The 57,671-nt window shown below is 44.4% G+C and carries 52 protein-coding genes (2 of these 52 running past the window's edge); 23 read left to right on the top strand and 29 right to left on the bottom strand.

Annotated elements, in window-relative coordinates:
* Nucleotides 1-875 carry the 3' portion of an alpha/beta hydrolase gene (locus MASE_RS13595; RefSeq protein WP_014950320.1) on the top strand. The gene continues 58 nt to the left of window position 1, outside the view, so only the last 875 of its 933 coding nucleotides appear in the window; the start codon falls outside the window, past its left edge; the stop codon is at nucleotides 873-875.
* A gap of 107 nt (nucleotides 876-982) precedes the next feature.
* The gene (locus tag MASE_RS13590; RefSeq protein WP_041693823.1) at nucleotides 983-1,879 is read left to right on the top strand and encodes an AraC family transcriptional regulator; all 897 of its coding nucleotides are present in this window, start codon (nucleotides 983-985) and stop codon (nucleotides 1,877-1,879) included.
* 5 nt (nucleotides 1,880-1,884) lie between these two features.
* On the opposite strand, the gene MASE_RS13585 is transcribed toward MASE_RS13590, so the two are convergent.
* Entirely contained in the window at nucleotides 1,885-2,580 is a 696-nt protein-coding gene (locus MASE_RS13585) for a LytR/AlgR family response regulator transcription factor (RefSeq protein ID WP_232362767.1), read from the bottom strand.
* Nucleotides 2,577-4,436, bottom strand: a complete 1,860-nt coding sequence (locus tag MASE_RS13580) for a sensor histidine kinase (RefSeq protein WP_014950317.1) — start codon at nucleotides 4,434-4,436, stop codon at nucleotides 2,577-2,579. Before MASE_RS13580 ends, MASE_RS13585 begins: the two co-directional genes overlap by 4 nt.
* A 207-nt stretch (nucleotides 4,437-4,643) precedes the next feature.
* On the opposite strand from MASE_RS13580, the gene MASE_RS13575 reads away from it, so the two are divergent.
* The gene (locus MASE_RS13575) at nucleotides 4,644-6,086 is read left to right on the top strand and encodes a serine hydrolase domain-containing protein (RefSeq protein ID WP_014950316.1); all 1,443 of its coding nucleotides are present in this window, start codon (nucleotides 4,644-4,646) and stop codon (nucleotides 6,084-6,086) included.
* 28 nt (nucleotides 6,087-6,114) lie between these two features.
* On the opposite strand, the gene MASE_RS13570 is transcribed toward MASE_RS13575, so the two are convergent.
* A complete protein-coding gene (locus MASE_RS13570) occupies nucleotides 6,115-7,275 on the bottom strand; it encodes an MFS transporter (protein WP_014950315.1) in 1,161 nt (386 codons plus the stop codon).
* A 162-nt stretch (nucleotides 7,276-7,437) separates the two neighbouring features.
* Nucleotides 7,438-8,391, bottom strand: coding sequence for a YihY/virulence factor BrkB family protein (locus MASE_RS13565; protein ID WP_014950314.1), 954 nt, complete (start codon nucleotides 8,389-8,391; stop codon nucleotides 7,438-7,440).
* Between the two features lie 398 nt (nucleotides 8,392-8,789).
* Here MASE_RS13565 and MASE_RS13555 point away from each other — a divergent pair, with 398 nt between their 5' ends.
* The 4 genes from MASE_RS13555 to MASE_RS13540 all read left to right on the top strand — a co-directional run bounded on the left by MASE_RS13555 (nucleotide 8,790) and on the right by MASE_RS13540 (nucleotide 13,178).
* The gene (locus tag MASE_RS13555; RefSeq protein ID WP_014950312.1) at nucleotides 8,790-9,344 is read left to right on the top strand and encodes a type 1 glutamine amidotransferase domain-containing protein; all 555 of its coding nucleotides are present in this window, start codon (nucleotides 8,790-8,792) and stop codon (nucleotides 9,342-9,344) included.
* Nucleotides 9,345-9,358: 14 nt separating this feature from the next.
* Entirely contained in the window at nucleotides 9,359-10,051 is a 693-nt protein-coding gene (locus tag MASE_RS13550) for an SDR family oxidoreductase (protein WP_014950311.1), read from the top strand.
* A 587-nt stretch (nucleotides 10,052-10,638) separates the two neighbouring features.
* Nucleotides 10,639-11,877, top strand: coding sequence for a peroxidase family protein (locus MASE_RS13545; RefSeq protein ID WP_014950310.1), 1,239 nt, complete (start codon nucleotides 10,639-10,641; stop codon nucleotides 11,875-11,877).
* A 413-nt stretch (nucleotides 11,878-12,290) separates the two neighbouring features.
* Nucleotides 12,291-13,178, top strand: a complete 888-nt coding sequence (locus MASE_RS13540; protein ID WP_014950309.1) for an SDR family NAD(P)-dependent oxidoreductase — start codon at nucleotides 12,291-12,293, stop codon at nucleotides 13,176-13,178.
* A 67-nt stretch (nucleotides 13,179-13,245) separates the two neighbouring features.
* Here the strand turns inward: MASE_RS13540 and MASE_RS13535 are convergent, their stop codons facing one another.
* The 7 genes from MASE_RS13535 to MASE_RS13505 all read right to left on the bottom strand — a co-directional run bounded on the left by MASE_RS13535 (nucleotide 13,246) and on the right by MASE_RS13505 (nucleotide 22,277).
* Nucleotides 13,246-14,661 carry an ABC transporter ATP-binding protein gene (locus tag MASE_RS13535; RefSeq protein WP_014950308.1) on the bottom strand — a complete coding sequence of 472 codons (1,416 nt, stop codon included), beginning with the start codon at nucleotides 14,659-14,661 and terminating at the stop codon, nucleotides 13,246-13,248.
* Entirely contained in the window at nucleotides 14,658-15,527 is an 870-nt protein-coding gene (locus MASE_RS13530) for an ABC transporter permease (RefSeq protein ID WP_014950307.1), read from the bottom strand. The genes MASE_RS13535 and MASE_RS13530 overlap by 4 nt, the downstream gene beginning before the upstream one ends.
* The gene (locus tag MASE_RS13525) at nucleotides 15,524-16,507 is read right to left on the bottom strand and encodes an ABC transporter permease (protein WP_014950306.1); all 984 of its coding nucleotides are present in this window, start codon (nucleotides 16,505-16,507) and stop codon (nucleotides 15,524-15,526) included. The genes MASE_RS13530 and MASE_RS13525 overlap by 4 nt, the downstream gene beginning before the upstream one ends.
* Nucleotides 16,508-16,509: 2 nt before the next feature.
* Nucleotides 16,510-17,979, bottom strand: coding sequence for an ABC transporter substrate-binding protein (locus MASE_RS13520; RefSeq protein WP_232362766.1), 1,470 nt, complete (start codon nucleotides 17,977-17,979; stop codon nucleotides 16,510-16,512).
* A 566-nt stretch (nucleotides 17,980-18,545) separates the two neighbouring features.
* Nucleotides 18,546-20,756, bottom strand: a complete 2,211-nt coding sequence (locus MASE_RS13515; RefSeq protein ID WP_014950304.1) for a xanthine dehydrogenase family protein molybdopterin-binding subunit — start codon at nucleotides 20,754-20,756, stop codon at nucleotides 18,546-18,548.
* Nucleotides 20,743-21,768 carry an FAD binding domain-containing protein gene (locus MASE_RS13510; RefSeq protein ID WP_014950303.1) on the bottom strand — a complete coding sequence of 342 codons (1,026 nt, stop codon included), beginning with the start codon at nucleotides 21,766-21,768 and terminating at the stop codon, nucleotides 20,743-20,745. The genes MASE_RS13515 and MASE_RS13510 overlap by 14 nt, the downstream gene beginning before the upstream one ends.
* Nucleotides 21,768-22,277 (bottom strand): (2Fe-2S)-binding protein, encoded by a 510-nt coding sequence (locus MASE_RS13505; RefSeq protein ID WP_014950302.1) that lies wholly within the window; start codon nucleotides 22,275-22,277, stop codon nucleotides 21,768-21,770. The genes MASE_RS13510 and MASE_RS13505 overlap by 1 nt, the downstream gene beginning before the upstream one ends.
* Before the next feature lie 243 nt (nucleotides 22,278-22,520).
* On the opposite strand from MASE_RS13505, the gene MASE_RS13500 reads away from it, so the two are divergent.
* Complete coding sequence (locus MASE_RS13500; RefSeq protein WP_232362851.1) at nucleotides 22,521-23,198, top strand: YehS family protein; 678 nt, start codon at nucleotides 22,521-22,523, stop codon at nucleotides 23,196-23,198.
* 141 nt (nucleotides 23,199-23,339) lie between these two features.
* Complete coding sequence (gloA, locus tag MASE_RS13495; protein WP_014950300.1) at nucleotides 23,340-23,888, top strand: lactoylglutathione lyase; 549 nt, start codon at nucleotides 23,340-23,342, stop codon at nucleotides 23,886-23,888.
* A gap of 170 nt (nucleotides 23,889-24,058) precedes the next feature.
* Here gloA and MASE_RS13490 read toward each other — a convergent pair whose 3' ends face one another.
* The 7 genes from MASE_RS13490 to MASE_RS13460 all read right to left on the bottom strand — a co-directional run bounded on the left by MASE_RS13490 (nucleotide 24,059) and on the right by MASE_RS13460 (nucleotide 33,911).
* Nucleotides 24,059-27,514 (bottom strand): DUF748 domain-containing protein, encoded by a 3,456-nt coding sequence (locus MASE_RS13490; RefSeq protein WP_148275227.1) that lies wholly within the window; start codon nucleotides 27,512-27,514, stop codon nucleotides 24,059-24,061.
* 145 nt (nucleotides 27,515-27,659) lie between these two features.
* Complete coding sequence (locus tag MASE_RS13485) at nucleotides 27,660-28,250, bottom strand: DUF2780 domain-containing protein (RefSeq protein WP_014950298.1); 591 nt, start codon at nucleotides 28,248-28,250, stop codon at nucleotides 27,660-27,662.
* Nucleotides 28,251-28,556: 306 nt separating this feature from the next.
* Nucleotides 28,557-29,798 carry a M56 family metallopeptidase gene (locus tag MASE_RS13480; RefSeq protein ID WP_014950297.1) on the bottom strand — a complete coding sequence of 414 codons (1,242 nt, stop codon included), beginning with the start codon at nucleotides 29,796-29,798 and terminating at the stop codon, nucleotides 28,557-28,559.
* The gene (locus tag MASE_RS13475) at nucleotides 29,791-30,183 is read right to left on the bottom strand and encodes a BlaI/MecI/CopY family transcriptional regulator (protein ID WP_014950296.1); all 393 of its coding nucleotides are present in this window, start codon (nucleotides 30,181-30,183) and stop codon (nucleotides 29,791-29,793) included. The genes MASE_RS13480 and MASE_RS13475 overlap by 8 nt, the downstream gene beginning before the upstream one ends.
* A 162-nt stretch (nucleotides 30,184-30,345) precedes the next feature.
* Nucleotides 30,346-32,331 carry a class I adenylate cyclase gene (locus tag MASE_RS13470; protein WP_014950295.1) on the bottom strand — a complete coding sequence of 662 codons (1,986 nt, stop codon included), beginning with the start codon at nucleotides 32,329-32,331 and terminating at the stop codon, nucleotides 30,346-30,348.
* Between the two features lie 169 nt (nucleotides 32,332-32,500).
* Nucleotides 32,501-33,160 (bottom strand): hypothetical protein, encoded by a 660-nt coding sequence (locus MASE_RS13465; protein WP_014950294.1) that lies wholly within the window; start codon nucleotides 33,158-33,160, stop codon nucleotides 32,501-32,503.
* 175 nt (nucleotides 33,161-33,335) lie between these two features.
* Nucleotides 33,336-33,911 (bottom strand): DUF4136 domain-containing protein, encoded by a 576-nt coding sequence (locus MASE_RS13460; protein ID WP_014950293.1) that lies wholly within the window; start codon nucleotides 33,909-33,911, stop codon nucleotides 33,336-33,338.
* A 252-nt stretch (nucleotides 33,912-34,163) separates the two neighbouring features.
* Here MASE_RS13460 and MASE_RS13455 point away from each other — a divergent pair, with 252 nt between their 5' ends.
* The 3 genes from MASE_RS13455 to MASE_RS13450 all read left to right on the top strand — a co-directional run bounded on the left by MASE_RS13455 (nucleotide 34,164) and on the right by MASE_RS13450 (nucleotide 35,793).
* Nucleotides 34,164-35,018: a major royal jelly family protein gene (locus tag MASE_RS13455; RefSeq protein ID WP_232362765.1), complete on the top strand. Its 855-nt coding sequence runs from the start codon at nucleotides 34,164-34,166 to the stop codon at nucleotides 35,016-35,018.
* Nucleotides 35,019-35,092: 74 nt separating this feature from the next.
* Nucleotides 35,093-35,224, top strand: coding sequence for a hypothetical protein (locus MASE_RS20435; RefSeq protein WP_269719631.1), 132 nt, complete (start codon nucleotides 35,093-35,095; stop codon nucleotides 35,222-35,224).
* Between the two features lie 17 nt (nucleotides 35,225-35,241).
* The gene (locus MASE_RS13450) at nucleotides 35,242-35,793 is read left to right on the top strand and encodes a DsrE family protein (RefSeq protein WP_014950292.1); all 552 of its coding nucleotides are present in this window, start codon (nucleotides 35,242-35,244) and stop codon (nucleotides 35,791-35,793) included.
* 56 nt (nucleotides 35,794-35,849) lie between these two features.
* Here the strand turns inward: MASE_RS13450 and MASE_RS13445 are convergent, their stop codons facing one another.
* Complete coding sequence (locus MASE_RS13445; RefSeq protein ID WP_014950291.1) at nucleotides 35,850-37,526, bottom strand: acyl-CoA dehydrogenase family protein; 1,677 nt, start codon at nucleotides 37,524-37,526, stop codon at nucleotides 35,850-35,852.
* Nucleotides 37,527-37,775: 249 nt separating this feature from the next.
* Here MASE_RS13445 and MASE_RS13440 point away from each other — a divergent pair, with 249 nt between their 5' ends.
* The 3 genes from MASE_RS13440 (at nucleotide 37,776) to MASE_RS13430 (ending at nucleotide 40,660) form a co-directional block, all read left to right on the top strand.
* The gene (locus MASE_RS13440; protein ID WP_232362764.1) at nucleotides 37,776-38,381 is read left to right on the top strand and encodes a PaaX family transcriptional regulator; all 606 of its coding nucleotides are present in this window, start codon (nucleotides 37,776-37,778) and stop codon (nucleotides 38,379-38,381) included.
* 379 nt (nucleotides 38,382-38,760) lie between these two features.
* A complete protein-coding gene (locus tag MASE_RS13435; RefSeq protein ID WP_014950290.1) occupies nucleotides 38,761-39,873 on the top strand; it encodes a hypothetical protein in 1,113 nt (370 codons plus the stop codon).
* Nucleotides 39,874-40,192: 319 nt separating this feature from the next.
* Nucleotides 40,193-40,660, top strand: a complete 468-nt coding sequence (locus MASE_RS13430; RefSeq protein ID WP_014950289.1) for a hypothetical protein — start codon at nucleotides 40,193-40,195, stop codon at nucleotides 40,658-40,660.
* Between the two features lie 204 nt (nucleotides 40,661-40,864).
* Here the strand turns inward: MASE_RS13430 and MASE_RS13425 are convergent, their stop codons facing one another.
* Together MASE_RS13425 and MASE_RS13420 are read right to left on the bottom strand one after the other, a co-directional pair.
* The gene (locus MASE_RS13425) at nucleotides 40,865-42,208 is read right to left on the bottom strand and encodes a M24 family metallopeptidase (RefSeq protein ID WP_014950288.1); all 1,344 of its coding nucleotides are present in this window, start codon (nucleotides 42,206-42,208) and stop codon (nucleotides 40,865-40,867) included.
* Between the two features lie 160 nt (nucleotides 42,209-42,368).
* Complete coding sequence (locus tag MASE_RS13420; RefSeq protein ID WP_014950287.1) at nucleotides 42,369-42,749, bottom strand: VOC family protein; 381 nt, start codon at nucleotides 42,747-42,749, stop codon at nucleotides 42,369-42,371.
* Nucleotides 42,750-42,854: 105 nt separating this feature from the next.
* Here MASE_RS13420 and soxR point away from each other — a divergent pair, with 105 nt between their 5' ends.
* The gene (soxR, locus tag MASE_RS13415; protein ID WP_014950286.1) at nucleotides 42,855-43,331 is read left to right on the top strand and encodes a redox-sensitive transcriptional activator SoxR; all 477 of its coding nucleotides are present in this window, start codon (nucleotides 42,855-42,857) and stop codon (nucleotides 43,329-43,331) included.
* 6 nt (nucleotides 43,332-43,337) lie between these two features.
* Nucleotides 43,338-44,318, top strand: a complete 981-nt coding sequence (rlmF, locus tag MASE_RS13410) for a 23S rRNA (adenine(1618)-N(6))-methyltransferase RlmF (protein ID WP_014950285.1) — start codon at nucleotides 43,338-43,340, stop codon at nucleotides 44,316-44,318.
* Between the two features lie 118 nt (nucleotides 44,319-44,436).
* On the opposite strand, the gene MASE_RS13405 is transcribed toward rlmF, so the two are convergent.
* The 5 genes from MASE_RS13405 to MASE_RS13385 all read right to left on the bottom strand — a co-directional run bounded on the left by MASE_RS13405 (nucleotide 44,437) and on the right by MASE_RS13385 (nucleotide 51,366).
* Nucleotides 44,437-45,159 carry a TorF family putative porin gene (locus MASE_RS13405; RefSeq protein WP_014950284.1) on the bottom strand — a complete coding sequence of 241 codons (723 nt, stop codon included), beginning with the start codon at nucleotides 45,157-45,159 and terminating at the stop codon, nucleotides 44,437-44,439.
* A 138-nt stretch (nucleotides 45,160-45,297) separates the two neighbouring features.
* Nucleotides 45,298-46,515: a choline transporter gene (locus tag MASE_RS13400; protein WP_014950283.1), complete on the bottom strand. Its 1,218-nt coding sequence runs from the start codon at nucleotides 46,513-46,515 to the stop codon at nucleotides 45,298-45,300.
* A gap of 170 nt (nucleotides 46,516-46,685) precedes the next feature.
* Entirely contained in the window at nucleotides 46,686-48,338 is a 1,653-nt protein-coding gene (gene betA / locus MASE_RS13395; RefSeq protein ID WP_014950282.1) for a choline dehydrogenase, read from the bottom strand.
* 18 nt (nucleotides 48,339-48,356) lie between these two features.
* Complete coding sequence (gene betB, locus MASE_RS13390) at nucleotides 48,357-49,823, bottom strand: betaine-aldehyde dehydrogenase (protein ID WP_014950281.1); 1,467 nt, start codon at nucleotides 49,821-49,823, stop codon at nucleotides 48,357-48,359.
* 679 nt (nucleotides 49,824-50,502) lie between these two features.
* A complete protein-coding gene (locus MASE_RS13385) occupies nucleotides 50,503-51,366 on the bottom strand; it encodes an META domain-containing protein (protein WP_014950280.1) in 864 nt (287 codons plus the stop codon).
* Nucleotides 51,367-51,553: 187 nt separating this feature from the next.
* Between MASE_RS13385 and MASE_RS13380 the strand changes: the two genes are divergently transcribed.
* Entirely contained in the window at nucleotides 51,554-52,069 is a 516-nt protein-coding gene (locus MASE_RS13380) for an Mpo1 family 2-hydroxy fatty acid dioxygenase (protein ID WP_014950279.1), read from the top strand.
* Between the two features lie 58 nt (nucleotides 52,070-52,127).
* Here the strand turns inward: MASE_RS13380 and MASE_RS13375 are convergent, their stop codons facing one another.
* The 3 genes from MASE_RS13375 to MASE_RS20275 all read right to left on the bottom strand — a co-directional run bounded on the left by MASE_RS13375 (nucleotide 52,128) and on the right by MASE_RS20275 (nucleotide 53,299).
* Nucleotides 52,128-52,784: a crotonase/enoyl-CoA hydratase family protein gene (locus MASE_RS13375; protein ID WP_014950278.1), complete on the bottom strand. Its 657-nt coding sequence runs from the start codon at nucleotides 52,782-52,784 to the stop codon at nucleotides 52,128-52,130.
* Nucleotides 52,785-52,890: 106 nt separating this feature from the next.
* A complete protein-coding gene (locus MASE_RS13370; protein WP_014950277.1) occupies nucleotides 52,891-53,097 on the bottom strand; it encodes a hypothetical protein in 207 nt (68 codons plus the stop codon).
* Between the two features lies 1 nt (nucleotide 53,098).
* Nucleotides 53,099-53,299: a hypothetical protein gene (locus tag MASE_RS20275; RefSeq protein WP_232362763.1), complete on the bottom strand. Its 201-nt coding sequence runs from the start codon at nucleotides 53,297-53,299 to the stop codon at nucleotides 53,099-53,101.
* 363 nt (nucleotides 53,300-53,662) lie between these two features.
* Here MASE_RS20275 and MASE_RS13360 point away from each other — a divergent pair, with 363 nt between their 5' ends.
* From MASE_RS13360 to ylqF, 5 genes are all read left to right on the top strand, one after another.
* Nucleotides 53,663-55,696: an aminotransferase class I/II-fold pyridoxal phosphate-dependent enzyme gene (locus tag MASE_RS13360; RefSeq protein WP_014950275.1), complete on the top strand. Its 2,034-nt coding sequence runs from the start codon at nucleotides 53,663-53,665 to the stop codon at nucleotides 55,694-55,696.
* A gap of 144 nt (nucleotides 55,697-55,840) precedes the next feature.
* Complete coding sequence (locus tag MASE_RS13355) at nucleotides 55,841-56,122, top strand: hypothetical protein (protein WP_014950274.1); 282 nt, start codon at nucleotides 55,841-55,843, stop codon at nucleotides 56,120-56,122.
* A 4-nt stretch (nucleotides 56,123-56,126) separates the two neighbouring features.
* Nucleotides 56,127-56,432 carry a hypothetical protein gene (locus MASE_RS13350; RefSeq protein WP_014950273.1) on the top strand — a complete coding sequence of 102 codons (306 nt, stop codon included), beginning with the start codon at nucleotides 56,127-56,129 and terminating at the stop codon, nucleotides 56,430-56,432.
* Between the two features lie 176 nt (nucleotides 56,433-56,608).
* Nucleotides 56,609-57,391: a TrmH family RNA methyltransferase gene (locus MASE_RS13345; protein ID WP_014950272.1), complete on the top strand. Its 783-nt coding sequence runs from the start codon at nucleotides 56,609-56,611 to the stop codon at nucleotides 57,389-57,391.
* 38 nt (nucleotides 57,392-57,429) lie between these two features.
* Nucleotides 57,430-57,671: the 5' end (the start) of a ribosome biogenesis GTPase YlqF gene (ylqF, locus tag MASE_RS13340; RefSeq protein ID WP_014950271.1), read on the top strand. Its footprint extends 763 nt past the window's final position; only the first 242 of its 1,005 coding nucleotides appear in the window; it begins with the start codon at nucleotides 57,430-57,432; its stop codon lies off the right edge, out of view.

Here is a 57,671-nt window from a genome sequence, read left to right as displayed (position 1 = left end):
TAACGCCACCCAATTTTGACGAGGCTAAACAATACCCGACAGTCATTAGTGTACATCCATTTGGTAGTTGTAAAGAGCAGACATCAAGCGCTACTTATGGGAAGGCACTTGCAGAAGCAGGCTATGTAGTCATTGCGTTTGACGCAAGTTTTCAAGGGGAGTCTGGAGGTGAACCTCGCTTTGTGGAAGATCCCACCCAACGGGTAGAGGATGTGAGTCGAGTCATTGATTATGCGGTTACCTTGCCTTACGTTGACGCGGAAAAAATTGCAGGCATCGGTGTGTGCGGTGGTGGTGGCTATGTTTTAAATGCTGCTTTAACTGAAAAGCGAATCAAAGCCGTAGTGGGGATCACACCTGTCAACATTGGTCGACTCTTTCGAGAAGGCTTTAGCATGTATAACCCCATTGGTGCGTTAGAGGGTATGGCTGCACAGCGAACTGCAGAAGCCCGAGGCGGTGAGCGACTGGTAAATGAACTGCTCCCTGCAAGTCTCGCTGAAGCCAAAGACAATGGAATGACGGAACGCGATGTTTATGAAGCAACTGAATACTACAAAACCCCGCGAGGCCAACAGCCGGGTGGCGCTACAAGAATGTTGTTTTCTCATGCGCAAAAGACACTGGCGTGGGACGCATTTTCTTTTGCAGAGACCCTTATGACGCAACCCGTAATGGCAGTTATTGGTCAGAAGGTTGGGGCATTTGGTGCCTACCGTGACGGCATGGAAATATACGGGCGCGCAGTGGCATCTAAAGATCGCCAATTGGTTGAATTAGAAGATTGGTCCCATTACGACCTTTATGATAAAAGTGAACCTGTTGGGCTGGCCATGGCGCAAATTGTACCTTTCTTCAAAGAACATGTAGGTTAGTAACTAAGAATAAGTGATGATAACTTGCGCCCAAGGCATACAGCCGAAGGGCGTAATTGTTGTTTAATCCTTTTCTTTTCGAAGTAATGCTTGTGGGAGATCGAACGGTGTTTTTTCCAATCAGTGATGCGAAAAAAGCGTTAAGTGAAATGGTGCTGGACTACAGTCGAAAAGAGGGAGACCACGAAACGCCGATTTCAGGCCTTACCCTTCACGTAAGAAATGCGCCGACAGAGCCTTTACACTGTATTTATACGCTTAGCCTAGCGGTCGTTTTGCAAGGGGCAAAGCTCCTTTCCTATGAAGACCAGCTCCATGAGTCAACTGCTGGCCAATCTATGCTAACTACCTTTGATTTGCCGGTAATTTCTCATGTGTCAGAAGCGACGAGGCACAACCCCTTTGTAGCGCTGGTTCTGAAGTTAGACTATACCCTCATTCTGCAAGTTTGCGCCGAGCTTAATCTGTCAAAACCGCCAAGAGATATTCGATATCAACCAATATCGACACAAGATGTGGATGAAGGCTTGTACGACGCTCTAGGTCGCCTTATTAAAATGTGTGCCCAGGGAAAGTTTTTGGATAGCCTTTACCCATTGGTTGAAAAAGAAATTGTTATTCGTTTACTTGATGGACCACACGGATTGCACCTTCGCCACCTTGTGTCGTCAGGCGCGCCAAATGCACATATTTTAAAAGTGGTGACGTGGTTAAAACAGAATTTTACTCAGTCAGTGGGAATGGACGCATTGGCGGATCAAGCCCACATGAGTGCCTCTACTTTCAGGCAGCGCTTTCGAGCACTTACTGGTACCAGCCCTTTGCAATATCAAAAGACACTAAGATTACAAGAAGCAAGGGATCAAATGCTGATGAACGGTTTGGACGCAACACAAGCAAGCTCATTGGTTGGCTATGAAAGTGCATCTCAATTTAGCCGAGAATACAGCCGATTGTTTGGCATGCCGCCTCAAAAAGATATTCAACGCTTACGCACAGTTTAGAAGTCTTAGCTGCCCAGAGCATCAACCAGCGTATTGAATTTAGTTCTTCCTACTGGAACACTCGCGCCAGAGTGCAGATGTGCAATGTACTTCGCACCTGAGTGTTGTTCGATATGCTTAACTTCATTAAGAGGTAACGCATAAGAGCGATGAACTCGCATAAATCCTTGAGGTAGAATTTGCATTAACCTGTCTAAGTGCTTGTCATGCAATATGGTTTGATTGTCTTTAGTGGTTATTTCACTGTAGTGCCCTGCGGCTTGAATGAATTGAATATCATCAACTTGAAGAAAGCAGAGCACATTGTTTTTGCGATATGACAACCGCTGACATTGGCCCTTAAATTGATGCAGAGAAAAGCGTTCTATTGCTTTACTTATTCTTTCTTGAGTAAATGGCTTACCAATAAAATCAAGTACGCCAAGCTCAAACGCTTCTAAAGCCCTGTCGGTATTCGCTGAAACCACCACGGTGTGATAAGGGGCGGCAAGCTGTTGATGAATTAATGAAAAACCGTCTTTTCCATGCAAATTCAAATCTAGAAAGAGCAAGTCTGTGTCGCGGTTAGACAAATGCTCTTCTGCATCATCGAGGTTGGAAAAGCGATGAATAGTGGTTTTATCGTCGGTACACTGGTCGATAAAACGAGCAAGTCGTTTGGCAACCATGGGTTCATCTTCTACTAGGGTAATATTCATCATAGCGTTTGTAAGGTGATTTGTTCGGTCTGCTCGGCGTGCGCGTTACTTTGCTCACCCGAAACGAACGTTGTTGGAAATGTGAGCTTAGTTACCCAATACTTATCTTCAATAAATTCCACTAGCTTCCAGTTATTACCAAACGCTTCTGTGAGCCGGGCTTTAATGTACTTGGTGCCAACACCGGTTCCTTCTTTATTCTCTAATGCTGATGTCTGGTAAGAATAGTGTTGAGTAAGCTGAGCTTTAAACAGCAAGGTAGTTGAAGGTCTTTTATTCTTATCATGCTTGGCATTCTCTACGGACACACCCTGTGCTTCATCCTCTTGTTGTTCAGAAAAGCTAAGACTAAATTGATACTCTCCCGAGCCGTATCTGTTGTGGCTAAACGCATTTTCTATGAGGGTGAGTAATACTCCGGGAGGAATAAGCTGCTGCCCTTTGTTTTCTGACATCTCCGGCTTTTGCAGTGAAAAGTGGGCGTCGAAGCGGTATCCCATAATTTTAAGGTGACTTTCACAAAGGGCGACTTCCTGCTGTAAAGCAATTAAGGCTCTATCGCTTAAGCTGGCCATTTGGCGAAACTCCGATGCTAGCGCCTGAATAAACCCAATGGCTTCTTTAGGGGCGATTTCAATCCACTCTTCAATTGCCGTTAGGGTATTGAGAATAAAGTGAGGCTGTAGCTGTTTTTTTATAAGCTCAAGCTGCAGACGCTGAGTGGTAAGCGTTGACTGCGTAAGTGCACGCTGCCTCTCAGCATGGGTTTGGCTTAGCACGAGTAGTAATAAAAGCGCTAAGCCACTAAACGAAACAAAGAAATATTGGTCCATAAACGAAAAACGGTTTATGAGAACGGGTGAAACAAATACCGCTATTCCCATGGTCATTAACCACGCGTACTTCTTCCGTTTATAAATACTGGCCACACCAATAATAAAGCTAATGAGCAAAGACACACTGAACAACAAAAAGCTGCGGTAATCGTAACCATCGAAATATAACAGTACCTCACAACTAGCCATAACCAACACAAGCAAGGTACTGATAAACCAAGTTTTTGAATAGCGGAAGAAAGACAGGAAAAAGAGCGGTAGCACCAGGCTGATAACAAGGGTTAACCCAAGGACGATTTCCATTCTAAGGATGTGCCACTGGTAGCTGTAACCGAATAGACCTCGCCATGACTCGGCCAAGATTAATAGAATCAGCATGGTGCATAGGCAGCTAAACCACAGGTATGCAGGCTCTTTGAGCGATGAAAAGTACACCACAAATGAATACATGGCGACAAGAACCAAGCCACTTAGCATCATTAAGGGTAATCGTATACGCCACTCATTAATGGCGGCAAGAGTTTCGAAGTCGTCTGCAAATACCCAAAATCCACTACTTTGCGCGGTATCTGGACGAAATTCGCTGCTCAGCCTTACCATCACCGTGTTATCACCAGTATTCAGGTGCTGTGTAGGTAGTATGAATATACTGTCTATTTCACCTGGCAATTCTTTGCTCTCGGCTGTTGCAGGCATACCGTTATCACCAATGTGATAACCGTTCAAATAAACAGAAAACGCGCCAAGTATAGAAACAAACAAGCCTTTAGGCGCACTCTCGGTTTGTTGCACACCTTGTGACCCATTTGATGTTGCGTTGAACGCAAGTGTGAACTTGAGCCACCTTACTTCATTAGACAGTTCGATATCCGACTGGGAATGAGCCCGCCATCGAGGGTCGTTCTCCGCTGGTACTTCCTCTTGCCCAGAATAGAGGATGCTGACCTGAGAAGGAAATGTCGGTGAATGGGGGGGCTGTTCGTGCAAAAGTACAACGCCCCAAATGAGCATTGTCATAAGCATTAAGTAGAACCAATTGAGTTTTTGCACGGGAAGTTAGGGCGTGTTGTTTGTTGTTATTGTTAACACAGTACACAGTACACAGTTTTTAACTGTTAATGAAGTCGAAGTAATGCACTTGGGGAATGCCTGATGCAGTTCAGGAAATAGGTTGCCGTAAACCGAATAATTGACGCTACATTTGGCTGAAATTTATACGGAGAGTAATTTATGACACCCATTAATAAACTAGTAGCCTTTACCCTTTTACTTTTGTGGTATGCGCCACTTGAAATAGCCCACGCAAATGACAACCAACTGTTGTCTCAAGCAGAACTCAACGAGCTCTTAAAAGAATACAAATTAAGTGGCGTAAGCGTCGCGGTAATCGACGACTTCAATGTTGTCTATTCCGCCACAGCTGGGGAAAAGGTGTTCGGTTCAGGTGATTCTATTAACCAGTCAACGGCCTTTTCTACCGCTTCTATTTCCAAGCCGGTTACCGCGCTACTAGCGGCTATGCTCGAAGAGCAAGGCAAGCTTAGTTTAGACGACTCTGTAGCTAAGTATCTCACCCGTTGGACACTGCAAAAAGAGCAGTTTCCCAACCCAGAGGAAATTACTTTTCGTCGGTTGCTCAGCCACACTGCGGGCACCACACAAAGTGGGTTTGCTGACTTTTATAAAGGAGACGCTGTGCCAACGGCTATCGATAGCCTAAACGGAGTAAACGTGCCTCGTTATGACTCGCCCATTAGCTTAGCATTTAAGCCTGGTGAAAGTTGGTCGTATAGCGGCGGTGGCTACGTTATTGTGCAAATTGCGCTGGAAGATCTAACTGGAAAGACATTGCCTGAATTAGCAGAAGAAATGCTGTTTAAGCCGCTTAACATGGTTAACACCACAATGTATCAACCTGACAGCCCGATATTTTTGCAAAATGTGGCAAGTGTTCATCACGACGATTTGAGCGTGATCCAATCTGGATATCCAATTTGCCCGCAAATTGCGCCTTCGGGAATGTGGAGTAATGCTCTTGATATGGCAACATTGATTATCGAAATGCAAAGAGCACTAAATGGCGATGAGACAAAGGTAATCTCGCAAGCAGTGGCGCGTAATACTACTCAAATTGAAACCCTCGATGTTGTAGGTGGTTGGGGGTTAGGCTGGATGCGTCTTGAGGCTAAAGGCAACCTAGAGTGGTTCTCTCATGGTGGTTCAAACACAGGAACAGGAGGGCAAATCATGGGCACAATGCGCGATGGTAGAGGTATCGCTATATTCGGTAACGGCGGCAACCCTGCTCGAATTCCGGTTATTGAAACAGTTATTGCAACGGTTATGGAAAAGCTCGACTGGAAGAAAAGCTTGCCCGTGGTAAAGCAACAGGTTCCCCTTGAACTGTTAAATGACTTTGAAGGTAAATATCTTGCAGGCTTTGGAGAAACCATCGAAATCAGCAAGCAGAATAACCAGCTTTTCTACCAAGGAAGGCTGTTGCTGTGGAGTCATATCGAAAGTGGGGAGCTTGTTTACCTTGGTGACGGAGAATTTGGTGTGGAAGGTTATCCAAACCGACTTTCTCTTGAAACAGTAAGCGGTAAAAAGCGGCTGAAAGTGTCGCGAAAGGGAAGCGATAAGGTGTCGTATTTTGAATCTGCCCCAGAATAGGGGCAGTAAGATGGACAAGGCGAGTGAGCTACTCGCCTGCCATAGCACGACCTTTCGTTTTAACACTGGCTATCAACATATAAATACTGGTAGCAAGTAAGCACCCAAATAAGTAGCCCATCAATCCTTGAGGGCCTACTAAAAAGTTATCGGCAATGAGTGGGCCTACTACTGAACCCACGCTGTAGCTGAAAAGCATGACCTGTGTGGCGCATACAATGAAGCTAGCATCGAGTTTGTCGCAGGCGAGATTTATTGCCACTGGGTATAGGGCAAATATTGCCATCCCTAATAGAAACAGACCTGCTCCCAAAGCGTAAATACCACTAACCGCTGCGGTTAATGTTATGGCGGCGACACCCAGTAAACAAAATAGCGCCATGAGTAACGTGCGGCCTAAGTACTTGGATAACGCAGGAATTAGAGGTTGAACTGCCATAGCGCCTAAAATAATTAAGGCCATTAAGCTACCCAAATCGTCATGAGCAATGCCGCGGTTTAATAGTTCAAGGGGCATTAAGCCGTAAATGGCACCTAGGGTTAAGCCTGACACTATGCAACCAATAATTGCGGCATGATTTAGTTTCGATATTTGCTTTAGCGACAGTGGCGTACTGTGGGAAGCTTCAGGCTGCTCGCTCTTTGCAAACAAAAGTACGCCAATGGCTAAAATCAACATGGTGAAAATGGCAGCAAAAGGAAGCATGCCGCCTACGCCAATAGCGCCAATACCTAACTGACCTAAAGAGCTTCCCCCGTACAGTGCGCCCATGTACAAGCCTAAACGTTTGGCTCTATCGGCTTCGTCGCCGTGTAAAAGCCACGACTCTACGATAACAAATACACCTGCTACAGCAACGCCAGCCACTAACCGAGCCACAAGCCAAACCGCGGTGTGAGCAAACAAAGGCATTACTGCGATAGTAAGTACAAGGATGCCTAAACACAGTGCAAAACCGTGCTTGTACCCAATGCGGGTGACCAGCGGTTCAATGGTAAGGGCACCTACAAGTAATCCTGCGTAAAAGCTACTGGCAAGCCAACTGGCGATAGCCGTGTCTAGGTTGTAATGGCTGAGCATTAGTGGGATCAGACTCATCAAATAGCCAGACGCAACTGCGTACATACCCAGCGCAATAACGGGAACAGAGATTCGCGCTTTGGCTGGCGGAATTAAGGTGTTGTCCAAGGTAATGCCTTACATCAGAGGAAAGAGAAGATAATTTCGCGGCGCGAATATGAGGCAAATTCTGATATAGGTAAAATGAAAAGAAATGCTCGTAAAGATGCTAAAAATTGATGGTGAGGAAGGCGCTGCTAGATAGTGCATACGCCTCAGATAGTTTAAGCATTAGTGCCTTAAATCATCCGGTGTATGATCTGCCACAAATGCATTTCTTTCGCCCATGGGTCTGTCTTCACCCACCGTACTGTCTGCAGTAGTTTGGAGCTCTATCGACGAGTTCACCTCTGCACCAATTAGAATGATATACGCGGTTAAATACAACCACATGAGCAAGATAATAATTCCCCCAACGGAGCCGTAGGTTTTGTTGTAACTTCCAAATTCATTGAGGTATATCGAAAAGCCATACGAGGCTACTACCCATAATAACGTGGCAAAAACTGAACCCGGCGTCACCCAGCGCCACTGGGCTTCTCTTCGGTGAGGCGCATAACGATATAAGGCAGAGAGCGCAATATTAAATAGGGCCAGCATCACCGGCCAAGTCACCCACATGGCTTGCTCGGTACTAAGGGCATTTGACGTCATCCAGCTTATTGCCTCGGGTAAAATAGTGATGCAGGCAAGGGACACAATTACAGTAAGGATCATAAATATGGTGCACGTAATGCGTGCCAGGATACCTTTAAGAAACCCTCTTCCTTCCGCCTCGCTATAGGTAATGTTGCATGCCTTTATCAGAGCGTTAGCGCCTTTGCTGCTGCTCCACAGTGATAAGAGCAGAGTAAATAAAAAACTCCAGCCTAATGCAGTATTCGACTTCTCGGTTAAATTTTTAAGCTGTTCTTCAATAATGTAGCGACTGTCATTTGGTACTACATTTACCAGCAATGCCATATGACTTTGTAGTTCGTCGGGTGATACAACAAGGCCATACAAGGCAATGGTTGCCCCTAGTAAGGGGAAGATAGCCAGCAAGCAGTAAAAGGCAACGCCAGCGGAAATAAGAGGAATGTTGTCTTTTTGCAGGCTAGTGAAAATACGCTTTGAAATACTCCACCAACTTTTCAAAGAAAGCTCGAATGCAGATTTAGCGTGGTTAAAACGTTCCTTGCTCATGTGTCCTCATGCCTTGCCTAAACAATAAAACTCTTAAAGCTTGATACATGGAAATTTCGCTGTCGGCTTACATCACCTTAAAAAAGAAGCGAGAAACAAGCTCTGTAAATCGTTCACAAAATCTGAATATGTGCGTGGCTATCAATGGTGGTGAAATTGTTGGTATTGCATTTATTCTAATTGAATCAATGGTTTGCGCTTCCCAGTTTGGGTGGTTTGTAATTTGCACCTTCAATAGCATCTTAGCTAGATAGTAAGAGCTAGGTTATGCCATGCACAAACTAACGCGTTCACCTGATGTGATTTGCTAAAGGTGGTAGGCGGACAGTTATTCCTGTCGTGTGGCGACCCCTGTTTTTACTAGCTTTACATTTCGTCTTTCAAAAGGAGAGAACACTATGAGCAACACCCAAAACCTTAAAGGCAAAAAAATCGCTATTTTGGCAACCAATGGTTTTGAGCAAAGCGAGTTGATTCAACCAAGAGACAAGTTTATTGAGCAAGGTGCTGAAGTTGATGTGCTATCTATTGATGATCAGACGACCATTAAAGCATGGGACGAAGACAACTGGGGAAAAGAAATTAACGTTGATAAACAAGTTACGTCTGTAAACCCTCAAGATTACGATGCCCTTGTGCTACCTGGCGGTCAAATCAATCCCGATGTGCTGCGTACCAACGAAGATGCTGTTGCCTTCATCAAAAGTGCAAACAGCGCGGCAAGTATTAAAGCTATAGGTGCTATCTGTCATGGTCCATGGTTGCTGGTGGAGTCTGGGTTAGCGAAAGGTGCAACACTCACTTCGTTTCCTAGTATCCAAACAGATCTCAAAAATGCTGGTGCGACCTGGGTTGATGAGGAAGTGGTGACCCATTCAAAACTGGTGACCAGTAGAAACCCAGATGATATTCCAGCTTTCGTAAGCAAAATTAGTGAATTGGTTGCCCAGTAAGAAGGAGGAAGTGTATGTCCACCTCAGCTACAGATAAAAAGGTTATCGCGATAACGGGAGCTTCCAGCGGCATTGGCAAAGAAACAGCAAAGCAACTGGTAAATAACGGTTTTAATGTTGCCCTTTTAGCAAGAAGTGAGGACAAATTGCGTGCCTTAGTCGAAGAGTTTGGCAATGATGTTGCGTTCGCTGTAAAAACTGACGTTAGCGACTTTAAAGATGTCGATACGGCGTTTAAAAAGGTGAGCGAACATTTCGGTCGCATTGACGGCATCTTCGCTAATGCCGGGCGTGGCGCGAAAGCCGCCGGCATTGAAAAGGGGGACGTAGATGACTGGGATGGCATGCTGGGCGCAAACGTAAATGGACTGCTTTATACTGCAAAAGCCGGATTGCCGTACCTGCGCGATACGCAAGGCCACTTCATTATTACGTCTTCGGTCGCCGGTCGAATAGCCCTGAAAGGCTCTGTATATGGGGCAAGTAAGTGGTTTGCTTATGGTTTCGGTCAGAACCTCGCAGAAGAAATGCGCGAGTGGGGCGGCCGCTGTACAACTATCTGCCCTGGTATGGTGAATACGCCATTTTTTGATGAACCTAAGGAAGATAAGCTTCAGCCAGCGGATATCGCAAAATCGGTATTATTTGCCCTAAGCGCAGAAGAGTCAGCCTGCGTTCGCGAGGTTTATGTTATGCCGGCGAAGTAAAGCAAAAGGCTAGTTGAGTATAATGATGTACCGTGTTTTTACAGTTCTTAATTGGCGTCAGCACGTTAACAAATGGGTCAGAACTGAATTTTATGTAGCTTTTGGCCTATGTGAAACCTCATGCAGAGGACGGTTGAGTTTAAACCGTCCGTCTTTTTTTTGAGTTTGGAGCCAAGGAAACGGAGACAAACGAAGGGGTATTCGCTGGTGAATTTACTCAACGATCATTTTCTATAACAGCTTAAGGTTATCTTAATTGTTGAAAAAGTGAACACATTGAGATAGTCTAATATAAGCCTTGAGCTGGTCTTGTTGTTCAAAAAGGGAAAGCAGAGTATGGATGCTCATGATGTTTCCGAGCAATAGATTATCAATAACTTCCCCATTTTTAGTGTTTATCAGTGAAAAGGTGATAACTAAAATGGAGACTGAATATGATACATCATGGCATCAATACACCTAGCGGTATGACCCCTAAATGCACCCATCATCAATCACAAGGCCGATTCAGGCGTCTATTTCCTCAACTCCCTCGACTTATCAGTAACTCGCATGATCTTCGTGAATGCGGTAAAAAGAACGGACCCATGGATTCCGGAGCAGAAGCCAAGTTGTCAAATATTGACCTGGGTTACGTATTCTTAGGCCAATTCATCGATCATGATATTACCCTTGATGTTACATCGAGTTTAAGTTCACGAAATACCCCTGATGACATCAATAATATCCGAACGCCTACCCTGGATTTGGATTGTATCTATGGTTCGGGTGTTGAAGGGACACCGCATCTCTACTATCACGCACCACCAAACGCCTCCGGCAAACCTAAACAAATAGACAAGTTGCACCTGCTGACGAACGGTGATGATTTACTTAGAGCAGAGAGTACTCCTCAGGGGCATTTAAACCAAGTGGCGTTGATTGGCGATCCACGTAACGATGAAAACCGAATAGTCTCTCAGCTTCAATTACTGATGCACTATTTTCATAATACGGTTGTCAATGAGTTACTAACGAAGGGCACTTATACGACGAAAACTGCTCTTTTCGAAAAGGCGCGAGAGATCGTGACCTGGCACTACCAATGGGTCGTTATTTATGACTTTTTACCCAAGCTAGTAGGTCAAACGGTCGTCGATGATATTATGTGTAACGGTCGACGATTTTTTACTGAAGATAACTCTCCATTTATTCCGGTTGAATTTTCCGTCGCCGTCTATCGCTTTGGTCATACAATGGTTACCAACCCATTAGACTTTAACGAAAGTCATAAAGGCGTAACGATGTTTGGTAGCGAGTTAGGTACAGGGTTCCAGAAGAATACGGCAGGAGCGATTAACTGGAGTTGGTTTTTTGGAGAAGATGCTCAGAAAGCGGGGGCGGTCGATGAAAAACTTCCTTCAGAATTACTGGAGTTGCCGTTTATCAAAAATGCTGAGGCATCGCTTGCCGTAAGAAATTTGCAACGTGGTCAGAGCTTTTCACTGCCATCAGGCCAGTCAGTGCACAAATACATGGAGTCTGTTTTAGGCGTAAGCCTGGATTCTCCCGATATGTCGATGTTCGAACTGCCGGGCAACTTAGCTCAAGCGACTCCGCTGTGGTTATACATTCTTTGCGAGGGAAGCCTCTCAGGAGGCAATCATTTGGGGCCTGTTGGAGGTTATATTGTAGCTGAAGTGCTTATAGGTTTGATTGAAAGTGACCCTCACTCGTTCTTAGGATCTAACCCTTCATGGTATCCAGAACTAAAAGTACAGGGCAGTCAACCCGCTGGAGCTTTCGAAATGGCTGACATCATCAAATATACTGATTTCGCGGCTTAACAAACAAGCGGAAGTATTTACTGAGGCGTGAAGATATCGACTCCTGTAAGTACGCTCTGTCAAAAGCCATTGTTGAGAATTAGATTAGTAGCACCAGAGTAAAATCGAACAGTCGGTTAGGTTGATGTAGAACGGATGAGACAGTTTTCAACATAGAAATATAGTAGCGGGGTAATGCAAAGGGCAGGGTTAGTCACTGCCCTTTTTTATTTGCCCCGCCTTTACGTTTAACCTGACTTATTAATTTCATGAAGCTATTCAGATTAGCCAAATAAAGTATTTTCCCCATCCTGTTACCCCTAATCTAGGTGTGTAGATAAGCGCTAGTTGAGTGAGATAGGCGATTGCAAACTCCTCATTGAAATGGCTTTCCCAAAGGGCCCGCGGCGCAATAACAATAACAGGAGAGTAAGATGTCTAACGAATTTACGGGTAAGACCGCTATTATTTCTGGCGCCGCTGGCGGCATAGGGTTAGCGCTGGCAGAGGCATTGGCAAGGCAGGGTATGAATATCGTCATGGGCGATATTGATAATGCTGCATTAACCGAATCGGGTAACGACTTACGAGAGAAAGGTTTCGATGTATTGACTTGCGCCCTTGATGTTACCGATTACGCTCAGTGGGAAGATATTGTAGCTAACGCCAAAGAGAAGTTTGGCAAGGTTCATATGGTCATCAATAATGCTGGTGTTGGCGGTACGCCGGGGAAAGTCGAAGATTCGGAGCATGAGACCTGGCGCTGGGTAATGGACGTCAACGTTATGGGCGTACTCTATGGCGTACAAGCATGCGTGCCAGCTATTAAAGAGCACGGCGAAGGAGGCTGGGTGCTAAACGTGGCGTCGATGGCAGGAATGATGGGCATGCCATATGCGGCGGCCTATTGCGCATCAAAGGCTGCGGTTGTCTCTATGACAGAAAGCTGGGTACCAGAACTGAAACCTTTTGGAATCCATACTTCTGTATTGTGTCCAGCATTTGTGAAAACCCGCATTCACGAGTCGTATAGGAATAGACAGCAAAAATACGCAGTAGCCGCTGAAAAACGCATTGATAAAGAGAAGCTTAAAGCCGGAGCTCAAGCAGCCACTAAAGCAGTAGAGTCGGGAATCGATGCCTCTGTCCTAGCTGAACGCGTGATAGAGGCGCTTCAGTCAGAGCAAACTTATATTTATACACACCCGAATTATCGAAAGGTCACTACGGCGCGCTTTAGCGCTATTGATAGCGCCTTTGTAGATGCTGAGCAGAGTCAGGCTGTTGGTCACCTTATTGATGATGAAATCGTGACTTTTTAGTTCATTCGCGGCTACGGTTTGCGTATAAACACACGAAAGAGCCCTGAATCTTGTCTTCCAAAAGCCGTTATATAACGGCTTTTGGTGTTGTGAGAGTCTGAAGGTCAATGACGCGGTCACAGACTTTTTCTAGCTGTGTTCTATCGTGGCTGATAAAGAGCACCGTGCAATTTTCTTCTCTGCATTGATCGACAAGTAAGTGAGTAATTGCCTTACTTGTAATGGGGTCGAGCCTAGATGTTGGCTCGTCAGCTATAAGTAACTTGGGCTTTAGTAGCAGCGCGCGCAGCAATGCAATGCGTTGAAGCTCACCTCCACTTACCTCAGAGGCGCTGCGCTCAAACAATCGCTGGTTAAGGCCTAGTTGAGCTGAAAGTAAATCAGCACGCTTTTTAGACACCTTGTGAAGCTTTATTACGTCATCAATCAATGAATTAAGCGTAGTGTGATGGGCAAATGAACTTGGGGGATCTTGATATAGCTTTAGGGTTTGATAACGGTGTAAAAGCGTATGAAACGCAATATTGCCTTGATAGGGTAGAAGCCCAAGTAGAGCATCACCTAGAGACGTTTTTCCACTGCCGCTATCACCACAAAGCCCGACAATTTCGCCTTCCCCTAAAGAAAAACTAAGGCCAGTAAATAGTGTACGGTTACCTCTCATAATTGTGAGATCATTCACCGATACCAGCGGTGCAAACCTATGCGTTTTTTTTGCTGTAGCCGTCCAGTGTTGCGGAGCCGACGCAATAAGGGTTTTGGTATAGTTTGAAGACGGGGAGGACAGTATCTTGCGGGTATCACCTGTTTCAACCAGTTTCCCGTTTTTAAGCACCATACATTTACCACCCAGTGCCTCTGCCACTGAAACATCGTGCGTAATAGTAAGTAGCGTACCGTCGTTAGCTTTTTGCTTTAGTTGCTCAATAATATGATGTTTGCGTCCGGCATCTAGCCCTTTTGTGGGTTCGTCGGCTAGAAATAAAGGTGCATTAGTCGCTGATGCACAGGCAAAAGCGACACGCTGTGCCATTCCACCGGAAAGTTGAGAAGGTACCTTATCACTGTCGTCTTTAAGAGCCAGGTTGTCTAGCTGTGTCTTCGCACTCTTTTGTGCTTCGCGAGCACCGTTACCCAATGTAAACCGAAAAACTTCGGCGACTTGCTGGCGAATTTTCATCATTGGGCTTAGAGAATGCCATGGCTCTTGCGGCAGCATAACAATGTCTCGCCCCCACAATTGTTCACATTCTCGTCGGTTGGCACGAAGCATATCTACACCGTTTACCAGAACATTTCCCGTAACCCTCAGTGCAGGTGGTAAGTCGCCCATAATTGCTTGCGCTAGCAGACTTTTACCTGCCCCGGTTTCACCCAATATAGTCAGTGTCTCGCCTTGTTCAAGGTTAAGGGATAGATCCTCTACAATAATGGTGTCTTGCGCGTAAATTGATAAGTGTTCAATAGCAATGTATTGGCTCACAGTTTGCGCTCCAATGCATCACTCTTTGATAGTCTACTGCTGCTGTCAAAAATGAACTTATTTAAACGAGGTGTTTTGTCACTCTTCGCAGAAAGTAAGTGAAAGCCCAGTACGAGAACGAATAGGGTGGAAATAGGTTGTGCGAGCAGCCAAGGTGCTTCGTGATAGTATGGAAAAAGCTCAACTATCATCAGCCCAAGCTCAGGGCTGGGTGGTTTTAAACCAACATAAACGAAGCCCACCGATGCCATGGCGATAATTGAGGAGGAGGCACCAAAAGCAGCAAGTGATAACACGTCTTGTCGAATGGCGGGCCATATATGCTTACTAAATAAATAGCGTTTTGGAAAACCCATTAGCGCAGAGTTTTCCAGTGCAGGGCCTGTCACTACTGGTAGAGTGATAGCACGTACCAGCCTGAAGTACTCGACGGCCAGTACTAAGGAAATGGCTAAATACAGCATAATGAAAGAGCCTGGTACTAGCGCCGCGAAAAGAAGAATAAGTACCAGTCCGGGGAGCGCCAATATCGTATTGGCAATGAAATTCAACGTCGTATCTACCCAACCTCTACACCACGCTGCAATTACGCCCGTTAGCACACCAATGATTGATGAACTTAGTACACACAGTGCAGCGAGAGAAAGTGATATGCGCAGACCCTCTGAGATTCTGGCCAACATGTCGCGTCCAAATTGATCTGTACCTAACCAATGTTGCGCACTTGGGGCTTCGAGCACTTGCTTTAAATTTTGTTGATTGCCGTTTGTTCCCAATAGAACAGGCTCGCCCAACGCAAGTAATAAGAGCAGCATCAAAAGTGAAAAGCCAATCACTTTTTCAACAGGTAAAGCGAATGTCTTCATTGGCTATGTCCTCGATTTTCCCTCACCCTTGGGTCGAGTGCATACTGACTTAAATCGACTAGTGTGTTGACCAATACGAATAACGTGCCCATCAGCAAAGCTGTGCCTTGTAACATAGTGATGTCACGGGCAAAGACAGCATGGGAAAGTCCGTGTCCTATGCCGGGCCAAGCAAAAAGGCTTTCAATCATAATTACGCCTTCAATTAACCCGATAAGTTGTATGCCCATGAAGGCTAGAGCAGGTATTACAATGTTAGGTAGCGCATGGCACCTGAACGCTTCTAGAGCGCTTAACCCTTTTATCTTGGCGAAATGGAAGTAACCCGATTGAACCGCATTAACAGTACTATTGCGAATTACGCGGTTTGATATAGCCGCCAGGCTTAACCCTAAGGTCATTACAGGTAATATGGTATAGACAAAGCCTGAAGAGCCCGCAACCGGTAGCCAGTTGAGCTCTAGTGCAAAAATAAAGATGAGAATTAGCCCCAAGCAAAAGACCGGTTGAGAGCGCACGAACGTGGAAAATACTAATGCTGTTTTATCAAAAAGAGAAGCACGGCTCTTAGGAGTATTTTCACTTTTTCGAGCGCTTCTGATGCCGCTATAAATTCCGAGAGGAAACGCAATTAATGCGGATACCAGAATAGCGAGTCCAGCGAGAACAAGGGTGTAAGAAAGCTGATTTTGTAGCTCAACAACAATGGGGGCACCCGTGACCAAGCTATTGCCTAAATCCAGAGAGGCTAAATCAGTCATCCAGCTGACGTACTGCTCGAAAGCGCTTCTGTGCAGACCAAGTTCTTCTGCTACGGCGTTAGCGGCACTTGTGCTTACCGCATCGTCACCGTAGCGGCCAGCCGCTATTTTGTAAGCCATATCTCCAGGTAATGAACGGGTTATAATAAATGTGAGTGTGCCTACACTCCACGCCATCAGTACAGCTTGAAGCAGCCGTTGAAGTAGGATTTTTCTCATTATTATGGGGCTATTCTCATTTGAGATACGCGAAAAGAACGCTCGTAAGGGTCGAAGCTGAAGTTTCTTAGTCGGCTAGATGTCGCGGTTTGCTGCACATAGTACATAACGGGGATAAGAGGGACGTCTTGCTGAACTTCTTGCATAATTGATGATATCAACGATTTGTAAGCGTGTTCATCCGTGGTGTGACTCAAGGTCTTTAAATCGCTAAACACTTTTTCATTTTGCCAGTTCATTGGCCCCCAATCGCCGCCTTCTTTTGAAGAAAAGTCAGCCAGCATTATACCGAGAGGGTCTGGGATGTTAGCAAAGTTACGCGCCATAAGTGCAGTTTGTAATGTGCCATCAGCATGCCCTGAAGGAATGGCACTTACATTTTCCATATGGACAGAGAGCTTCACTCCAATGCTAGCCCACTGATCTTGAATTGCCGTGGCAATGGTAATGAGTTCTGGCCGATTGGCATAGGTAATCATATCAAGCGTTAAAGGTGAGCCATCTTTGTAGCGCACGCCATCCTCACCTACTAACCATCCCGCGTCGGTTAGCAGCTGTGCCGCTTTTTTCCTATTTAATAATAAGTCGCCATTTTCAACGCTATTTTTAATTGTTGAATTATTGTCAGCGTCACCCATTGAAATAGTATTGGTAGCATTATCTGTGGCAGTAGAACGAATATGCCAGTCTCGAATATTTGGGCCAAATAGCTGATCAGCAGAGATATTCGATATACGCATTACGCCAGATGCAATGCCTTTTCTGTCAATCGCTAAACTCAATGCTTGCCTTACTTTTACATCTGAGAGGATAGGGTGGCCGCTATTTAACTTAACTAAAGTGGTGCGAGGGATCCTATCGCTAAACACGTTTACGTTAGAGTCAGTGCGCAACATGCTAACCGCGGCAGGGTCGAGGTTGTACACAATATCTGCTTGCCCCGTTCGTACCATAAGCGCCCGCGTTTCAGAGCGGTGACCCGTTACGTACTCAACGTTTTCAATAACAGCGGGCTCGCCCCAATAATTGTCAAAGCGCGTGGTTGTAATATTGTGGGGTGGTTCAAAGTGCGTAATCTGATAGGGGCCTGTACCTATTAAGGTTTTAATTCGATTGAACTTGCCGAAGGTAGCAGGTGCCACGATCGCAGTTGCATAATTACTTAACAGGGAAGGGAAAGGACGGTAACTTTGGTTCAAGGTGAACTTGATAGAATATTCTGATACTACCTCCATGTTGGCGATCATATCTTTTGAAAATGGCGTTGGTTTACCAAACGCGACCGAAAGGCTTTTGTAGACGGCGTCGGCGGTCATTAACGTGCCGTCATGAAAATACACATCAGGACGTAAATTAAATGTCCAAACAGTAAAGTCCTCATCATTTGACCATGAGCTAGCAAGTCCTGGGATAAGCTGACCTTGGTTATCCACGTCTATGAGAGTTTCCAGAATTTGCATTCGTGTAAACATGTAGCCGGTACTTGCCGGGTCGTTATTGACTGGTTCAAAAGGACCACTGATCAGAATTTTGTTTGTAGGTTGTGAAGGTGTGCAGGCACTAAGTAGAACGCTGGCAACGACGAGTAAAATTGTTAGATGTCTAATCCGCATATTATTTTTATGTATTCCCTTCGAGCCTTTAAGCTTTTTCGTGTCTATTTGAATCCTGTGAATCAGTATCAGTATTCTTAGGCTGACGCCCTGAATAGTAAAACAAAGATCCAGATTGGATAATATACGATTTGTTGAATAAATGTACAGGTTGAGTCGGTAGGGCTAAACTACTTTTTGAAAAAATGCACTGGCTAATGACCATCAAGATATTAAGTAATGTTAAGTCGGTGCACAATATTTTCAACTTTTGTAATGGGCAGTTGGTCGTATGTTACATTGTAACTTTAAGCATTTATTAGTAATGCTATAGAGTGATAGTACTACAAATTAAAAAAGGGTTTTGAGCCCTATCAAACACACTGGATAACAATAATGAAAAAGCTTCTTAATGTGAAGCGGCCTTGTCAGGCCGCTTTTTTTGCTTAGTTTTTACCTGCGATTATTTTATCCATGGTAATGGGAAAGTCTCGTACTCTCACTTTGCATGCATCATAAATTGCGTTAGCGATGGCGGCGCCTGCTCCAGTAATGCCTAGTTCACCAATACCTTTTGCACCCACTGGCGATGCGGCATAATCTGCCTCTTGTAAGAAATCCAGGCTAACTTCGGCAATGTCCCGATTGACTGCCACATGATATTCACCAAAATCTGGATTTACAAAGCTTGCCGTGTCTCTATGGTGATGGATCCCTTCAGTAAGTGCGTAGCCAGCGCCCCATACCATTCCCCCTTTTATTTGAGATGCAGCTGTTTTCATATTCAAGATTTGCCCCGCGCTGAACATACCGTATTGGCGAAGTAGCCTAACTTCACCCGTGTATTCATCTACCTCTACTTCCGCGAAATGAGCGCCACATGAATACTGCTCATCATCGCTGGTGTCATCCTCGGATACTTTACCGGTTGCTGTTATGGGGAAGTCGCTGTCGGACATAAAGTTGGCGAGTAATACCGGACTACTTACTTCATCATCACCTTGTGCAATCGAGACTAACTTTATTTGCCCATCTAAAATTTGTACTTCAGCTTGGCTAAGGGCTGGGGGAAGTGAGCTTTTAATATTCGCAATAAGCGCTTCACAGGCTTTTTTAACCGCCGAACCAGAGCTTGCTGCGCCAAATGAGCCACCTGAACCACATGAAGCAGGGTAGCGGCTATCACCGAGTTTTACTGTGACATTGTCTACCGACGTATTTAAAGTATCGGCGGCAATTTGTGTGAGAATAGTGTAGGTGCCTGTACCAATATCTGTCATATCAGTGCGAACCGTTACCTCACCGGTAGCACTCAATTCCACTTCAGCGGAACTTTCCACCAGCACATTCATACGCATAGCACTCGCTACGCCATGGCCGATTTGTTTACCCGGTGTGGGCTGTGTTTTATGCTGCCACTTGAAGTTTTGCGCGCCTTGACGAAGGCACTCACCTAAGTTGTGGGTGGTAAACCGCGTGCCTTTCATAGGGTGAACTACCGGCAGGTTTTTTATGCGAAACGTAAGCGGGTCGACACCAGCTTCGTGGGCAAGTTCATCAATGGCCGATTCAAAAGCAAGGGAGCCAATGGCGTCTCCAGGAGAACGGGTAGAGTCGATAAGCGGCAGGTCTACGTCTTTGACCCTATGCGTACTTTCAATGAACTGAGATTTATAGGTAACCCGTGCGCCAGCCCCTGTTGCTTCGGCAAACTCATAGCCCTTGGCTTTTGGCATAGCGCTTTTGTGTTGTACGCTTAACAGTGCGTGCTCATCACCAGAAGCAAGGCTAATTTTCTGTATGCTGTGCCCTCGATGAGGGGTGTTATAAAAGACCTGACGCCTGCTTAACACCACTTTGACAGCTCGCTCTAAATACCTGGCCCCTATACAAGCGAGCGTTGCATCGTAATGAAGACCTAGCTTAGAGCCAAACCCGCCACCTACAAAGGGGCTCTGCACTACGATGTCTGCTGCATCCATTTCAAGCGTAATCGCAAGCGCCTCAACAGCCGTCGCTATAATCTGAACGCTACAATAGACCTCAAGCTTTCCATCTTTAAAGTCGGCAACCGTGGCATGAGGCTCCATAGCGGCAGAGATTTGGCTTGGTGTAGTATAAGTTTCGTTAATGCTTGCTTGAATATCACTTTGCTGCGGTTTATCACCGCTAGACGCATCTGCCTCAAACCCACCATCTAGCGACGCTGGTTTTTGCGTTGCATCATCGAATTCTGTCAGCAAATCTGGTATTTCACCGTCTATGGTGAAGGTTACTAGACTTGCGGCATAGCGTGCTTGCTCCAACGTATCAGCAATAACTAGAGCGACCGGAGCACCGAAATGACGAATGTGAGGTTCATTAAGTACGGCGCGACTTTGAGTAAACCTGCTTTCATCTGCAGGCTTGCTAAATGGCTTAAGAGTACCTGCATTTTTATACGTGATAACTGCATGTACGCCTTCGGCCTGTTCCGCTTGCTCTGTATTAAGGGATGTGATTTTACCTACGGCAGTATCACTTGATACAACCCAGCCTATCAAAGGAGTGCGATCGCTCATATGCTCCGCAGCGTACCTTGCTTGACCTGACACCTTTGCTGAACCATCAACTCGATTAACTGGCGTCCCTACAGTTTTGGCATTATGCGTTGTCATATAAAGCTCCTTCATGTCCTAGGTGCTTTACCTGATGTTCTGCTAACTCTAAAAGCACTTTTGTTAACGTCCTGCGCAATAGTTCTGGTTTAAAGTCATTACTGCCAAACGTTTTTGCTTCGGATAACTCAGCTTCCGCGGCTTGCAATATGACTTCTTGGGTTGGTTCCGCGCCTTCAAGAAAACTGATTGCTTTTTGCGGATACCAAGGCTTGGTGCCCACACCACCAAAGGCGAGAGAAAGGTCTTTAAAACGACCATCTTCAATTTTCGAACCAGCCGCAACAGAAACGAGTGCAAACGCATAGGAAGAACGGTCGCGTACTTTGTGATAGTACTGAGTACCGTTTGCTTTTTTCTTTATGCTGACATGGGTAATGAGTTCATCTTCGTCTAATTGGGTTTCTATGTGCGGCGTGTCGCCAGGTTCACGGTAGAAATCTCGTAGCGCGATTTGACGCGTGTTGCCATCAGGTTGCTGCGTATGTACCTGTGCGTTAAGCGCAATCATGGCTACGGCCATGTCGGAAGGGTGTGTGGCGATACAGCTCTCGCTAGTGCCAAATATGGCATGAATTCTATTCACGCTGTTATATGCGCTACAGCCAGTGCCTGGCTCTCGTTTATTACAGGCTTTTGTGGTGTCGTAAAAATAATAACAGCGGGTGCGTTGTAGCAAATTGCCTGCAGTGGTTGCCCTATTTCTAAGTTGAACTGTTGCACCGCTTAATAAAGCTTGCGCAAGTAAAGACACATTGGGCTGCGTGTGAGCGAACTTCGCTAAGTCAGAATTAGTCACCATGGCGCCAATATAATAGTAATTGTCATCTTCGCTGATAGTGTTAGCTTTATCCCATTTCGCAAGACTTACTAATGTTTTAGGCGTTTCTACCTGTAGTTTCATTAAATCTATTAGGTTTGTACCTCCGGCCAAAAAACGTGATGTTGTGTCCAGGGGCAGGCTACTCAACGGCTTTTCGCCGTTATAATGATGAAGAGTGAATGGCTGCATTATTGTCTCTCCAAAGCAATGACATCGGTTATAGCATCCACAATATTAGGGTAGGCGCCGCAGCGGCATAGGTTACCGCTCATGCGTTCGCTGATATCTTCTTTCAATGAAGCTTTACTGTGACGAGTTTGACTATAAGTAACTGCGCTAGGGTCTTCATTTTTCATTTCCCTAAGTAGGGATACGCCTGAACATATTTGACCAGATGTGCAATAGCCACACTGAAAAGCGTCACGCTCGATAAAAGCTTTTTGCAGCGGATGAAGACTCTCACCTTCACCGATGCCTTCAATAGTTGTGACTTCAGCGCCTTCTAACTGGAATGCAAACACTAAGCATGCATTAATACGCTTGCCGTCAGCGATAACGGTACAAGCACCACATTGTCCGTGGTCACAACCTTTTTTGGTGCCAAAAAGTGATAAATGCTGGTGGAGAAAATCTAACAAAGTCGTTCGTGGATCATCGGGAAGACTGACGTCTTTCCCGTTGAGATTTAATGTTGCCATGGAAGTATCCTTCTACCAATGAGCTCAATTTCGGTACGCCGATGAAATGAGCGAAACCAGATGTACAATGTCGTTACGCCAAGTACGTTAATTTGGTTTCACTATGTGTTGGTAGAAATTACGCACCCGACAGCCAGCGATAGATGCAAATGGCCAAGTAGTGTAAAATATGCGAAAGCGCACGTAGCGCTACACTGTAATCCATACCAATTATTGGCTACTCCACTTTTCAGGCCCATTTTCATGATCCACAACGATGTTCTACGTCGCCTTCGTTATGCATTAGCTATCAACGATACCGCCGCTATAAGTATTTTTAAATTAGTGAACTACGACATGGAAATTGATTATTTACATGCTGTGATGAAGCGGGAAGGCGAAGAGGGCTATCTGCCGTGTCGCGATAAGATTATTGCGCTGTTTCTAGATGGATTGATTATTAAAAATCGTGGTCGTCAAGAAGGGCAAATGCCTCAAGAGCTGGGGCCAAAAGAGCGATTAAGTAATAATGAAGTACTGCGCAAAATCCGTATTGCGATGAGTTATAAAGATGACGATATGATAGCGGTGCTTAAATTAGCAGACTTTAGAATGAGTAAAGGTGAGCTGTCGGCGTTTTTTAGAAAGCCAGACCATCGCAACTTTAAACCTGCTGGCGATCAAGTGGTTCGCAATTTGTTGCAAGGTATGGTGAAAAAATATCGACCGGAGTCCACGCGACAAACTTCGCCTAAAAAATCAGATAGCCCAAGCACTTCTGGTACTAAGTCAGGCTCATTTAATAAAGGCGCTAGTAAACAAAAAGAAGCGGCTGGCAAAAACACCAATTCTAAAGTGTCGCCAGTGAAAAAAGTGATGCAGGTTCGGTTTGGGGAAAGCTCCCTAAAAAATAAAAGCGCTGTAAAAATAGACGTTGTATAAAACGCATCTGAGGTAAAGCGCGTAAGAGGATAGACTAAGTGCTGTTGTGAAAAGAAAATTACCCCTCACTTCTATGCACTCGTTTTTAGGCAAAGCAAGATTGCCTTGCCTTAATTATCTATATCGCTAAGGACGACTATTATGAGCCGACATTTCGACAAGGCCGAAGGCCTGTATGAAGAGAAAGATGCTGCGACACAAGGTTTTGTGTTCAACCAAACTATGCTGCGCATTGCCGACCCCAAGCGTTCGCTAGATTTCTATACGCGAGTTATGGGAATGACGCTAATTAAGCGTCTAGATTTTGAAGAAATGAAGTTCAGCCTTTATTTTTTGGCGGCAGGTGATGATTTCTCTGATATTTCTGACGATGTAGACGAACGTACTCAGCAAACTTTTGGTCGCCCGGCCATGTTGGAGCTAACCCACAATTGGGGCGATACACCAGAAACGGTTGATTATCATAACGGAAATACAGAGCCAAAAGGTTTTGGGCATATTGGTTTTCATGTGCCTGATGCTGAAGCTGCATGTGCACGATTTGCATCACTAGACGTTCCTTTTCAGAAAGGGCTTAATGATGGTTCTATGAAAGGGATCGCATTTATCAAAGACCCAGACGGCTATTGGATCGAAATTTTCAACGCGTCTAACGTATCCGCAACTTGCGCGCCCCATTTGAAGAAGTAGGCGAGGCACGCACTACGGTACCATTTGCTAGCTGGGTTTTAAGTAGCAAGTAGTATCAGAAGTCACTGTTTACAAAAAAGGGTAGCTTAACTGAATAAGCTACCCTTTTTTGTTTAGTGACCTTATGGAACCCTAAATTATAGGGTTTTATTTTCAAGCCAACCCGTTCATTACTTCGCTTCTAACGTTAATTCCACACCGCTAAATTCGGTATGTAAGTCGTGCTGGGTATTAAGCAAGAATAAGCGATTCGCTTCTACCTCAGCTTCATTTGCCAAATAACCTTTCACCGCTTTACTGCGCGCGTCAGCCAGAAGGATTAAGTCACTTTCAGGGATATCAATGTTGTTACGTAGTTTGTTGTATCGGGCAATGCTTAATGCTCGGTTTACATTTTCTTCGTTAATGACTTCCTTATTGTTATCAGCACTCTTTTGGCTCTGTTCATTGTCTGAATTTGCGAGTTCAGGGTAAAGCTGCGCCACCATGTTGTCATATTCTTGATTAAGGTCAGGTGTAAACACCTCAACATAGTAGGATAAAAGCGCATCGGCTAACGGGCCTTCCAGTGGGATATTACTGCCACTTATTGAGTCGCGCTGTACGCTGCCAGGGGTGTTGGAACTTTCATTTTCACCGCCAGCAAGAGAATTTTCGTTAGTGCTAGCGTTGTCGGAAGTAGCAGATGCATCAGCATCGCCGCTTCTTGTTAAAAGTGTAGTGTTTAACTGACGTTGCGCTAGGGCACTTGCATCAGACATGGCGTTGACAGTACCTTCGATATTAACCCTAAGTCCTGGACGTTTTTTAAGTGCTTTGGCAAGGGTATTCAGTTTTTCTTGAGCGTCCGCATTTAGCGAATGCTCTCCAAACCCAAACTCAACGTTGTCGAGTTCGTCGTCACTGCCAACCAGGTTCGCAAGTAGCGAAAACGGTGCAGTAACAGCTTTGGTAATAATATTGCCAATAGCATTGAGGATAATGGAGCCGAAACTGAAGTCCGGACTATCGATATCGCCAGACACATCCAAACCCAAATCGATAACGCCGTTTCTGTCTTCTAATAACGCAATGGCAAGCCCAAGTGGTAAACTCAATGCCTGCTCAGAATTCGATTTCTTGCCTAACGTTAATTGGTCAATAACCACACGGTTCTTACCTTCCAGTGCTTTACCATTCAGTTTGTATTGCACAGCCAAAGACAGCAAGCCTTTGTCAATGTAATAGCCCATGTAGGTGCCTGAGTAGGGGTTAACTGAAGTGAGTTCAGCGCCTTTGACTGAAAAATCTAAATCAAGGTCTATATCATCTTTTAATGGGTGAATAGTGCCTGCTAGTTTGACCGGAGCATAGTTGTCTATCTTTCCGGTGATATCAACATTGGCAGGGGAAGTTGAGCGAGAGTCAATTCCCAATACTTTGCCATTTAAACTTTCTATAGCAGACGCAAATTTTGGCGTTAATGAATGGTCAGCAAAGTACGCTTTGCCGTTTTCTATTGATATGGTGTTAACGGCAATGGCCAATTCGTTGGCTTGTGAAGGCTCAGCTGTAGTGCCCGCAGGCACGTTTGCGTTTGATGCTTTCGACGTGGTTGCGCTGCCATTTTCGCTGGCACTTTCACTGTTAGCGGACTTGTCTGATGAAGCGACAATCAGCTTACTCACATTGGTCTGTTTAGCTTCATCAATAATAAGTCGTGCAAATGGCGCTTGTAGGTGAATGTTGTCTACGCGTAGCTGGTTCGATGCGTGGTCAAATTCAATGTTGTCTACATTTAAAGACTGCCATTGTAGTAGGGGAGAGCTGGCGTCATCCAATACACTTAAATTATCAATGCTAGTACTCGCCTTAACGTTTAATGAGTCTATATCGTCTTTATCAGCGGCGTTCTTAAATGCCCCATCAAACTCAATGTTTAAATTAAATAGCCCATCTTCAAGGGTCACATTTGCGTGGGGAGAAACGTACTGCTGGAACTGACTTAGCACCAGCTGTTCAATCGCTGCTTTACCCTGCACAGTTTGTTCTGCAATAACTACGCTGCCGCTACTGCTTAGTGCACCTTTGGATGTGTCGCTAAACGTCTGTGGGTCGGCAGAGACATGTAAACTGGTGGTGTAGGAAATAGGTTTAGATAAGTCAGTAGTGACTTTTCCGCTTTTAATATTGAGGTTGCTGATGCTGTAGTAAGTACCGTCACTTACGCTACGCTCTATAAGGTCAATGCTACCGTCATTAAATGCAAACTGGTGAAGCTCAACATACCACGAGGTCTCATGTGCTAGTTCTTCTGTGCTGCCGGTTGCTACGTTGGAAACGTCCTCATTTTCTGTTTCACTATTTCCCTTTTGCGCTGCGCTATTTCCTTCTTGCGCTGCGCTGGGGTTAGCGTTAGCTGATGTAGCATCTGCCGCTGGGCTTTTTGGGGTAAACAGACGCTGTAAATCAAGCCCTGACTTGTCAAATAGACCCGACACTCGAACGTTGTCAAAAGCAACTTCAGCAATGCTAACTTGCTGTTCTAATGCGTTTACGTTTATATCGTGTATGGCAAACGCGGGTATGGCAATGATCTCTTGCGAACTCTTGGCGGTGCCTGTTGTGGCTGGCGAAGAATCAGCGTTAAACACAAGGTTGTTAACACCAAATTCGCCACGCTCTAGAATAAACTGGAAGGCTGTATCTTGTTCAAAAACTTCAGCATGTAAGCTTAAGTTAATCTTGCCGTCTACTAAATCTGCTTCTATCAAATCTTTCGAAAGTGACCAAAGCGGCGTAAGCGCTACATCGTTTATCGTGATGTCTGTCGTAACTTTTAGTGGAGATAATTGAAACTCGCCATCAATGGCGATGTTACCTTTCTCTGCGGTGAGCAAGTTAAATTGATATTGGTTGAACGCTAACTTACCTTTTGATTGAGCACTCTCACTTTTATCGCTTTTAGGGTTAGCGTTTTTGTTGCCAACACTGCTTGAACTGATCAAAGCGTGAGTATCCAAATCTTGCAAGTCAACGCTCAATTCTGGGTAATCAAGTAGGGTGTTGGTCACCTTGTCTTCAATAACCACTCGCCCTTCGTTAAGTGCAAAATCACGTAACGTAATTCGGGGAATTTGCCCTTCGCTAGTGTCATTAGGCTCTTCAGGTGCTTTTGTACTGCGTTTCTCTACGTGGGTAAGAATGTCAGAGAAGTTGAAGATTTGTGTGTCTTCACTTTCGCTTAAACGTGCAATGGAAACAAAAGGTTCGTCTATGGTTAGCGATTCAACGGCAGGAGTGAAGGTGAAAAGTGATTGCCAGAATCCAACGTCCAGTGAAACATTGCCTACGCTAAAGAAATGATTTTCTTGGTTCTGGATTACGGCGTTATCTTCGCTTTCATTTGAAGAGTGTATATTTGGATAGATAACAAAATTAGTCACTTCTATTTTTAGCAAGAAAGGGTTGATTGCAATATCTTCAACAGCAGCATCTCTTCCAGTGTTTTCTTTCACTATGTTGGGTAACTTTGCCTTTAATACCGCAGGCGTAACTACGCCGATAAGAAGCGCGTAAGTAAGGTAGATGAGAACAAGATAAGTGGATAGTCGAAACCATTTGGGCTGCGTAGAAAACCGAGACATTGCATTTTGCATAGGCGATTAGGCTGTGTATTTGAGTGTAAAAAGATAAACAGGAGTTGCTATTTCACCAAGCTAAAAGCCCCTGCAAAAAAGTTAAAGCGTATTAATTTGGATTGTAGAAGAGAATTAATACGCCTTAGACAGGTTACAGAGCGGTTAGCAAATTATCTAGGCCAGATTTAAACAACGCCTGTGTTTCTTCATCTGCATTTACATTTAAATACGAGCTGATTTGAGTGACAAAGCTGGCAATCATATCGGTTGAAAGGCCTAGCGCTTCAAATTGTTGCTTTAGGTCGTTTACCGACTTAAGCGTAGAGCTGTACTCAGAGGCCTTGTTGAGTAAGCCTGATAGTGAAGAGCTTGAGCTTGCTGCTGAGTTACCACTAAGAGAGGGAACATCTTCAAGCAGGCTATCAATACCTGGAATGCTGCTTGCCAACTGGGCGTAATCAGCGCCTGAAAGGTTGCCTTGTACATAGTTCATAATTGACGCTATGCCACCTTCCGATTGGTTTTCAGACACGTTAAGGTTACCTGCAACTGAACTCACTAAGCTAGCCAAGTCGATATTAGATGCTGCGCTGGTTGCCATTTCAGTTAGGCTACTGGAAGTAACTGTCGATTCCGCTTTCTTACCGCCTAACAGACCTTTAAGCTGATCAATATTGGCATTAGCACAAGTAGTAAAAAAAGTAAGGGCAAGCACTGTAGGTGCTAAAACGATACGATTCATTATAGATTTCCTTTTTGTACACCAGCAGCGAAAGCCCGTCTGGAGTAACTTGATTGAAAATAACCATAGCAATTGCGCTATCGACTATTTAAACCTTCCATAAATTAGAAGTTTTCAGGTGTGTAAATACTCACATTCTAACGTAGTGAGGTCGTAAATTCTCTATAGAAATTGTAAAGGCACTTTACATTTTATAAGAGACTTGGGTGATCGAGTGGTAGTGTGCAGTAGGCAGGAACTAAGTCAACTAGACAAAACACTAAAAGGAGCGATACGCTCCTTTTAGTATTCTGATAATTTTGGGGCTTACTTGCTCTGTTTGGGTGGAACGATTATACGCTCTACATCAGGGGAAGCATTCTTTTCAACACTCGCCGTATCAAGAGAGGCTCCGAGTTGATAGTCTAGCTGCACCAGAAGGCCGGTCTGCCTCACGCCTTTGCCACCTTGAATACGAGGCTTGTATTCCCATTGTTTCAGGGCAACTTTTGCGCTTTTATCAAACACGCCAGCAGGCACTGATTTTACTACTTTTACATTATCTGTAGCGCCCGTTTCAGTAATATCGAAGGAGAGTACAACGAAACCTTCAACATTTTGCTGTGCTGCTTTTTCTGGATAGCTTGGTGGAACGCGTTTAACCGGCGATGCCTGGTTAATCTTAGCTTCAGATTTGGTCTCTGCTACTGGCGCATTGGCTAAAGCCGTGTTGATGGTGAGCATGGCGGCAATTGAAAGTACGCCTGCAGCCAGTACCTTATTGTTACGCATAGGTTGCTTTATCGCGTTTAAACGTTTGATCATAGTCCTTTTTTCTCCAAAGGTTGGGTAAAGCCCGCGTGTAAAGTGCAGGGCGTCTGAACCATGCTCGGCACACTGCACGAGTGCTTTTGCATAGGTAAGTTTTTCGTTGTCTGTCTTGTCTTTCAGTACTGCGTGATCACAAGCCAGTTCTTGATTAATTCTGAAGGGTTTTAGCGCAAGCCAAACTAGTGGGTTGAACCAAAATACAATAGCGATAACCAGCGCTAACGCGTTCCACAGGTGATCGTAATGTTTGCGATGCACATTCTCGTGCTCTAATACCAGTGCTTGTTGTTGAATCGAAAATGCACTTTTAAATGAGAAGGGAATAAGCACCTTTGGCAAGATAAAACCAAATAGCATAGGTGTGGTAGCTTTGCTGGAATAGTAGGCATTGGTGTGGATAGCGTGGCGCTTTCCTATCGATGCCCATATTTTAAGATGATGCGCTAAGACATAGGCTGTAATTGCGCTTACGCCAATTGCCCATACAGTAAACCAGGTTTCAAACTCAACGGTGTTTAATGTGGGCTTAACGCCAACCACATAGCGAGCAAAGCTATTTGATGGAATGTTAACCAGCGACATTGGAAGATTGTTGACTATTAGGCAAGCTGGTATCAGCGCCCATAGCTTATAGGTAAGCGAAGCCCCAATTCTGTTAGTGAAAAAGTGTTCGCACACCATGAGTAAAACAAGCGCTAGCGAAAAAATACCCTGCTGAGCAATAATCCAATCAATCATTGTTTTCTTCCCATTTCTTGATAAGGGCTTTGAGCTCGTCCACATCTTGTTTAGATAACGAGTTTTGATTTGCAAAACCGGCGACCATAGGGGCGATCTTGCCTTTAAACAGTCGGCTAACAAAACTTGTAGTTTCTTTCTTTGTATAATCTTCTTTAGCAATCAGTGGATAATAAAGATACTGGCGCTGCTGCTTTTCAAACCCTAACACTTCTTTTTTTACCAAGCGGCCTAACAAGGTTTTGACGGTTTTTTCGTGCCAGTCTTTTTTGTCATTAAGTCGCGCAATAACCTCGTTCGACGTGGCAGGATGGTCGTCCCACAGTACGTCCAGCACTTCAAATTCAGCGTTTGAAATTTCGGGTTTGTCTGACATTTTACTCATAATTACGACGTCTTTTATTTTGATTACATTTGTAGTCCATGTTTTTAGATTACACTTGTAATTCTAAAGCGCAAGCTTTTTCTGCATATTTTTTAAACGGAGAGATAGTGTGAGATGGAGTACTACGCTTGGCGCTTCTTTGAAAGCGTTACGTTGGGTGTATCAGTATAAAACGGTGAAATTAAGCTCGTTAGCTTCTAAGAACTCGCCGAGTATTCGTGCTTGTTGATTTCCACGTGGCACCATTACATAGCACGGCGGCTTTGGGGTTACTTCTTGTAAGTCGTACCACAGCGTATCAAGCACGTCGCTGCCGTGTCTCAAAAAGGTTTCACCCCAAGACGTCGTATAAAGAATAGATACATTCTCTACCGTGGCTTTTTGGCGTAGGGTGGGGAAGTTCACAATAGCAAAACATGCGGTTATGCGTTCTGGCGCCAGCAAGTCATTACGCGGTAGTGACGACACTTTGACTGGAGGAAAATACTTGCACAAATGCTTAAGCAAATCGTTCAAGTCTAGTTCGCTCACTTCACCGTAATTGTAATCGAGATAAACCTTACTGTTTGTATCTATTATTTTGCTCGACACAAGCCAGACCATCAGTGCAATGGCGCTAGCCGCTTGAGTAACTTTTTGCGAATCGTCGATAATGCCCGATTTACTCAGTAAATCACCAGCATAAGCTGACCATACTTCATCACCATTTTTGAGCTGACGCATAGCAATGGTGATCTTTTCACAGTAAAGGCTTTCGTCAAAAGCGCGTCGCAAAAACTCAATTTTATCCGGCTTTTTAGCGTAATAGGTACTTAATCGGCGACCCAGAACGGTCATGTCTTTTTGATCCATCACCTGTTGATGGTGACTAATCTCTTTGGAGATGCGGCGATAACACTTTAATAAAAAGCGGTGAATTCGACGGCTCAGCTGCACACGTTCATTGAATGTCCAATCTTGTTGGTTATCCAAGTGGGCAAGTAGTTTGCGGCTCCACCCCCACTGTTTTGCATACGAGGCCATAATTTTGCGTTTGAAATTCGCTTGCTCACCTTCTACAAGCGGGTGGCTCAATGTACACCCACATTTCAAATATAAACACTGCTGCAATACAGCAATATCTTCCGCCTGACCATTGGCTTTGTAATGAGCGATGAGTTCGTCAAACATGAGTGCGTAGGGGTCGATATCTGCAACATGCCCTGGAGCTTCAGCACCGCGGTGTACATGCTTTTTCAAAAGGTTGCACAGTGGTTGTCCGTGAGAGATATTGGCAAGGTATACTTCAAGCTTTGCCATTTTTAATACGGACTTGAATGGCGAGTCCATGGCTTTGCCTAATTGCCAGATGGCGGCGCCAAAAAGTTCGCTTGCGTCTAGTCGCTCTAGGTGACCCAAGTCCATGAACCAGTCTACGTCTGGTGAGCCGCCTTTTTCCAAACTATTGTAAATAGCCTGATACTGCTTCTCTGTTGTTTTCTCTGGAGTAAGCCACCAAAACGGCGCTTTACCTGCTACCACTATATTGGTGTTGTAAAACTCAGCTTTTAGAAACAGGGCTTGCGCCGAGCCCGCGCTTTCACCTTCAGCGACGCCAAAATCGTTTTGCTTAACCTTATCTATTTCAGATAAAAAGAAATGCACTTCAATACCAAAGGTGTTATCCGCCCATTTTTCAATGGCTGTTAGCTTTTGTTGAAGTAAAGCCAGCTCAGTAGTCGAAAAACATTTACCGTCAATACACACCCAAAAATCAAAGTCTGAGTCGTCAGTCTGAGCAATAGTCCCCACGCTACCCATTAAAACCAGTGCATCAACCGCCCGCTGTCTTGGCCAAATTTGCTTAATGTCTGAAAACAAGTGACTCTGTGCAGGAAAACAGCGCTGCAAAGCTTGTTCTACATCAGGTCTAAACGAGTAATTGTTGATACCAAATGGAACGGTTTCACCCGAGGTGAGTGGGGCCACATATCCTGGAAGGGCTTCGTGGTTAACATGTACAAGAAAGGGAAGCACATGAAAAAGCGGCCTGTGCTTTTCAGGCATGAGCGTAAGTGCACGCTCAATACGTGCTTTGTTGTATCGCAATACGCGCAATAACCTAATGGTAAGGTTTTGCTGAACGGAAAGCGGCTGTTGCGCTGCCATTATGTCAATCTGCACTTCATCATGCAGCCAAGCATAGCGTTATTTCGCGTCGACTTCCTCTAATTTCGCACAGAAAAAGTGATTCTTAATTTGTGATATTCCGTACTTATCTGCTCTCGTGTAAGAGGGAGGTAATGAATAGAGACTTATTCACTTTGTAAGATTGCTCTTACTGCTTCTCAAATGCATCAATTAGCGCATCAGTTTTACCATCGGCAGAAAAGCCGAACCCGTTTTTATTGAATATCAGCGTATTGTCAGACGTCACTGACGTGCGAGCTTCTTTTAAAAATGACTGGATAGTCGCTTCGTCAGTGCCTTTCTCTTGTAGTGTTGATGCAAATGACGTGGCATCTCCCCATTCTTTGAACTGAGACAGACGAGATGTTTGTTGAATAAGTGACGTAAGGTTGGTGTCCTTTTCTAGGTACTGTTGTAGCCGCAACGTGGTTTTATCAAACTCTTGCTCGCCCTGACTGCTTTCAATCACCAGCTCACCTTTACTCACTGTTAGCTTTGTATCGTCTGAAACACCAAGTTTTGCCGCTAAATCACTTAATTCCGAGGCAAGCTTTTGCCGATTAAAATCGAGGTAGTTTGCAATTGTGTTGCCGTTGAGTGAGGCCTCGCCGCTTTCTATTTTTTCAAGATATGTGTCAATTTGATTGCCCTGTAGTTCACCATTAAACGCACTGAACGCATCACCGAGAGCATTAGCCTGCTTGGATTTTTCTACAACATCTTGAAGTGCGCTTTGGGCATTTGCTGTGTCGCCCAAGTAATTGAATAGTGAAGGTGAAGATGACAAGTGGCTGTATGTGGTATCCATTTCTGACTCTGTGTAGCTCACTTCATAGCGTGGGGCATAAAAGTGGGGGACCTAATATAGGCATTCATACGCAAAATCAGCGCCAAGTTCATCGTTATGAAGAGTTTTTATGGAGTAAGGGCTCTTGCGAGCCCTTAGCGAAGAAGTCGGTTCTTATTGGTGCTCCAGGTGTGAGCTATCTGTTAGACGGATATTGCTCAAGGAGCTTGATGACGAGTTCATCAAGTTTATTTTGAATGCTGATACTGTCTTTCGACTCCAGCTCTACCGCTCCCGACGCGCTGTAAACAAATGTACCGTCTTTAACCATGTCAATTTGAAGCCCTTGTTGAAGCGTGGTTTGCTCTCCAACCGGAATGCTAAAAATGCTGCCCAATGAAATGCCGCCAGAGCGACCGTAACTTCCGGTGCCCAGCCCTAGATTCAAGGTGGTGCCATCCTCTTTAGTGGTGGTGGAAGGTAGGTATCCCACCGCGATATCGGCGTCCTCCTCCGAAGATGGGGTGAGGCCTTTCTCAATGAGCCGCTGGGTAATGGCTGAGGAAAGATGATTGGCCAGCGTCGCGTTGATTGGGTTTAGAGGAGGCTGAATATAGAACGTTTTAATATCGGCAAAGTTTTGTGTTTCATCCATATTTACCTGAGGCTTACTGCTACTGCATGCGGCAACCACGACCATGCATGCTGTTAAAAGTAGCACTTGTTTCAAATACTTTGTCTTTTGCATTAAACCAGTTTCACGTTTTTTCATCATACTGCTGTGCATAATTTTCAGTAAAGTTTGTTAGCTCTTAACTTAAACGAGAGCATAGCGTGTTTTGGATCTCATAAGCGGTAAAGCAAGTTTCACCGCCTGATTTTCGTCAGCCTGCATAGATAAGCCGCTAAAAGGTGTTCCACATTCACAATAAGACCGTATGCTTTATTCCATTCAGTTTTGTTAATGCGCACCGCTTTGTGGTGTGTGCTGACAAGCTAAGCCACTAATTAAAGGTAAAAGGACATGAATACAACGCGTATAAAACAAGGGGTACTTGCCACCAGTGTCGCCGCACTTTTTTCTGTAAATGCAATCGCGCAACATTCATCAGACGCGAATGTTGAATTAGTGGGCGACATAAAGGGCACGCAAATTACCGGTGTTACGGTAAGTAATGATGGACGGGTATTTGTGAATGCGCCCAACTGGCGTGACGGCGTTCGCTTTTCCGTAGCTCAGGTTACCGACACCGGAGAATTTGTCGCTTACCCTAATAGCCAAACAAATGAATGTGTGGCACAAAGCGAAGTAAGAAAAGACTGCTTTTTAGCGGTGCAGTCAGTGGTTGCGCACAAGGATAAGCTGTATGTGTTGGACACCCGAAACCCTAAGTTTAAAGGTGTAGTGGATGCACCTCGCTTATTTGTTGTTGATTTAGCCTCAAACGAGATAGAAGGAACCTTGATACTTAGCGAAGACGCTTACCATCCTGATTCGTATATTAATGACTTGCGAGTAGACGAAAAAACGAATCGCATTTATATGACCGACTCGGCTCACGCGGGTTTAGTGGTATATAACCTTGATGACAATACCAGCTATCGTATTTTAGATAACCATAAAACCACTAAAGCTGAAGTCGATGCGTTAAGTATTCAGGGCAAACCCTTTACTATGCCTGTTCAGTCTGACGGGATCGCGCTAGATACGTTAAACGACACACTATATTTTCACGCATTGTCTGGTTATTCGCTGTATGCCATCAACACATCAGACATCGAGAAATCGTCAAACGACGTGTTGGCAGAAAAAGTGCGAAAAGTAGCGACGACAGGCGCACCAGATGGCATGATTTTCATCAAGGTAATGTTTATTTAGCTGACCTGGAAAAGCAAGAAGTACAGTACCTCACGCCAAGTCTAGACCTTCGCACCCTTGTGAAAGGTGATGTGGTGAATTGGGCTGATACCTTTAGTATCTACAACAATGCGCTTTACTATACCAATAGCAAAATACAAGATGCGGGTAGTGATGTTAGCGACATGACATTTGAAGTGTATAAGACAGCGCTACCTGCGCGTTAAAGTTCGAGGAATTAGCAATGAGCATCACAAAAGGGATTGGCAGCGCGTCACTGGGGTTTGCAGCAGCACTCTTAGTAGCCGGGCAAGCTTCAGCTAAATCAGATTTTGATTATGGCCCTGTGTTTGACACTTTCGGCAAGCATGCTCATGTTGAGGGCGTAAGTTTTCCTGAAAATCAGACGTTCAAGGTTGCGTTTGACGTAGCCAAAGCGGCAAGCCCTGGTGAGGTAAACCGCAAGTTTGAGTCGCTGGCACGGTTTATCAATATGCACGTAGCCAACGGCGTTAAGCAGGAAAATCTTTCGCTTGCGCTTGTCGTTCACGGCTCTGCCACAGAAGAAGTGCTTAAAACTGCAAACTTCAAAGAGCGTAAGGGCTTACCTAATGGAAACGAAACGCTACTTGTAGCGTTGATGGAGAAAGGTGTAGACGTAATAGTGTGTGGGCAGTCTGCCGCTGCCCATGGCGTTGAAAAAAATGCGTTGATAGACGGAGTGAATATGGATTTGTCAGCCATGACAGCCCACGCGCGCCTGGCACAAAAAGGGTATTCGGTTAACCCTTTTTAAGTGGTGAGTTAATTCCTCTTGCGCACAGGAGCTTAACTATAGCTCCTGTACATTGTCTAGCTAGACGATACCTGCCCAAACGCAATAATTTTCTCAAACGGTGTGGTGTCGGGTAATGTACCTAAGGCAAAACCACATGCATTGCCAAGCCTTGATTCACAGAAGGTGTGGGCAATGTCGATAAGGGCGTTGTCGTTATTAAGTGACGTAGCAAGAAGTGAACATGCTTGTAGCGCTAGCGCCATTTGTTCTGTTAAATATCGGCTGCGCGTTTCCATATTCTGCGTGTTTGATAGCTCGTCAAATAGCTTACTAAGATGAATATCATAGTGCTTGTTTTTGCCTGCTTGTGTTTTAAGCTCACTAAACAAAGCCTCTTTTACACTGGGCTCTTTGGCGAGTGCGCGCAGTACATCTAAACATTGTACGTTTCCGCTTCCTTCCCAAATAGAGTTCAGAGGCGCTTGGCGATAGTATCGTGGCATGGGGTTTTCTTCAACGTAACCAATACCGCCTAAACACTCTTGAGCTTCGTTAACAAACATAGGCGTGCGTTTACAAACCCAGTATTTTCCAATGGCGGTGGCCAGCCTTGCCAGTGCAGCTTCATGATTATCGCTCGATGCACTATCAACCGCTTTGGCAACGCGCATAGTGAGTGCAGTAGCAGCCGCACATTCAATGGTGAGGTCTGCCAACACATTTTGCATTAAAGGCTGATTGACTAATGTCTTGCCGAATGCGTCGCGATGACTTACGTGGTGTAAGGCGTGAATCAGTGATTGTCGCATAAGTGCTGATGAGCCAATCATACAGTCTAACCGCGTAAGCGACACCATATCTATGATCACCGGCACACCACGGCCTTCTTCGCCAATCAAATATGCCGTGGCTTCCTGAAATTCAACTTCAGACGATGCATTGCTCCAGTCACCCAGCTTGTCTTTCAAACGCTGAATTCGCACGTTATTGAGTGCACCATTTTCCAACAACCTTGGTAGCAAAAAACAGCTTAGTCCGCCTTCGGCTTGCGCAAGTATAAGATGAGCGTCGCACATGGGGGCTGAGAAAAAGAATTTATGCCCTACGATATGGTAACTTCCATCAGCCTGTTTCACCGCTGTAGTGGTATTACGCCTAACATCCGACCCACCTTGTTTCTCAGTCATCCCCATACCAATAGTCAGTCCATGTTTCTGACTAGCAGGCAGGGAACGAGGATCATAAACACCATTAATGGTTTTCTCTAGGTATACGGGCGGCAGCTGTTTTCCATACCGCATGGCCGGAATAGCTGCGTGGGTCATAGTCAGCGGGCAAGACGTGCCAGACTCAGCCTGATAATGCATATACATTAGCGCTGCCCTGAAGGTGTGTGCGCCTTCAATGCCTTCATGCTTCCACGAATAGTTGTGTGCATTGTGCTGCATCGCACTTTCCATAAGCGCGTGATAGCTGGGATGAAACTCAACATCGTCAATGCGGCGGCCATAGCGGTCGAATGTGTGGAGAGTTGGCTTATTCTTATTAGCAAGCTCTCCGTGAGCCATAAGTGCATCCCCCGCGATTTGACCATACTGGCCTAATAACCCTTCGTCATGCTGGTGGGATGATGGCAAATGCTGAACGACTAACACGCGCAGTAAGGTGTCATCACGCCACAAATTGTAGGGCGTGGAAATGGTGGGTTGGTTTTCTACAACGTGCGTAACAAATCGATTTGATGAAGTCATGGCATTTCCACTTGGTGAATATACAAGGTGTACCCTTGAAATGGGCTTTTACTTTAAAGGGCTACGTTAAAGCACTATCTCCAAGTACTACCTTAAAACATTACATTAATAGTTGTAAATTGGTATTTCATGTAATGTTTGTGCGCGGCGCGTGTTTATATAATGATGAATGCGTATATGTTTGGCCTTAAGCCAACTTATATTTTAATTAAAATTACGTCCTATCTGAGACAAAGAAGTAAATAGAGTTTGCAATTAGAAAAACAGAAAAAGCCCAATGCAAGAAAGCTACTGCTAAAGCTATTGGGCTCCCGTGACAATATTCAAATGAATGCCAGCGCAGCTGTTCGCGTAGGGGCGCTGTTTGGTATTTCTGAAAATAACATTCGGGTAACGCTCACGCGTTTACAGTCTGCACAGCTTATTACCTTGGTTGAACGCGGTTTTTACAAGCTGGGCGACAAAGGCATTCGTTTTGCAAAGGAAATTCATCAGTGGCGAGAGGATGAGGATGGGCTTGTACCCTGGCAAAACGATTGGGTTGTCGCTCAAACCAGCACGCTTCCTAAAAGTGATAAAAAGCAGCTCAGAAATAATGAACGAGCGCTGAAGCTTTTGGGGATGAGAAAGCTGACAAACGACGTTTACCTCAGACCGAACAATTTCTCAGGCGGAGCAGGCGAAGTAAGAGACAAACTTTACACGCTTGGTCTATCGAGAAAGGCGCTCGTGTTTAGTGCCAGCGACTTTGACACTAAAGCACACAGCAGGGCGATGGGATTATGGAGCTACCTAAAATTAGAGGCACTTTATAAAGACGGATGCATCGAAATAGAGGAATCTCTTCTCGATTAACGTCTTTACCCCTTGAAGAAGCAACCAAAGAATCTTATGTGATAGGAGACAGGGCGTTATACCACTTGGTGTTTGACCCCTTATTGCCATCGCCACTTGCAGATGTAGCAATGCGTGAGCGCTACCGTAATCTAGTAAAACGGTACGATGATGCTGGCGCACAAATTTGGCACCGCTTTTTAAATCAAAACTAAGCGAGATTAAAGGTAAACAGCTCAAAAAGAGGGTTACAGATACGTTACACACAGTTGAGCGTAAATTTCACATATAGATGTATCGTGTAAGAACAGTCAGAAAGATGAGACGGTAAGTAATTATTTGGCCGCATAGAACGCTAAGTGTAATTAGCTCTAATGGAAGTAGCGTAAATGGAGAGAAGATGACCGCATCAAGACCGTTATTTAAGCATATTCGCAATCATACAGCGCTTTTCAATGAGCTTTCTCAGTATCGAAACGCCGCTGTAGATACCTTAGGGTTTACGGGGTATGAATTTCATAAAACGCCAAAGTTCGTAACCGAAGATGGAAGTCGGCTTACCATAGAGCCAGAGAGAAGCATTGTACTGCCTAAAGTTCATGCGTTGTCGGGCTTGAAGAATAAGCTGACACAGGCTATTCCCACGTTACATATGGTTGAGCATAGCGAAATAGGCTATCGCTACCCAACGGCAGCGTTGGCTGGGCTAGACGCGCCATTTATTAAACGTATGCGTTCTGAGTATTTTCACAAAGTGGATGAAGATAGAAGTATTTGCCGCCCTGTGAATTTGTCGTTCGGAATTAAAAGTCGCGGAAAAGCTGACAACCGACAAGAATACGAAGTGTGGATGCCAGATGAAGCGCCAGATCAAAATCCGCTTCCTTTGCTCATCAATGCCTATGGCGAAGACTTACCCGATGATGTAAGACACTTTGTTGAACAACCCTCAAGAGTACACGGTTGGATGGGGGTTAAGCGGGCAGCATTTGAAGCGCTTTACACAAACAAGCAACATTGTGGTGATTTGATCATTTGCGTCGCCATGAGTGTAGACGCCTACAACATTGGCGCTAAACCTGATCTAGCTTATTCTCCTGAAGCAGAAAGCTCTATTGCTGTAAGCAACGCAGAGTTTGAGTGGGAAATAGAGGGGTACTATGCTCCGCGAGGCTGGGCGTTTGACCACGATGAAGTGTGGGCAGCAATAAATCACACGTTAGAAGCTATCAATGCGCCGCTCGATGATTTATACGGCAACGAAATCATTCCTATTGCCGAAAGTAAAACGGAGCGAATTTTGTCAACATTGCAATCACTGGGCGTTAGGCAGGAAGAAGTAGACGAACTCAATCTTCAGCCTTGGGAGTTCATGCTAACCGAAAGTGAGCATAGGGTTAAAGCGCACGATCCCAGCCGTTCGGTTAATTTATTAGGTAGACTAAATCGACTCTTTTACCAACCAGAGCAGCAGTTGCCTTCACTAAATTGGATGCACGATCTTATTTTATAGGTTTAAACTTTTAAGATTACTCTACTGTCCAATTTTATTTCATATCGTTCACAAGGCTAGGCGCGCTGAAAGCAATTTCATGCGCGCTTTTTTATATTCCTTCTGAAGTCATTCTGTAACTAAAAAGACTTATATGTAAAATTTTATATAAAATATGTTTGTTTTTGTAAATAACTTTCAGTTTTGTCGTGATCTGTCTGTTTATATTGCTATTTCTGTAATTAAATTACGAAAATTGCTTTATTTTTTGAAAGTATTGTTCATAATGTATTCATCACTCAGGTGATATCTAATTTAGTTACAAAATAGGAATTCAAAAATGAAACTGTCTACTTTCGCTATTGCTCTAACATTATCTGTTGCTGCCACTCAATCTTTCGCAAAAGATGTCGTACTAAAGCCAATTAACGACAACATCGAAACACAAGCATGTTTAACTGCTGCTGAAGATGGTTTTGGTCCTGCATTGCGTCTTATCCGTTCAAAAGGTTTTAACGCAGAAGAGTTCAGTGCATCTGTACGTTGCAACGGCGAATCACTTCGCACTTTTGCTTACATGTACAAAAACAACAAGGCGACTGAAAACGCGAAAACTGTAGCACTTGTTGCTAAAAACCAAGATGTTGCGTCACAGGCTTGTCTAGAAGCGCTTTCAGTAGGTAAAGAAGCGGCACTAGCGAAGTTTGGTTTGGAAGGTGAGAACATTATTTGTAACCACAAAACAATGTCTGATTTCGTTCGCGAATACAGTGCAGAGAACGTAGTTGTTCGCACTGCTGCTGAATAAGACTGCGTTTTAGGATAGCAACCTACTGCTAATATTTAGTACAGTTTCATGGCCTTTCGCTTGAAAGGGCGAAAGGCCTGACACTTTACGCTTCGCTTAATTTAATTCTACGTAAGTCTTCTCGCATCGGCCAACCTTTAGCCGCACCGTTCAGTTTTTTCATTTCGTATAGGTCTTAAAATAGGCGTAACGCTCCACCCATAGTTATTGGTTTTCATCTGAATGAATCAAATGAAACTCAGTTTGCCTGCCATCTAAATAGGTTACTGACTGACCATCAAAAAATGCATCTTCTTCCAGCATAATTCTAATTTCTTTGTTCCACTCTTTAATAAAGCTTGCTGCATTGAGTTCTATCGAATAAGCCGTTTGTGCAAACACTGGATAGTCACCTTGAACTGGCACTCCTTCCTGTGCATCCCACATTCCTATCGTTGGACCTGCCGCGTGCCCATGAAAACCAAGCGGGTGGGTGTAAATAGCGGGCGTAATGCCTTGTTCGATAGCCTGCTGTCGCGACATACTCAAAATAGTGTTACCTGTTCTGCCTACTTTAAAATTACCGGTCAGAATGTCCTGCAACTGGTTTCCAGATTTAAGTGCTTCCTTAAGTGAAGCTGGCGCGTCTTTTTCACCAGGCTTTAACACGTAAGCATGCTGCTGTTGATCAGTATTAAGTCGAAGGTAAGTAATGCCGAAATCGACATGAATGAGATCGCCCGGCCGAATGATGTTTTCACCAGGACGCTTGCTAAACGCGGTAATTTGGTCGAAGACTTCACTGTCTTTACGTTGAATTGAGACAGTAGGATGAAACCAGTTGGTCAGCCCTAAAGCGCGCGTTTGATCACGCAGCCACCACACCACATCGTCTGTAGTTGTCACGTTAGGGGTTATAACTTCATTTGAAAATGCCGTTGCTATCAGTGAATGACCAATTTGAGTAAGTACCGGATAATATTGCATTTCAAGGTCACTGCGCGTTTCCAGCCAACCGATTGAGAGTCTTTCGCCACTTACAACGCGGCTTTTCAGCGCTTCAGGAAGTACGGCCATAAATTTATCGTGTTCGGTAGAGGTCATGCCATCAGCGAGTGCAAATGAATCAGACGTATTAATGGCAATTTTAGCGGGATTCCGGGCTTCGATAATGTGTTTCAATGCCTCCCACTGGTCGGGTTGTACTTCCTTATCCCACGCTTTTTTAAATAGTGACCCTACCGCATATCTTGCAACGGCCAAACGTTCTAGCGGTTGACCATTGCCGGGGTTATAAATGACTAACATGGTATGACGTCGTGCGGAAATCCAAGTAGAAGGTAACATGGTTTTTAAAACGGGATCTTCGTTGTATTCCCGGGACATTAACACCCACATGTCGATGCCTTCACGCTCCATAATTTGGGGCAGCACAGAATTGAAGCGTTCAACGGTGATCTTATCAATCAGCTCGCTTCGCTGTTTCATACTAAGAATGTTATTCGCCCATGCGTTTGCCGATAGGGACAACATTACTAAACCTAAACTTATCGCTAGTAACTTTCTCATCCATGTTTCCTGTCTATTATTATTAAAATGATCATAGTGCGCGTTCATTTTTAGTAAACAAACTTAGCAAACAAAAATATAAAGTAAAACGCGCACGAGTGAGGTAACGTCAATCTAACACTAAATTTGAAAGTTCAGCTAGGCGTATCACTTAATAGCCCTAGTTATATGAAACGACTTCAATCTCTATGTTTTGCTGAGCCATGAAATAAAAGCGTCTACCTGGTTCATAATCGCCATGGCTAAAAGTATTGAAATTTAGTGCCAGAACCCGCTGCTCTGTTTCGTCTAAATTAGGCACAACAATACCGATGTGGTTGATATTGGCGAGGGTTTTATAATCGCTTTCTATATCATTGATAATTTTAGGTCTGTAAAGGGCTAGGTAGTCTTTATCGTTTCCTACGTGCACCGTGTAGCCGTCATTTTTGGCGCCGCCGCTCCACCGTACTTTCCAACCAAATAGCGTACAAAGTAAGCTGGCTAGCTCATCTGGGTTTTCAACGGTGATATTCGCGTGCTCTAAGTATGCAATTGTCATGTGTTTTTCCTTGTGTAGATAATCAACGAAAAACAGCTTAATATCTAAAGCTAACTTTAGATCAAGCGTTTTTTACCGCTATTTGGAAATTGGAAAAGGGGCGTTATGGCACCAGAACCTATGGTAAGCATTGGCTTTATTGCTAAACGTACTGGCAATGCTGTTTCATTAATTCGCTATTATGCCAACGAAGAGCTTATTCCTTCTGTGCGCACAAATGGCGGAAATAGAGCATTTCCTCGCTCTGTCATTCGTAGAGTTTCCTTTATTTTGATCGCGCAAAATATGGGGTATTCCCTTGCTGAGATAAAGAGTCTGTTGTCTACACTTCCAGACAACAGAACGCCAACACAAGCTGATTGGGCAAAATTAAGCACGGTGATTAATCAGCATATCGAAGCCAAAATTGCAGCGCTGACCAGTTTGAAGACGTCGTTAGAAGGCTGTATTGGCTGTGGGTGTTTGTCATTAGACCGCTGTAGGCTTTACAATACCGACGATAAAGTGGCAGCCCAAGGTAGCGGTGCCCAGTTGCTCGATGAAAACGTGCAATCCCAGTTCTTAGTTTCACACAAAAAGTAGCGCTTCATGCACCCAAAAAATCTTCACAAGAACGGCTATCCTATGGATACGCTGTGCCAGACATACCCAGCGCTCAAGTCTTTTCTCGTTCGTGCTAAAAGCGGCAATACCAGTATAGATTTCACCAGCCCAAAAGCGGTGAAGGTGCTTAATGCGGCCTTACTTCATCACTACTACCGCCTTGAATATTGGGATATTCCTGATGGCTACTTATGCCCCCCTGTACCTGGAAGAGCAGATTATATCCACGGTATTGCTGATTTATTAAAAAGCAGTGCGCAGGGTGAGCAGAGTCAACAGGGGAAAGATCAAAACGTTCGTGGGCTTGATATAGGCGTGGGCGCAAATGCTATCTATCCTATTATCGGCGTTACATCCTATGACTGGTCGTTCGTAGGGAGTGATGTTGACGACGTCGCAGTAAAAAGTGCTAAAGCTATTGCTAGTAAAAATAGTGTGTTAGCCCATAAGTTCCAAGTGCGTAAACAATTGAATAGAGCAAGTATTTTCAACGGCGTGATTGAAGCAAATGAACGATTTACGTTTACTATGTGCAATCCTCCGTTTCATAAGTCTGCGCAAGAGGCACTGTCAGGCACGCGAAGGAAGACATCTAATTTAACCCGCAATAAACAGAAACGAAGTGGTACAAAGTTCACCGATAATCGTAAGCAAGGTTTTGGGCATCGTACATCCAAGCTACAAGGTAAAAATGCCGCTTACCAAGGTAAGGACGCAAACTTAAATTTTGCGGGCCAAGCGAATGAACTGTGGTGCGAAGGGGGTGAACTTGCCTTTATTCAGCGCATGGTTCAAGAGAGTGTCTCTGTAAAAGACAATGTAGAATGGTTCACCTGCTTGGTGTCGAAGAGTGCCCATTTGAAACCAATTAAAACCAGTATTGATTATTACGGTGCTGCGCAGTGTAAAGTGATTGATATGGGGCAGGGAAGTAAATTGAGTCGTTTTGTTGCGTGGACTTTTTAACCGTCTTATCGCTAAGTTAAATTGACCGAGTACAGTTGAAACAGCGTAGTGCGAGCACGCATAGCATTTGCTAAGGAAAGTGGCTCTTGTTCTGAAGAACCACCTTCCAATTCAACGTTTATAAGCTGAAGGTTTTTGACACACCAAACACAATGCGCTCATCGGCGGTATCAAAATCAAGATTTGTGTTTTCAGCAGCAATTTCGAAATCGAACCCTTCATAACTCGTTTGGTAAGCCAAACGGTAGTGGTAGAAAGAGGTGTCATCACCATTCCACAGCCACTTGTCACTGTCTAGTGAGTTAGATACGTCAAAGCTTGCACGTAAATGATGGTTGGGTGCGAGTTCAAAGGTATGAGCTACCATTGCGATAGCGTGTTTTGCGCCGGTTCCAAAGTAATCCCACGTGTACCAGAAGTTTAGTTCTGAGCTACCGTAGTCACTGGCATAACCAAACTTGGTATACACCTCTGGGTAATTGCCATCACTTGAATCATCGCCACCGTGATAAGAATAATAAGCGATGCCGTAGTCCAAACTCACCGTTTCGGTTAGCATTTGGTAACGACCTACGTAAAAATCCCATTCAAGGTTTGTATCGCCACCAAAATCTACATTTGATGCCCACGTGCCTGCATAAGTGCCTTTATCAAATGCTTTATCAACACCGCCTTGTAGTGCAGGGTCGTTTTGCGTTTGGCTAACGCCGTTGAAGGTATAATCTGAAACCGCAGAGATATTGGCGCTCCAATCAGCGAATGAAGCTGAAGAATATAACGCTGCGACAATAGCCACTGTGAAAATATGCGTGGATGTAAAAAAAGAATTCAAATTTTTCATTGTTAAACACCTGTTTTTATCGTTGTTTTATTTGGCCCGCTTTCTAGTTAATGCGCTTTTACGCCGGTTTCGGGCAACACTTACCCCCATTGGCTCAAAGTGAGCCAATGTTAATGAGGTAAGAAGTGATTGATTTAATTAGTTGAGATTTTCTATCTTGGTAAAGTCGATTTTGTTTTCTTTCGGCGATGTTTTGATGGCCGTCACCGATTTAAACTTCTGACTTAGAATGAAAGCAAAGCAGCTAAAGAAGATAGCGATAACTAACGCACCCACCCACTGAATTTGCAAGAAGTCTAGTTTGAACAGTAGCGTGAGTAGCGAAAGCGCCACGATATTGAGAGCAATGTAATTGCCTTTACCGATGCGTTCAACGGTCATGTTTAGATTATCTGTGTAAAGTCTAATCAGTGAATCAAGTGAGTTGATCACAAAGACGACACCCACACACACCATGGCTAAATTGGTTATCCCCTCAGTAGGAATACCTGCACTGTGATAGTGGTACAGAACTGAAAACCAAGCCGCAATGGGAATAGATGGAATGACCATCATAGCCAACATGACTTGATAAGTTTTAAGACCGCCCACGAAACGAGACGTAAACTGACCAATCATGATGCTCCAGCTGAACCACCAGAATAGATAGAACTCGTGATACTCATTAATGGGCAATACGAAGTTATCGATGTTCGCAAAGTACCCGCCAATAAGACCTAGGTTGGTAAAATAAGCCGTTATCTCACTTTCGCCAAATACAAATGCTGCCGCCCACATGCCAACAATGAGGGCGATGAATACCCATGTGGTTGTTAGGCTTAAAATACGCACGTATTTAATGCTAGTGCTCGAATATACGGCAAAAGCAATAGCTGCAAACACAATCAGGTAGAACGCAGGCACGACAGATTCTCCGTCGCCTATCGACGGTAAATACCACGGAAGGTTAGACAGTAATAGAAACGCCGTGAAAGCACAGGTTCCGATGATTACAACGTTGTTTACGAACTTAACAACGGGAAGCTCGAAGAACTTTACTTTCGGTTCGATTACGCAGAAATAAAAACAAGTAAGAAAGTAGAATCCCCAAATTAAGAATCCCCAGAACCCAAACTCAATGGCGAGCGGATTGGTGAAGGCATATTCAGGACTTGCGCTTATGTCAGCATAACCAGCAAATTCAGTGAGCGGGAACATAATAAGGCCCACGTCCAAACCTGAGGTAAAGAGAATGGCAATAAAGGTAAAGGTTCTAACTGGCGTTACGCCGACCACTTTCATGTTGCCCCATTTAAACAAAATATAGGCTACAGAAAGTAGAGTGAAAATAATGCCTGCACTAAGCCATACTGTCATTATCACCCTCCCAATATTGATAAAAATGAAACATGTTTTTTCCTTTTTTTCGTTATTAAACAGTCCACCCAACTACACATTAAAGCCTTATAGTAAAGGCGGCATGTAGGCACTGTGGAAGGTGCGCTTGTATTAACAACAAGCACACTGGTGCGAGATAGTCTAAAAATTTAGCGTTGCTCTGTTTGCCAATGCGGGTGAATATCCACGGGCACATTTTGTGGTGGCAAAGCGGGTTTACCCAGAATGATGTCTGCCGCCTTTTCCGCCACCATGATGGTTGGCGCATTTAGGTTTCCGTTTGGAATTGTGGGGAAGATAGAAGAATCCACCACTCGCAATCCTTCAATGCCATGAACATTGGTTTGAGAATCTACCACTGCCATCTCATCTTCACCCATTTTGCAAGAGCATGATGGATGGTAAGCGCTCTCAACGGCTTCACGCACAAAAGCGTCTATTTCTTCATCCGTCTGAATGTGCTCGCCAGGCTGAATTTCACCGTCTCTGAAGTCGTCAAATGCTGACTGTGCGATGATTTCTCGTGTAAGTCTTACGCATGCTCTAAACCCTTCGATATCATCTGGATGCTGCAAGTAGTTAAACAGGATTTTAGGCGGAACTGTCGGGTTAGCCGACTGTAGGGTTACGCTACCTCTACTTTTAGGTTTGTTGTGACCTACGTGCACTTGAAAGCCATCGCCATCAAACGCGGACTTTCCGTCGTATCGAATAGCGGCAGGCAAGAAGTGGTACTGAATGTCAGGCCACTCTACGTCTGCTTTTGAGCGAATGAAGGCGCAAGACTCAAAGTGATTCGTAGCGCCTAACCCAGAACGGTTTAACAACCAGCGAGCGCCGATCAACCCTTTTGAAATTAAGCCCAGTTTGCGGTTTAACGTTATTGGCTGTTTGCACTTGTACTGGAAATAAAACTCCAAATGATCTTGCAGATTTTGACCCACACCCGGCAGGTGGTGCTTAACATCGACACCTGCTTTTTCAAGAATATCTTTGTCGCCAATTCCAGAAAGTTGCAGGATATGTGGTGAGCCAATAGAGCCGGCACTTAAAATCACTTCGTTAGATGTGGCAGCAGTCTCGGTTTTACCGTTAACTACATATTCAACGCCTTTTGCGACTTTATCTTCCAGCACGACTTTAGTAACCAGCGCGCCAGTAACTATAGTTAAATTCTTACGCGATTTTACCGGGTCAAGATATTCACGGCTTGCTGAACTGCGTACACCATCTTTAACGGTCATATGCATAGGGCCGAAGCCTTCTTGCTGCTTGCCATTGTAATCGCTAGTGATGTCGTAGCCCGCCTGTTCGCCGGCTTTAATGAAGGCCGTATAAAGCGGGTTCTTCATTTCGTTACCGTTGTTAACGCCGAGTTCACCATTGCCACCTCGGTAAGCGTCGTTACCTTTGTACCAGGTTTCAGCTTTTTGGAAATAGGGTAGGCACGCCTGATAATTCCAGCCCTCTGCGCCGTGAGCTTCCCATTCATCAAAGTCTTTAGCGTGGCCGCGTACGTATACCATTCCGTTAATGGATGACGAGCCGCCCAACACTTTACCGCGTGGGCAGTGCATTTCACGGTTGTTTAAATATGGCTCTTTTTCAGTGTTGAATTGCCACGCATACTTGTCGGTATTCATAGGAATAGACAGTGCCGTTGGCATCTTGATGAAAATGCTTTTATCTGAGCCACCGGTTTCCAGCAGCAACACCTTGTGCTTTGGGTTTTCTGATAAGCGGTTCGCTAGCACGCAGCCGGCAGAACCAGCTCCAACAATAATGTAATCAAATGTCTGCATATGTACTCCTACTGCGGCTTAAAACGGGCTCTCAATTTGGCTCATACCTACATAAACCGACTTGGTTTGTGTGTAGCTATTAAGCGTTTCAACGCCGTTTTCACGTCCAATGCCAGACTGTTTGTAGCCGCCTACAGGCATTTCAGCCGGAGAGTTTCCATATGCATTTATCCAGCAAATACCGGCTTGAAGTTGGTGGATAACGCGGTGCGCACGCTGGATATCCTTACTAAATACACCGGCAGCTAAACCTAGCTCAGTGTCATTCGCGCGTGCGATCACTTCGTCTTCATCATCGAAAACTAACACGCTCATTACTGGTCCGAAGATCTCTTCTTTAACGATAGTCATATCGTCAGTGCAGTCAGTGAAAATTGTTGGCTCAACAAAATAGCCATTTGGCGCAGATGCCGGAGAGGCGGCGTTCCCGCCGGTTAACAGCGTTGCGCCTTCTTCTTTTCCTTTGGCAATATAGCCAAGTACCAGCTCTTGGTGCTTTTTAGAAATAAGTGCGCCTAGGTTTACGTTAGGGTCAAGCGGATCGCCCATAACAATATTGTTTTCGGTACGGGCTTTAAGCTCATCAATAAAGGCTTGATAAACAGAACGTTGAACGTAAACACGGGTGCAGTTAGTGCAGATTTCACCTTGGGTATAAAAATTACCAAGCATAGCGGCGCTGATAGCTTGGCTAATGTCGGCATCTTCGAATACCACAAGCGGTGATTTACCGCCAAGCTCCATTGTCACGTCTTTTAAGTTCGACGCAGCGGCGCTTTGCATCACTTTTTTACCTGTGCCTACTTCACCAGTAAACGATACTTTCTCTATGTCAGGGCTGTTTGTAAGCCACTGGCCTACTTGTGCTGCGCCTTGAACCACATTAAATACGCCGTCAGGTACGCCAGCTTCGGTGAAAATTTCAGCCAGTTTAAGCGCACCCATCGGGGTTTCTTCTGACGGCTTAAATATAAACGCATTACCTGCGGCAAGGGCGGGGCCTGATTTCCAGCAAGCGATTTGAATAGGGTAGTTCCATGCGCCAATACCGGCACAGATACCTAGCGCTTCTTTGCGCGTGTAGAAGAAATCGCCACCCACAGGTTGCTGGGTACCTAGTTGAGTAGGAGCTAGGCCGGCATAGTACTCAATGACATCAGCGCCAGTTTCAATATCAACACAGTCGGCTTCTTGAATAGGCTTACCGGTATCGAGTACTTCAAGTTTAGCGAGTTCGTCATTACGCTCACGAAGCAATGCAACCGCTTTATTAAGAATGCGGGTTCTTTCAATTGGCATCATTGCTGACCACACTGAAAAACCTTCTTTAGCGCTTTTAATTGCTTCTTGTTGAATAAACTCATCAGCCACTTCTACGTGGTAAATTACCTCACCGGTTGCGGGGTTGGTTACAGCAAAGGTTTCTTTGCTTTTGTTTGCCATCGGCTTGCCGTGAATGAAATTCTGATAAGTCGGTAATGACATGCATAAACTCCTACTTTTAAAAGGACTAAAACTTTCGCCAATTTGCGGGTACTGCGAATTAACTTCTATTACAAATACCTAATACGTAGAAATAGTTTCAAAATGATGAATAGTGTTGAAACTATTTTCTTTATTGAAGTGCTAACTTGCTCGAATAGAACACTTTCGCTTTGTAAAAGTCACCCTGTAAAAAACATCATTACCTACTGCGCCAATGGCGCATTATTGAAGGTTTTAGGACGTAATGTCGCACGTCTTTTTACTGATGTTTTTATTTTAATTGGCCGTTCAATAAAAATAAATTGTATAGTGTTCTAACTATTGTTTCAACTTGTGAGCATTGTTACAGAAGCGGAATGGCTAGGAGTAACCTGCGAAGCTTGCTGGTAAGTGAATGATTTTAAACAGTAAAAAGTGTAATCATTAAAAATATAAAGAATTAGCTATCCCCATGCTTAATTCGTTTTTGATTGACCAATTAAAGGTGCGAAAATGTTTAACTGAAACTAATTGAGTTGGAGGTAAGGGTTAACCTTGCGGGGCTAAAAGCAATTGCTCTTCGCAATTTGATACTGTTGAAAAGAGAAGTTAAAAGGGCAGCTTAGGCCCTTTCATCATGTGAGGTAAATATTAAGGTAGAGACTAAGCCTAAAACAGACAAGTAAGCGTCGATTTCGCTTTAGGTGCTTAAACTACAATGGTAATAACCTGAGTTGATCGATAGGGTAGCAACATCACCTTTATTCCAAAACACTACGTTCTTGTTGTTGGTGTATTTTGCCCCCGATGCTGAACGTGATAACTGCACAATGTGATGGGTGTTGTTTAATGATAAAGCCAATGTGTCAGGCCCCAGCGTATTTACACGTAAAGTAGCGAGATTGGCATTAGGCGTTTCACATTTGTACGTTTTGGTCGACTCTTGTTCATTTGAGCCAACTACATCTTGTTTTTGCGATGACGCCAGGTCAGACAATTTCGTATCTACATTACTTTTTGTCGCACTTGCCGATTTGTTTGTCGTCGATTGAGAAATCTGTGCAGCAATCGCTCTAATCGTTTCATTATCACTACTGTCGTAAAGCACCAACCAAGTATTTTCCACTATCGAATAACTTGCCGATGCGGCCAACATTTCGATGAAGCGTTGCTCTTGTTTCATCAGTGCAGGCGCACATGCCTTTTTAGTGAGAATGAGCTTATCAGTGGAAAAGGATTCAGCTGAGCTTTTATTACTAAATACCGTATCGGCTTCATCAACATCTAGCGCTCCGGTAAACTGATTACAACCTGTACTGCCGCTTACTCTGCTAGTGTCTCCGTTTGAATTTACGTTAAGCGTAACATGGCTGAAATCGATAATTCCTGCTCGGTCTATACTTTCAACCTGCCAATGACTGTCTGCTAACGTAAGTGGTTTGCCTTCGGTACGCTTTTCACTACCTTCACTTTCATTTGAATAGAGAGAGGAGACCGAGCTGCACGCTGTTAAAGAAAGAAGCGCAGAACCTGTCAAAGCCCAAAGGTACTTCCTGTAAGTCATGAAAACTCCAATTGTTTTTAATCAATTTCACTATGATTCGCGATAGCCAACTAAGTTCATCTTTAATCGTTGAGCTCAAATAGCACGAAGAGTACCACTATACCTCCACTTTGTCGTCAAAACGACAGTTTGTAAGCGAAAGAAGGGAGTAAACTAACACCTTGATATAACTTATGGGTGACGCAGTATGAAAAATTTAGAACAGCACTTGAGTGAGTACGCCAAGTACCACAGAGATCAAAGAAACATATACACCCATTATGTCGGTATTCCGCTAATTGTTTTCTCGGTTTTCTGTCTACTAAGTAAGCCTGCGTTTCTAGTTAGCGCGCCAATTTTTGGGGAAATGATCATAAGCCCAGCGCTCTTTGTTTGGGCAATTGGTAATGCGTTCTACATTAAGTTAGATATAAAACTTGGCATAGTGATGACGCTTATCACGGGGGCTATGGTCTATTTCGCTCAACCCATCGCACAGAATGAAGTGGGAACATGGCTTGCTATCTCACTTGGCATTTTTATTGGTGGTTGGGTGCTTCAGTTTATTGGTCATCACTATGAAGGTAAAAAGCCTGCGTTTGTCGACGACATAATGGGGCTGGCAATAGGACCACTATTTGTGCTTGCAGAATTAAGCTTTGAGCTAGGCCTTAGAAGCGCACTTAAAGAAGAGATAGAGCGCCGTTCTGGCCCTGTAAAGTAATCACTTCTAAACAACGCGTTGAAGTAACAAGTCTCAACGCGTTATTACAAACTAGGGCCTAGGCTTGCATCTTGGCTATTGTCTCTTTACGCAACTGAATTTTAGACTCAGCAAAAGACTGTCTAGGCAACATCTTCAACTTTTCTGCATAACCCATGGCTGTCGCTAATACCTGCTCTTGAGGTACTGCAGCATCTAAAAAGCCCGCTTTTACCGCTTCACTGCCTTGATAAATACGTGAGAAAAGTAAAGCTTCAGTTTGAGACGTATTTGCTAATCTAGCTTTGGCTAGTTCCATACCGAAAGGCGGCAGTACCATACCAATGGCGGTTTCATTAAGACCATACTTAGTATCTGCGTCTTTACCAATGCGTAGGTCAGCAGCCATAAGCATAATTGCGCCCATTGCAATGCTGTGACCTTCTGCAGCAACGACTACAGGTAGTGGGAAGCTATAAAGACGTACGATTAACTCAGCGCCTTTTGACACCAACTCGTGTTGTTTTGCTTTGTCGTCGGCTTTCATTACCGATAAATCAAACCCGCCGCAAAACTTGCCTTCACCACCGTGTAATACAACCGCTTTTGCGTTTTGCTCTGCTTCATCTAAGGCATCGTTAAACTGCTGAATAAGCTCAAACCCAACGGCGTTAACTTTTCCGTCGTCAAAGGTGATTACAGCAATATCGTTATTAATAGCTAAATTAAACGCCATGGTATGTCCTGTCACTTTCTTAGTAGGAATTAATTTACGTTACGCTCTGTTAAGCGCAACTTTCTAGCAGTGATTGTAGGTAATTGATTTTTTTTATGATAGTGCTTTAGGCTTCATCTTCGGGATATGTGCTATGAATATCGGTGATAATTCGCGGAAGTTCTGCAATAAGCTTCTTTTTATATCGGCGTTGTCTGCGACGCGCTTTCGCGTTATTAGCCCGCCATTGCGCACGTTTGTCTTTCACAATTCGCTCTAGGTCTTGGCCAACCTCTATTAAAATTGCGTCGTTAATGGATGTTCGTTTTGTCATACTAAAACTCCAGCTTTAGCTGCTTATTGCGCCATTGTTTTGAGCGTTGGTTGAGTACGTGAAGCGAAACATTCTCAGTGGCTATCTGTCTGGCAAGGTTTAATGCTGCGCTGGCTTGCTCGTCGGTCAGGTTGTTATAGGCCGGCGAGGGAATGACCTCATACCACGCACAGCCGACAATATTGTCTAAAATCACCCGCATAAAGCAGTGGTCATGATGTATTGGCCAGGCGTTTTTCTTTGCAGATGCAATAGAAGGGAGCACATTTTTCGCGTAGTGTAGAAATTCTCGTAGGTTCTTCGTGTGCTCCGTTGATTTTGAGAGATAAGCGTGTGGGAATTGGTTCTGAAGGGAAGGTGTGTGCATGCGTGATTTAGCCCTCGTCCAATTCGTTTACGCACTTTTATTACGACATAGCAAGAGTTTACACGACACCAGTGAAATTCAGAGTTACACTATTTTTAGTTTTACTGTTTTCGTTTATAGATTCTTAGTTTATTGATTCTTAGTTTTGTGAGTTTTAGCCTAGCGCTAAATGCTCATTATTAATTACATGGTTGGTTAATGCGCCCTCATTTAAAAATTCTTGTTATAGAAGATGCTGTTGATTTATTGGAACAAATCACTTCGAGTATAGGCAACACCGTCACTTACTTTGACCGAAGTGACGTTGAAATAAGCCTGCTTGAAGCGAACTCTGTTGCAAAGGCACTACAATTTGTTCGTGAAGACGGTGACATTCAAGCTGTGGTATTTAGCTGGGATGTGGTGGCGAAGGTTAAAGAGCTGACAGACGTTGTGCCATTAAATGGCGTACTTAATGAAAATACGAGCCCCGCAGCCGAAAGCGTTAGTTCACAAAACGCGAACGAGAAAACTACAAGCGAAAAGTCGTCTGCACGCAACGCTGTTATTGATAATAACGCCAGAGTTATCGACGCCATTAAACGCATTCGCCCTGAACTCCCCGTGTATGTCTTAGGCGATGCAGTAAAAGGGTTGGATATTGTAAACCAAGCCAATGGCATTGAATCGTTCTTCTATCGTAACGACATTATTTCAGACCCAGAGTCTATTTTGGGTTATATCATCAATGACTTTGATGATAGAAACGAAACGCCGTTTTGGACTGAATATAAAGACTATGTGGTAGAGTCTAATGACTCGTGGCATACGCCAGGTCACAGCGGTGGCGCAAGCTTTAGAAATTCACCCTATATCAGTGATTTTTATCGTTTCTTTGGGCGTAACGTGTTTGTTAGTGACTTATCGGTAAGCGTAGACTCGCTGGGCTCACTATCAGATGGCACTCACGCTATTGGTAAAGCGCAAGCCGCTGTTGCGAATACATTTGAAGTTCGTCATTCCTATTTCGTCACGAACGGCTCTTCGACATCAAACAAAATCATTTTGCAGACGCTGTTGCGCGAAGGCGACAAAGTAATTGCCGACAGAAACTGCCACAAGTCAGTGCACTACGGCATTATTCAGGCGCGAGCCATGCCGGTGTATTTAGACAGTGTATTTAACCCTGAATACGGTATTTTCTCACCGCCTAGAATGGCGCAAATTAAGCAGCTTATTGAAGAAAATACTGACGCTAAACTTATCGTACTGACGGGCTGTACCTACGACGGGTTATTGACTGACCTTAAGCAAGTCGTAAATTTAGCCCACGAGCATGGCATTAAAGTGTTCATTGACGAAGCATGGTTTGCGTATTCCTTGTTCCATCCTGCATTGCGTGATTACTCGGCTATCGCCGCTGGGGCAGACTATATTACTCACTCTGCGCACAAAGTGGTGTCGGCGTTCTCGCAAGCATCCTTTATTCATGTAAACGATCCAGATTTCGATAAAGACTTTTTTAAAGAAGTGTTTGCAATTCACACCAGTACCTCGCCCAAGTATCAACTCATTGCTTCGCTTGATGTATGTCGTCAGCAGCTGGAAATGGAAGGCTACAAAATCCTTAATGAGCTATTGAGCAATGTTGCCGAACTCAAATCGCAAATGGCCAAGTTTAAGCGACTTAAAATACTTTCGCCTAGTGACTTTGCGAATATGTTTTCTCACTTTGAAAGTGACAACATTGGGCATGATCCGCTTAAAATCTTAATTGACGTATCGGCGCTTGATTATTCAAACCAAGAAATACATCGTTTCTTAATGGACGAAGTTGGTTTAGAAATCGAGAAGTTTACTCATAGCACTATTCTAGTACTGCTTACGCTAGGTGGAATGCGCTCTAAAATTGTAAGGCTATACAACGCGTTAAAACGTCTTGATGATGGCGCCGTTAACCTAAGCAAGCGCAAGAGCAAGAGTCCGTTACCGGCAGACATTCCGCCAATTCATTTAGACGACCTTCCGTCAAAAGCGTTTTTCAGCCCTAGGGAAGCCATTCCATGGCAAAACAGCGTTGGACGCACTGCAGCAGGTTTAATTACACCGTATCCGCCTGGTATTCCGCTTATTGTTCCTGGACAGAAAGTGGAACAAGCGCATATTGATTACCTTCAGGCACTGGCAAGCCAGAAGCTTACCGTCCAAGGTATTTACGACGGTGAAATTTATGTTGTAGCTGACCAACAGTAGGAAAAAAAGCGAACCAAACCAGTTTGGACGGTGCTTTAGCTCTTAAGTGTTAAAACCCGTCCATCGAACAGTTTCTATTTGTTATTCCATTTTTTACCCTGTTTTTGGCTTCGAATGGAAGCCTAATAAAACAAGGAAATGTAAATGAAAGAGTTAAATACAAGTGAAATTGAAATGGTGTCCGGCGGCTTTGATGGTTGGGAGCAGCTAGGCGTTGGCATTGCTATGATTGGTTTGGGTATTGCCATTGTTGGCACAGCAGGGTTAGCAACTGTGCCCATTGCTCTTGCGGGCGCTGCAACGCTTGGTGAAATCGGAGTTGGTGTCGTTGGTATTGGTTTAGCAGGCGCAGGTGGATTTGCCGCTGGCACGTCATTAGCGTCAACGAGTGATGATACTCAAGAAGCAACAACATTAGACGAGTAATTCAATGTTTAAAGTACAAATTCTTGGTGGCGATATCACCTCAGTTGCATCGTTAAGAGTATTGCGTACTTTATGGCCGCTTTCACTAAAAGCGGTAGAAGAGTTGGCTACAGCGTTGAAAAAGCAAAACGAGTTTGTGCTGGTGGAAGGTGTGACGGAAATATTTGCAACAGAACTTGCTCACGAGTTTAAAAGTGCAAATGTTGTATGTCAGATTTTACCAAGTGAAAAAGAAGAGGCCTGCTTATGTATTCCAATTGGTGAGCCACGCAAACGTTGGAACGCTTTAGGTGTCTTGGTATCTCGGTAATTAAAAAGGCGTTTACAAGTATATTTGAAACGCCTTTTTGATACTCTCCTTTATCCTGTATTTCTCCACTACAATCTTTTTCTCTCATTATTTGTTTCGCTATTAAGCGTTGCCGCTTTGCGTTTTGGGTTTCATACCTTACACTTGCGCCGAAAGTTATAAAAAGGGCAGTGCAAATGAAACTAAGTGACGTGAAAAAGCTTCATCAAAAGAAATTTAGAACGCAGTTCGGATTCTATTTGGTGGAAGGAGAGCACTTAGTTTTAGAGTTAATTAATGTTGCTCAGCATGACAGCAGTACATTAGGTGATATAACCCTTTATGTGACAGCTGATTATGAGGCGTGGCTGAAAGAAAAACTTGATTCTTCAGTCTCTAATATGAAGGTAGAAACGGTATCGTCTCAACAAATGCAGCAACTCAGCGATACTAAGTCACCTCAAGGTATTATTGCTCGCGTTCCACTTCCTAACTCCGCGTTATATTCAGAGCGGTCACAAACCAGCATTTCAGCAAACAAATCCAGTGCCGAAAAGTACATTTATTTGTATGAAGTTCAAGACCCCGGCAACTTAGGCACCATACTAAGAACGCTAGCGTGGCTTGGTGATTTTACGCTATTACTAAGCCCGAACAGTGTGGACCCTTATAACTCGAAAGCTGTACGCTCAAGTATGGGGGCTATTTTCCATGTGAACATGGAATTAAACGTAGCGCTTGAAAGCCTAGGCGAGCGGTTCGAACGTTTCGCTTTCTTGGATATGAATGGTAGTAATATCACCTCTAACACCTTTGGTGATTATCAGTGTTATCTGTTTGGTAACGAAGCCCGTGGCGTGCCTGTTGACGCACTATCAAAGCTAAACGCAACGGCGTATACCATTGCGGGAAGCGGTAAGATTGACTCGTTAAACTTAGCCAGCGCTGTGAATATCTGCGCTTATGAATTAACCCGTTAAGCACACTCCCCTCAACTCGATTACGATAGGAAACAACCATGGCATTACAATGGTTCCCAGGGCATATGCACAAGGCCCTGAAAGAAATTAAAGAGTCGCTTAATCAAGTAGACATTCTTATTGAGGTGCTTGACGCACGTATTCCATATTCCAGTGAAAATCCAGAGATAGCAAAAATACGCGGCGACAAGCCCTGTATTAAAATTCTTAATAAGTACGATCTGGCAGACCCAGAAATTACCGCGCGCTGGCAGGAAAGCTTAGAGAAAGAGCGCGGCGT

This window comes from Alteromonas macleodii ATCC 27126 (assembly GCF_000172635.2).
GTDB classification, from domain to species: domain Bacteria; phylum Pseudomonadota; class Gammaproteobacteria; order Enterobacterales; family Alteromonadaceae; genus Alteromonas; species Alteromonas macleodii.
The sequence above is the reverse complement of the archived record's forward strand: the minus strand, read 5'-3'. Positions and strand labels throughout refer to the sequence as shown.

Coding starts and splice junctions, on each gene's coding strand:
- MASE_RS13585 (WP_232362767.1), bottom strand. CDS start 2,580: ATGATGAATATTACCCTAGTAGAAGATGAACCCATGGTTGCCAAACGA.
- MASE_RS13580 (WP_014950317.1), bottom strand. CDS start 4,436: ATGCTTATGACAATGCTCATTTGGGGCGTTGTACTTTTGCACGAACAG.
- MASE_RS13575 (WP_014950316.1), top strand. CDS start 4,644: ATGACACCCATTAATAAACTAGTAGCCTTTACCCTTTTACTTTTGTGG.
- MASE_RS13565 (WP_014950314.1), bottom strand. CDS start 8,391: ATGAGCAAGGAACGTTTTAACCACGCTAAATCTGCATTCGAGCTTTCT.
- MASE_RS13555 (WP_014950312.1), top strand. CDS start 8,790: ATGAGCAACACCCAAAACCTTAAAGGCAAAAAAATCGCTATTTTGGCA.
- MASE_RS13550 (WP_014950311.1), top strand. CDS start 9,359: ATGTCCACCTCAGCTACAGATAAAAAGGTTATCGCGATAACGGGAGCT.
- MASE_RS13545 (WP_014950310.1), top strand. CDS start 10,639: ATGGATTCCGGAGCAGAAGCCAAGTTGTCAAATATTGACCTGGGTTAC.
- MASE_RS13540 (WP_014950309.1), top strand. CDS start 12,291: ATGTCTAACGAATTTACGGGTAAGACCGCTATTATTTCTGGCGCCGCT.
- MASE_RS13530 (WP_014950307.1), bottom strand. CDS start 15,527: ATGAAGACATTCGCTTTACCTGTTGAAAAAGTGATTGGCTTTTCACTT.
- MASE_RS13525 (WP_014950306.1), bottom strand. CDS start 16,507: ATGAGAAAAATCCTACTTCAACGGCTGCTTCAAGCTGTACTGATGGCG.
- MASE_RS13520 (WP_232362766.1), bottom strand. CDS start 17,979: ATGTTTACACGAATGCAAATTCTGGAAACTCTCATAGACGTGGATAAC.
- MASE_RS13515 (WP_014950304.1), bottom strand. CDS start 20,756: ATGACAACGCATAATGCCAAAACTGTAGGGACGCCAGTTAATCGAGTT.
- MASE_RS13510 (WP_014950303.1), bottom strand. CDS start 21,768: ATGCAGCCATTCACTCTTCATCATTATAACGGCGAAAAGCCGTTGAGT.
- MASE_RS13505 (WP_014950302.1), bottom strand. CDS start 22,277: ATGGCAACATTAAATCTCAACGGGAAAGACGTCAGTCTTCCCGATGAT.
- MASE_RS13500 (WP_232362851.1), top strand. CDS start 22,521: ATGATCCACAACGATGTTCTACGTCGCCTTCGTTATGCATTAGCTATC.
- gloA (WP_014950300.1), top strand. CDS start 23,340: ATGAGCCGACATTTCGACAAGGCCGAAGGCCTGTATGAAGAGAAAGAT.
- MASE_RS13490 (WP_148275227.1), bottom strand. CDS start 27,514: ATGTCTCGGTTTTCTACGCAGCCCAAATGGTTTCGACTATCCACTTAT.
- MASE_RS13485 (WP_014950298.1), bottom strand. CDS start 28,250: ATGAATCGTATCGTTTTAGCACCTACAGTGCTTGCCCTTACTTTTTTT.
- MASE_RS13480 (WP_014950297.1), bottom strand. CDS start 29,798: ATGATTGATTGGATTATTGCTCAGCAGGGTATTTTTTCGCTAGCGCTT.
- MASE_RS13475 (WP_014950296.1), bottom strand. CDS start 30,183: ATGAGTAAAATGTCAGACAAACCCGAAATTTCAAACGCTGAATTTGAA.
- MASE_RS13470 (WP_014950295.1), bottom strand. CDS start 32,331: ATGGCAGCGCAACAGCCGCTTTCCGTTCAGCAAAACCTTACCATTAGG.
- MASE_RS13465 (WP_014950294.1), bottom strand. CDS start 33,160: ATGGATACCACATACAGCCACTTGTCATCTTCACCTTCACTATTCAAT.
- MASE_RS13460 (WP_014950293.1), bottom strand. CDS start 33,911: ATGAAAAAACGTGAAACTGGTTTAATGCAAAAGACAAAGTATTTGAAA.
- MASE_RS13455 (WP_232362765.1), top strand. CDS start 34,164: ATGAATACAACGCGTATAAAACAAGGGGTACTTGCCACCAGTGTCGCC.
- MASE_RS13450 (WP_014950292.1), top strand. CDS start 35,242: ATGAGCATCACAAAAGGGATTGGCAGCGCGTCACTGGGGTTTGCAGCA.
- MASE_RS13445 (WP_014950291.1), bottom strand. CDS start 37,526: ATGACTTCATCAAATCGATTTGTTACGCACGTTGTAGAAAACCAACCC.
- MASE_RS13435 (WP_014950290.1), top strand. CDS start 38,761: ATGACCGCATCAAGACCGTTATTTAAGCATATTCGCAATCATACAGCG.
- MASE_RS13430 (WP_014950289.1), top strand. CDS start 40,193: ATGAAACTGTCTACTTTCGCTATTGCTCTAACATTATCTGTTGCTGCC.
- MASE_RS13425 (WP_014950288.1), bottom strand. CDS start 42,208: ATGAGAAAGTTACTAGCGATAAGTTTAGGTTTAGTAATGTTGTCCCTA.
- MASE_RS13420 (WP_014950287.1), bottom strand. CDS start 42,749: ATGACAATTGCATACTTAGAGCACGCGAATATCACCGTTGAAAACCCA.
- soxR (WP_014950286.1), top strand. CDS start 42,855: ATGGCACCAGAACCTATGGTAAGCATTGGCTTTATTGCTAAACGTACT.
- rlmF (WP_014950285.1), top strand. CDS start 43,338: ATGCACCCAAAAAATCTTCACAAGAACGGCTATCCTATGGATACGCTG.
- MASE_RS13405 (WP_014950284.1), bottom strand. CDS start 45,159: ATGAAAAATTTGAATTCTTTTTTTACATCCACGCATATTTTCACAGTG.
- MASE_RS13400 (WP_014950283.1), bottom strand. CDS start 46,515: ATGACAGTATGGCTTAGTGCAGGCATTATTTTCACTCTACTTTCTGTA.
- betA (WP_014950282.1), bottom strand. CDS start 48,338: ATGCAGACATTTGATTACATTATTGTTGGAGCTGGTTCTGCCGGCTGC.
- betB (WP_014950281.1), bottom strand. CDS start 49,823: ATGTCATTACCGACTTATCAGAATTTCATTCACGGCAAGCCGATGGCA.
- MASE_RS13385 (WP_014950280.1), bottom strand. CDS start 51,366: ATGACTTACAGGAAGTACCTTTGGGCTTTGACAGGTTCTGCGCTTCTT.
- MASE_RS13380 (WP_014950279.1), top strand. CDS start 51,554: ATGAAAAATTTAGAACAGCACTTGAGTGAGTACGCCAAGTACCACAGA.
- MASE_RS13375 (WP_014950278.1), bottom strand. CDS start 52,784: ATGGCGTTTAATTTAGCTATTAATAACGATATTGCTGTAATCACCTTT.
- MASE_RS13370 (WP_014950277.1), bottom strand. CDS start 53,097: ATGACAAAACGAACATCCATTAACGACGCAATTTTAATAGAGGTTGGC.
- MASE_RS20275 (WP_232362763.1), bottom strand. CDS start 53,299: ATGCGGGTGATTTTAGACAATATTGTCGGCTGTGCGTGGTATGAGGTC.
- MASE_RS13360 (WP_014950275.1), top strand. CDS start 53,663: ATGCGCCCTCATTTAAAAATTCTTGTTATAGAAGATGCTGTTGATTTA.
- MASE_RS13355 (WP_014950274.1), top strand. CDS start 55,841: ATGAAAGAGTTAAATACAAGTGAAATTGAAATGGTGTCCGGCGGCTTT.
- MASE_RS13350 (WP_014950273.1), top strand. CDS start 56,127: ATGTTTAAAGTACAAATTCTTGGTGGCGATATCACCTCAGTTGCATCG.
- MASE_RS13345 (WP_014950272.1), top strand. CDS start 56,609: ATGAAACTAAGTGACGTGAAAAAGCTTCATCAAAAGAAATTTAGAACG.